Source organism: Psychroflexus salis (genome assembly GCF_014640175.1).
Taxonomy (GTDB): Bacteria; Bacteroidota; Bacteroidia; order Flavobacteriales; family Flavobacteriaceae; genus Psychroflexus; species Psychroflexus salis.
Genome location: NZ_BMGL01000004.1, coordinates 1 through 57671, shown reverse-complemented (window position 1 = coordinate 57671; position 57671 = coordinate 1). Strand labels below are relative to the sequence as shown.

Genomic DNA, 57671 nt, shown 5'->3' with positions numbered 1-57671 from the left:
TAATGTATAATCTAAATCTATGTTTTGTGGGTCTTCTAAGTAGTTAGAAAATAAGTTGAAAATATTTTCCATTGTAATATTTTTCATCAACTTAAATTTACCATAAGCATTAAAAGAAGCACCAAATTCAGTTCGTAAGCTTTCACCTTCGTCTAAACCAAAAAAATCACCATCTACATAGCCTGGAGTTGTTGTAAATCGTGAGTTTGCAAAGATTAACCTTCCCGTGGCAGGAGAGATATTTACTCTAAAATCGTCATTCTCTTTCCATAAAGCACCTAAACCTAATTGTAAAAATGCTGGAGACATAAATTCAGTTTGTAAAGTTCGAATTTCGTTGCCTTGTTCATCTTGCTCAAATTCGTATCCGTTAGCAAATTGTGTTCTAAAGTTCAACATGGTAGAATAACTCCACTTCGAGTCACCAACTTGATAACCAGCAACAGAGTTTAATTCTAAACGGTCGTTGGTTTTTCTATTAAATTCTTGATCTTTAGTTTTAGTGATTCCGTAATCTCCTAAAAATTTGGTATCCCAAGTTATCTTTTTATTCTTGTAGTTAATGTCATAACTAACTAGAATGTTTCCAGAATAATTGGAAGTACCACCGCCAAGCCATTCGTCGTTAAAACTAGCTTGATTGATTAGAAAAGAGAAGTTCCCTCCCATTTTCCATTTTTTTTCTTCTTGTTTTTCGTCACTGTTATTATCTGCAGTATTGTCTTGGGCATTAATTAACATGTAACTAAATAAAAAAACTAATAAAAAATATTTTCGCATTGGTTAATGATTTTAAGCGGCAAATATAATAGAATCTGCAACTTACAACCAATTAATTTGATTTAGCTTTATTTATTTTTTTTTTAAAAAGTGGAACTGAAGAGCAAGCTTCTCCATACATAATTAATTTAGCAATGGGTTGAAGCTTTTCGAGCAAGAGTAAATAAGCCGTTTCTGGAACGGGTTTATTAGCACAGCCTTTAATAATTACAGGTAAGTCTGCATAAGGTGTGGTATCAAATCTTTGAATTTGTTCTGCGTAAAGTGCTAAATTAAGGTCTGTTAAACTTCCTTTAACCACTTTTTTAGCGAAATTATTTAGGTGTACGCTAACTAACATGAATGCCCAGGAAGGAACAATAGCATCTGTACTGCAATACAAAGCCACTAATTGGTTATTGTATTGGCTCCAGTCATGTGCTTTTAAATGCGCTCTAAATTCTTTTTCTCTGAGAAGTAAACCTTCATAAAGCCATTGTGAAATATCTAATTGCGTACGTTTACCATCTATATACAAATCTTCTAAATCGATGGTTTCTAATTTACTTTTTGCTATACGATTTATAATTTCTGACATAACAATTACAGCATTCCTAGTTCTAACTTTGCTTCTTCGCTCATGTTATCTTTAGACCAAGCCGGTTCAAAAGTCATTTCAACTTCACAGTCGGCAACCATATCTAAAGATTTTACCTTTTCTTGCACTTCTTGTGGTAAAGATTCTGCCACTGGACAGTTAGGAGAAGTTAAGGTCATAATAATTTTAACTTCGGCATTTTCGTTTACAAAAACATCGTAAATTAAACCTAATTCGTATATATCTACTGGAATTTCTGGGTCGTATATCGTTTTTAAAACACGAACAATTTTATCTCCTAATTCTTCTGTATTAATATTTTCTTCTGACATAATTTTTAATTTAATTCAATTTAGCTTGGTATGCTAAAGCGTAATTTTTTAATTGTTTAATCATACTTACTAATCCATTTGCCCGAGTAGGAGACAAATGTTCTTTTAAACCAATTTCGTCAATAAAAGCAGTGCTCGCTTCTAAAATTGCCTTAGGTTTTTGATTGGAAAATGTACGAATTAAAATTGCAATTATTCCTTTAGTTATAATAGCATCACTATCTGCTGTAAACACAATTTTATCTTCTTTTAAATCAGCATGAACCCAAACTCTACTTTGGCAACCTTTAATTATATTATCGTCGGTTTTATGATTTTCATTCATAGGCTCTAGTGTTTTGCCTAATTCAATCATATACTCGTAGCGTTGCATCCAATCTTCAAATAGACTAAACTCGTCTACAATTTCATTTTGAATTTCTTGAATTTCTGCCATTAGTCTTGTTCTTGTTTTTCTTTTGCTTTTAGTAATACTTCTCCTGTTTCATCTAACAAATATAGTTCACCTTCAACTTGAGAAAAATGACGAACTCGGCTAGCTGCAGAAAATAATGCGTTTTCAGTTTCCATATTGTCTTCACAATACATTTTTGTAGCAACCCCATAACCTAAATCTAAAACATTTTCTTTTAAGTTATAGTTAAATTGATAATTGTTACAACCCGATTCACCAGACATTATATTTTCTTCTGCATTAACTTTTAAAACTAAATCCATTGCTTCTACATCTAGCGATTCGATACGTATTAGCTGATACGATTTAGATTCAAACTCCGTTGAATATTCCATTTTTTGATTTGTTTTTACACTTTTACAAGCTGAAAAAACAATAATAAATAAAGATAAAACAAATAAATTTCTCATAATTATTGAAGCATTTGTTGCGCTTTTTTAAGTGCGTTAATAAAACTATCTATCTCTTGTTTGGTATTGTAAAATGCAAAAGATGCACGTATTGTACCTGGAATTTTATAATATTCCATAATAGGTTGAGCACAGTGATGACCTGTTCGAACTGCAATACCTAATTTATCTAAAATAGTACCAACATCGTAGGCATGTATACCTTCAAAATTAAATGAGAGCACTGCTGTTTTTTCTGATGGTTTTGTTCCGTAAATAATAATATTATCTAATGTATTCAATTCGTTAGTAGCATAAACTAAAAGCTCATTTTCGTATTGTGCAATTTGTTCGAATCCAATGTGGTGCATATAATCTAAAGCTGCACCAAAAGCAATTCCACCTGAAATATTAGGCGTTCCCGCTTCAAATTTATGTGGTAAACCTGCATAGGTAGTTTTCTCAAAACTAACTTGGTCTATCATTTCTCCTCCGCCTTGATATGGTGGTAAAAAAGTTAACAAACTTTCCTTTCCATATAAAATTCCAACTCCGGTTGGACCACAAATTTTATGAGCAGAAACCGTGTAAAAATCTACATCTAAAGCTTGTACATCAGCTTGGATGTGGGGAGCGGCTTGTGCGCCGTCAATAAGTACTTTTGCATTTACTTCGTGCGCTTTTTCAATAATAAACTCAATTGGATTAATGGTACCTAAAGCATTAGAAACATGATTTACAAAAACTAATTTAGTATTGGTATTTAGTAAATCTTGGTATTTATCCATATTTAATTTACCATCAAACTCCATCGGAATTACCTTTAAAGTTGCACCTGTTTTTTCGCAGAGCATTTGCCATGGAACAATGTTTGAGTGATGCTCCAACGCAGACACAATTATTTCGTCGCCAGCCTTTAAAATAGACGAATAACCACTAGCTACTAAATTAATAGCATGTGTAGTTCCTGATGTAAAAATAATTTCGTGTGCTTTATCTGCATTAAAGTGCGCTCTAATTTTTTCTCTAGCTTGCTCATAAGCATCGGTAGCTTCTTGCGATAGGGAATGCACACCACGGTGAATGTTAGCATTATAATTTTGGTAATAATCTACAATACAATCAATTACCTGTTGTGGAGTTTGTGAAGTAGCCGCATTATCAAAATACACCAAGTCTTTGCCATTCACCTTACGTTGTAAAATGGGAAAATCTTTCCTAATTTGTTCAACATCGAATTGCATTTGGGTACTTGACATTTTCATAAATTATATAATTAATAATTTTTTATAAATCGAATCCTAGATGTACACCAATTTTCAGTGCAATTTGCTCTGTGATTCGTTGTTTAATTTCAGGAATTCTAACACCTGTTAATACCTTATTCGCAAAAGCAAACATAAGTAGTGCCTTCGCTTCCTTTAAAGGAATTCCTCGAGAGCGTAAATAATATAAAGCTTCGTTATCTAACTGCCCAATTGTACAACCATGGCTACATTTTACATCGTCTGCAAAAATTTCTAACTGTGGTTTAGAGTTGATACTTGCCTTGTCGTCTAGTAAAATATTGTTGTTACTTTGGAAAGCATCTGTTTTTTGAGCTATTTTATCAACTAAAACTTTTCCATTAAAAACACCCGTAGAACGATCGGAAAAAACACCTTTATAATCTTGATGACTTTCGCAATTTGGTTGGGTGTGGTGTACTAAGGTATTGTGGTCTACATGTTGTTTACCTTCTAAAATAGTAACGCCGTTTAAGGTAGAATTGATATGTTCGCCGTGTTGGTAAAAGTTTAAATTATTACGTGTTAATTTTCCACCTAAAGAAAACGTATGTACAGAACAATGTGAATTTGAAGCTTGTTTTACATGCGTGTGATCTATTAAGGACGAACTAATTTTATCGTTCTGGATTTTATAATAATCCAATATGGCATTTTTTTCAACAAAAATTTCGGTAACCGAATTGGTTAATACAGCATTTGCAGTTAAGCTTTGATGACGTTCGATAATTTGTACCTGCGCATTTTCTTCAACAACAATTAAATTTCTTGGTTGCAACATCAACGCACTTTCATTACCTGTCGAAAAATGTAGTATTTGAACTGGTTTTTCTGCAGCAACGGATTTAGGTACACGTATAAAAGCACCTTCTTTAGAAAAAGCTGTATTTAGAGCGGTTAAACTTTCTTCTGGGGCAATTTTATTGAAATACCTATCGATAATCGATTTATATTTCGGATTGTTCAATGCAGAAGACATTAAACAAGCATCAAATTTATCATGTGTTGTGTTAGATAAATGCGAAGCATAAATACCGTCTACAAAGACAATTTGATAGGTATCGATTTCATGAATGCAATATTTTTTAATATCGCGGTAATCTATTGTTTCTTCTTTTTTAGGAAAAATACTGTAATCGTCCTTTAAAATTGATTTTAAGGAAGTGTATTTCCAGGCTTCTTCCTTTTTAGTAGGAAAGCCCTTGTCTTCAAAAAACTTAATTGCGTTGTTCCGAAGTTGATGTATATCGTTTTCCAAATCAATTTGCTCTTCAAAAGCAAAAAAAGATGAAATTAATTTTTCTTTTAAGTCCATAATTTTTGTTTCAGAAAGTAATTATACTCGAGCAACTTGCTCTTCTTTAATCCAATCGTAACCGCGTTCTTCTAACTCCTTAGCAAGTTGTTTATCGCCAGTTTTTACAATTTTACCATCCATTAAAACATGTACAACATCAGGAATAATATAATCTAACAAACGCTGATAGTGTGTTATTAGCAACACTGCATTATCTTTATTTTTTAATTTATTTACGCCGTTAGCTACTACTTTTAATGCGTCGATATCTAGGCCAGAATCGGTTTCATCTAAAATAGCTAACTTGGGTTCTAACATTGCCATTTGGAAGATTTCGTTACGTTTTTTCTCGCCACCCGAAAAACCTTCATTTAAAGAACGTGATAAAAATTTTCTATCCATTTCTAGCATGGCAGCTTTTTCTCTAATTTTTTTAAGCATTTCGTTGGCTGGCATATCTTTTAAACCCCGAGCTTTTCTAATTTGATTAATAGATGTTTTAATAAAATTAGTTACCGAAACTCCAGGTATTTCAACTGGATATTGAAAAGAAAGAAAAATACCTCGATGTGCACGTTCATCTGGAGATAATTCTGATATATTTGCACGCTCAAAAATAATATCTCCTTCTGTAACTTCAAAATCTTCATTTCCAGCAATTACAGAAGACAAGGTACTTTTACCCGATCCATTTGGCCCCATGATAGCATGAACTTCGCCAGGCTTAATTTCTAAATTTATTCCTTTTAGTATAGCTTCGCCTTCAACCGAAGCATGTAAATTTTTAATTTCTAACATAACTTTTAATTAATTGGTTTTTTAATTTCGATGGTTTCTTCCATCTTAGGTTCGGCAATTCGAATAATTTTTTTTACTTCGAGCAATTCTTCCCATCCATCTTTATTTGGATTGGAAATTAATTCGCCAGAAAGCACTACCGGTACCATATCGTATTCGTCGTATTTTAGAGTTTCAGCTTGTGTTGCTAATTCCATTCCCATAGAATCTAAGACTACACCATAAATAAAATTGTTGCCTTTTAAAATAGCGGCATTGTCTACTTTAATAAATTCACCTACATAGCTTTTAAACTTAGTAGACTGCTGTATTTCAGTTTTTGGTTTTGTAGCTTCATCTTTTTTATTTTTGGTTTCGTTACAAGACCAAAAAAACAAACAAACAAGTGCAATAATTAGGTTGATTTTCATAGCTTAATTTTTTATCCAACAGAACCTTCTAAGGAAATTTCTAATAGTTTTTGTGCTTCAACTGCAAACTCCATTGGAAGCTTGTTCAACACTTCTTTACTAAAACCATTTACAATTAGAGCAATTGCTTTCTCTTCGTCAATACCACGTTGGTTGCAGTAAAAAATTTGATCTTCTCCAATTTTACTTGTCGTAGCTTCGTGTTCTATTTGTGCTGTTTTATTTTTAGCTTCAATGTAAGGAAAAGTGTGTGCTCCACATTTGTTCCCCATTAATAAAGAATCGCATTGCGAGAAATTTCGGGCATTATCGGCTCGGCTGTTAATCTGCACCAATCCACGATATGAATTTTGTGAATTTCCAGCAGATATTCCTTTCGAAATAATCGTGCTTTTCGTGTTTTTCCCTAGGTGAATCATTTTAGTTCCTGTATCGGCTTGCTGAAAATTGTTAGTTAAAGCAATAGAGTAAAACTCACCTGTTGAGTTATCGCCTTTTAAGATACAACTTGGATATTTCCAAGTTACAGCAGAACCCGTTTCTACTTGCGTCCAACTTATTTTAGCATTTTTTTCGCAAATTCCGCGTTTAGTTACAAAATTAAAAACGCCACCTTTACCTTCTTTATCACCCGGGAACCAGTTTTGAACCGTAGAATATTTTATTTCTGCTCCATCTAAAGCAATCAATTCTACCACAGCAGCGTGCAATTGGTTTTCATCGCGCATTGGAGCTGTACAACCTTCTAAATAACTAACATAGCTATCTTCGTCGGCAATAAGTAAAGTCCGTTCAAATTGACCTGTTCCTGCTTGATTTATTCTAAAATAAGTAGATAATTCCATAGGACATCTAACTCCTTTAGGAATATAACAAAATGAACCATCACTAAAAACAGCTGAGTTAAGTGCTGCAAAAAAGTTATCGGACTTCGGCACAACCGAACCGATGTATTTTTTCACTAATTCAGGATGTTTTTGAATAGCTTCAGAAATGGAACAAAAAATAATTCCTTTTTTAGCCAATGTGCTTTTAAACGAAGTAGCAACCGAAACCGAATCGACAACTACATCCATAGCAACACCAGCAAGTTTTTTTTGCTCATCTAAAGAAATTCCTAATTTCTTAAATGTATCTAACAACTCAGGGTCAACTTCGTCTAAACTTTCGTATTTCGGTTTTTTATTCGGTGCCGAGTAATACGAAATATTTTGGTAATCTGGTTTCTTATAATGTACGTTTGCCCAATTGGGTTCTTCCATTTTTAACCAATTTCTAAAGGCTTCTAACCGCCAGTCAGTCATCCACTCAGGCTCTTCCTTTTTTTTAGAAATAGCTCTTACAATATCTTCGTTTAAACCAACTGGAAATGTATCCGATTCTATATCGGTATAAAACCCATACTCATATTCCTTGGTTTGTAAATCTTTTTCTAATTCTTCTTCGGTATATGCCATAATTTACTTTTTTATTAAAGCGAAAAACTTTCGCCACATCCGCAAGTACGCTGTGCATTTGGATTATTAAAAACAAAACCCTTACCGTTTAAACCACCAGAATATTCTAGTATAGTTCCTACTAAGTATAAAAAACTACTTTTATTTACAGCTATTTTTATACCGTTATCTTCAAAGACTTTGTCGTTATCTTGTTGTGTTTGATCAAAATTCAAATCGTAAGATAACCCAGAGCAGCCTCCACTTTTAACACCAACGCGTACAAAGTGCTTGGCAGCATCAAAACCTTCTTCCTGCATTAGGTTAGAAAGTTTAAGTTTGGCTTGTTCGCTTACTTTTATCATTACTTTTTATTTAATCTAAATTATTTACAAATATACAATTAAAGCAAAGAAACAAAACTTAGCTTAACATTATTATATATCATATCCATATAAAGATTTATTATGCATTTATAACCTATACTTATTTTAAGCTGCATCTTGCTTTCCGCTACAATCAGCACCTTAAAAAAACACAAAACTAAGCTTAAAAAGAGCTTCATAAAGTCGCTTTTTTAAGCTGTGATTTGCAAGTTTTTTTTGCGTACTGGATTTCCACTACAATCAAGGCTAGTCTAAAATTCAACTTTGCATTAGTATGCAGAAACTAATCGTGCGCATCCTTATATTTTTATCTATTTGTAATTGAAACTGAAATTAATTATTTAAAGTAAAATATTAATATAATATTCTCATTTTCATAAGTTTAATTTAACTTTTATAATATAAATTTAGTTTACTTTTAGAAAAAATCTGACTTATATGAAAACTATAAATTATTCAATTTTTAAAAAGAATTTACTAGAAGAAATTATAGACGAGTTAAGTCCAGAATTTAGACCTGCGCTTAGTTTTGAAGACTTGAAACAAAAAACCGAATCGAAGTTAAATGAAACTAAGTTATTAGAGTTATTTGGCATTAGAGCTACAGTAGAAAAAAGCTCGTAAAAATAGTTTTAATCTACACTTTAATAAAGCTTTTCATTAAATGTAACTTCTATTTAAATTAAAAACAACATTAACAAAGCCATTACGATCATTATGGTGTTTTCAATAAAAGTAGCTTCTGTCATTGGTAGATTTAGAGCTGTTCCTAAACAAGCACATTTAATTTTTCGTTTAGAAAATAAAGATTGACTAACACCCACAGTAGTAATTCCTAAAATTACTAAAGTTGCAATAAGTGCTACATCTACTTGAAATCTAAATAAAAAACACAATCCTAAAGCTGTTTCTAAAAACGGATAAATCCAAGCATAGGCAGGAATAAGTTTAGCTAGTGGATCGTACATTTTAAACGAAGCTGGAAAACCTGTGTAATCTAAAAACTTAAAAAAGCTAAATACAATATAAAACATTCCCATAAAATCGAACATCCAACTCCCTAACTTAAAATTAGAAAAATTTAATAAAAGCGAAGCTGTTGTTATATAGAAAAAAATTAAAAACAAGGGCTGTAACTGTTTTAGTTTAGATTGCTTTGCTTCAGATTGTATTGGGGTTGATACTGAATTATTAGTTTGTTTTTCTTCTCCTTTATCAACAGCATCTTTTGCTAAAATGTTATATTTTTCTCCAATTGCATGCTGTAAAGATGCTAAACTAATTTTTTGAGAAAAATCTATAGTTGCTTTTTCATTTTCTAAGTTTACTTCGGCTTTATTTACAGCTTCTATTTTTTGCAGAGCATCTTCAACATAAGCTCTACAGCCTTGGCAGGTCATTCCTTTTACTGTATATTCTTTTTCCATAATTTTAAAAAATTAGTCTTTATAAATTTGTCCTCGATGTGGTTTTAAAGCATCGCGAAGACTAATCATGTTCGATTTTTCAACTACCATAAAAGCAGTGTAATGAAAATCTGTTTGCTTTTCGCAGCCCGTAATTTGCAAATCTATTTTTTTCATTTGCAAGAAATCTTTTAAATGAATTTCGTGATGCTCAGCGGTTTTTTGTGCAGCTGGACCACGAAAATCCCAAATTAATTTTATTTTTTCTTCCATTGTAAATTATGTTTTGGGTTTTCCTTCAACCACCAAAACCAGTTCTCCTTTTGGCGGATTTTTTTCAAAATGCGCCATCACTTCTTTTAAACTACCACGCAGGTTTTCTTCATATAGCTTAGTCAATTCTCTAGAAACGGATATTTTCCGATTCTCTCCTAATTTTTCAGCTAGGTGCCGTAAAGTTTTCAAAAGTTTGTAGGGCGATTCGTACAACACCATAGTCCGTTCTTCTTCAACTAAAAAATCTAGTCGTTTTTGTCTTCCCTTTTTGGGTGGCAGAAAGCCTTCAAATACAAATTTATCGTTAGGTAATCCACTATTAACCAATGCTGGAACAAAAGCGGTGGCGCCTGGTAAGCAACTCACATCAACATCTTCTTCGATGCAAGCTCTAACCAACAAAAAACCAGGATCGGAAATGGCAGGTGTGCCAGCATCGGTAATTAAAGCCATGTTTTCGCCATTTTTAATTCGTTTGGCCAAAACATCAACTAATTTGTGTTCGTTGTGCATGTGGTGACTTTTTAGCGGAGTTTCTATCTGGTAATGTTTTAATAGCTTACCGCTAGTTCGGGTATCTTCAGCTAAAATTAAATCTACGCTTTTAAGTATTTCTACGGCTCTAAAGCTAATATCACCTAAGTTTCCAATAGGAGTTGGAACTACAAAAAGTTGGGCCATGTGCTTTTAATTTTATGCAAAAGTACAGAATTGATAACTTGTACTCGTGTAAAAAAGATACTTAAATCTGAAAGATGATTTTTGTTGTTTTTGCTAAAGTCTTATCGGTTTTTACAAAGCAAAATCGAATCATTTTTTTAGCATTGTTGGTCTTTATTGAATTCGGATATTTAGAAGATTTGGTAATTGTTAGAATCCCTAAAAACACTTTCTTATCGGATAGTTTTTTTATAAAACAAAACCCTTACTCAAAATGAATAAGGGTTGTAATATATGTTATTATAAATTTTTATCCTTTTAAGCTTGCAGCTAGGTATTCACGATTTAAGCGAGCTATATTTTCTAGAGAAATTCCTTTCGGGCATTCTATTTCGCAAGCTCCAGTATTGGTACAATTTCCAAAACCTTCTTTGTCCATTTGGGCTACCATGTTTAAAACGCGGTCGGTGGCTTCAACTTCTCCTTGGGGCAACAATGCGTATTGGGAAACTTTTGCTGATGTAAATAACATAGCACTTGCATTTTTACAAGCTGCTACACAAGCTCCACAACCAATACAAGTTGCAGCATTAAAAGACATGTCTGCTTTATCTTTTTCAATTGGAATGCTATTGGCATCTTGGGTATTTCCAGATGTATTTACCGAGATGTAACCGCCAGCCTGTTGGATACGATCAAATGCAGAACGATCTACCGCTAAATCTTTTACAATAGGAAATGCATTGGCTCTAAAAGGTTCGATTACAATAGTATCGCCATCTTTAAATTTTCGCATGTGCAACTGGCAGGTTGTTATGCCACGGTCGGGACCGTGTGGTTCGCCATTGATTTGTAGTGAACACATTCCACAAATTCCTTCGCGACAATCGTGGTCAAATTCTACAGGCTCAATGCCTTTTTCTACCAATTCGTTATTCAATACGTCTAGCATTTCTAAAAAAGACATATCGCCGTGAACTTCGTTTAATTGGTAATTTTTAAATTCTCCTTTGGCTTTGGCATCTTCTTGACGCCATATTTTTAAATTAAGTTTCATAGATCAACTTATTTGTAACTTCTAGTTTTCAATTCAATATTTTCGAAAATCAATTCTTCTTTATGTAAGACTGCATCTTTGGGTTTTCCTTTATATTCCCAAGCAGCCACATATTTATAGTTTTCATCATCACGCAAGGCTTCACCCTCTGGAGTTTGATATTCTTCTCTAAAGTGACCTCCACAAGATTCGTTTCTATCTAAAGCATCTTTGGCAAATAATTCGCCTAACTCTAAGAAATCAGCAACTCTTCCTGCTTTTTCTAGTTCAGAATTTCTACCTTCAGCTTTACCAGGAATACGTACATTATTATAAAATTCTTCACGTAACTGCGCAATTTCTTCAATCGCTTCTTTTAATTCTTTTTCATTACGAGACATCCCACATTTGTTCCACATGATTAATCCCAATTTTCTATGGAAATAATCTACAGGTTTTTCACCTTGAACTTTCAACAAGCTTTCAATTTGATTACGGACTTCATTTTCAGCTTCTTCAAATTCTTTAGTATCTGTAGGAATTGGACCAGTTCTAATATCGTTGGACAAATAATCTCCAATAGTGTAAGGCAGTACAAAATAACCATCGGCCAAACCTTGCATTAGAGCAGAAGCACCTAGTCGGTTAGCACCGTGATCAGAGAAATTAGCTTCGCCGGTTGCGTAACAGCCCGGAATGGTAGTCATTAAGTTGTAGTCTACCCAAAGACCGCCCATAGTGTAATGCACCGCTGGGAAAATCATCATTGGAGTTTCGTATGGATTTTGGTCGGTGATTTTTTCGTACATATCGAATAAATTACCGTATTTCGATTCCACTACTTCTTTACCAAGTTTAATAATTTCTTCTTTGGAAGCATCTTTTTTACCTGAACTAAAAGCTTTTTCCTTTCCATAACGTTCAATAGCGCTAGAAAAGTCCAAATATACTGCTTGTCCAGTTTTATTAACTCCGTAACCAGCATCGCAACGTTCTTTGGCAGCTCTAGAAGCTACATCTCGCGGCACTAAGTTTCCAAAAGCAGGATATCTTCTTTCTAAGTAGTAATCTCTATCTTCTTCTTTAATTTCAGTTGGCTTCAACTTACCAGCTTGTATTGCCTGTGCATCTTCTTTCTTAGCTGGTACCCAAATACGACCGTCGTTTCTTAGCGATTCTGACATTAACGTCAATTTTGCTTGTAAATCGCCAGACACTGGAATACAAGTTGGGTGAATTTGCGTGTAGCAAGGATTAGCAAAATATGCTCCTTTTTTGTGCGCCTTCCAAGCAGCAGTTACGTTACTTCCCATGGCATTAGTCGATAAGAAAAAGACATTTCCATAACCACCAGAAGCTAAAACTACAGCATGAGCAGAATGGCGTTCAATTTCTCCAGTTACTAGGTTTCTTGCAATAATGCCCCGTGCTTTACCATCTACTTTTACAACATCCATCATTTCATGACGAGTAAAAGACTGGATTTTTCCACGATTAATTTGGCGATTCATTGCAGAATATGCACCCAATAAAAGTTGCTGTCCTGTTTGTCCTTTAGCATAAAATGTTCTGGAAACCAATACGCCACCAAATGAACGGTTATCTAACAAACCACCATATTCTCTCGCAAAGGGAACACCTTGTGCAACACATTGGTCGATAATATTACCCGAAACTTCGGCAAGTCGATATACATTTGCTTCGCGAGAACGGTAATCGCCACCTTTTACCGTATCGTAAAATAAACGGTAATCTGAGTCGCCATCACCTTGATAATTTTTCGAAGCATTTATTCCACCTTGAGCAGCAATGGAGTGTGCTCGACGTGGAGAATCTTGAAAACAAAATGTTTTTACATTATAACCTAATTCAGCTAGAGTTGCTGAAGCAGATGCACCCGCTAAACCAGTACCGACAACAATAATATCAATATTTCGTTTATTAGCTGGATTTACTAAGTTTATTTCATTTTTATGTTTAGTCCACTTATCTGCAATTGGACCACTTGGTATTTTAGAATCTAATGTAGACATAATTATAAATTATTTAGATAGTGAAAGATAGCAATAAACACAAAGCCCATTGGTATCACAATTGCAAAAGCTTTGGTAAAAACTTTAATGCCTTTAGAGTATTTGTTGTTTACACCCATGGTTTGAAACGAAGAAGCAAAACCATGCAATAAATGTAACATTAACAAAACAAAAGAGAAAACATAAATGGCTACACGAACTGGTTGACCAGCAAATTTAGCAACGGTTTCTTCGTAATAACGAAATTCTCCAGCTTCATTTAGTCCACTCATATCACCTTGTATGTACTTTACTTGCATTTCGTGCACCCAAAAATCATAGAAATGTAATCCTAAAAAAGCTAACACTACAATTCCTGTAAGTAACATGTTCCTAGAAACCCAAGGCGAATTGGCCCCACCATTATATTTGGCGTAACTAACACTTCGAGCACTGTTGTTTTTAATTTCTAGAACAAATCCCATTACAAAGTGAAAGATCACTCCGAAGATTAAAATAGGCTGCAGTACAGCTTGCACTAAAAAATTAGTTCCCATAAATTGGGAAATTTCATTGAATGTATCGGGGCTAACCACCGAAGTAAAATTAATAGTAAAGTGTTGTGCTAAAAACAAAACTAAGAATAAACCAGATAGTGCCATGGCAACTTTTCTAGCAATAGAAGTCTTTATCCCTCCCATGAATATTTTTTTTAAATTTTTATCAAAAATACAGCGGATGAAAGTTACATACAAGCACAAAGCATCATTTTACACTTATTTAGAATTGATTTAAGTGATGACAGAAATTTTATTGTTGTTAAGCGCTCGAAAGCGGAAATAATTAAAGCCAATTAATTAGTCGATTTATAGATGATTTTGCAGAAAATGGGATGATAAATATTTTTACACTGTAAAAAATTGGTGTTATAACGGAGACTATTTTACTGTGTTCTTCTAATTCTCACTAAAAGAACAAAGTAAATATCTACATACAAATCTTATCAAGAATCTGAATGAAAAATAAGAAAGTATGTTAAAGACAAATTATTATACCTAACAAAAAATACTTCAACGAAATCTGTATATTTGATTTTAAAAGAGATAACTAAAAATGAACTATGCTGATTAGGAATTGTGGTTTTATTTTAAACTAATTCCTAACTATCTTTAATAAAAGCGTTATCATATATAAGTTTAATCCCTGACATGTATACTAATTAGCTTTAAAGGACATTGTCTCTAAAGCTTTCCTTACCTTTGAAAAAATTTAAAATTTATGCGATACGAACCGATATCAAAAGACTTATTTATTCATAACCGCAAAAACTTTATGGCACAAATGAAGCCAAATTCATTGGCGGTTTTCAATTCCAACGATATTTATCCCATTGGTGCCGATAGCACCATTCCTTTTCAGCAAGACCGAAACATTTACTATTTAAGTGGTGTAGACCAAGAAGAAAGCATTTTGGTTCTATTTCCAGATGCACCCAAACCCGAACACCGCGAAATTTTATTTTTAAAAGAAACAAATGACCATATTGCTGTTTGGGAAGGCAAAAAAATCGACGAAGAAAAAGCCCTAGAAATCGCAGGAATCAATACCGTATATTGGTTAAAAGATTTTCAAAAGATTTTTCACGAACTCATGTCGCAAAGCGAAGTGGTTTATGTAAACACCAACGAACATTACCGTGCAGCACATACAACCGAAACCCGCGAAGAACGCTTTAACAAATGGCTAAAAGAAAATTATCCAGCTCACCAAGTTGCTAAAAGCAATCCTATTTTACAGCGTTTGCGTTCGGCAAAACATCCATTGGAGTTAGAAATCATGCAGAAGGCTTGCTATATTACCGAAAAGGCTTTCCGAAGAATTTTAAAACACATCAAACCTGATATATGGGAATTTGAGTTAGAAGCTGAAATCATGCACGAATTCTTAAGAAACCGCTCTCGTGGATTTGCCTACACGCCCATCATCGCATCGGGAAAAAACGCTACCGTTTTGCATTACATCGAAAATAAAAACCAATGTAAAGATGGCGACTTAATTTTGTTTGATGTCGGCGCAGAATATGCCAATTACGCCAGTGATATGTCCAGAACAATACCAGTAAACGGAAAATTCACCACTCGCCAAAAGCAAATTTACAATGCGGTAAATAAAGTAAAAAAAGAAGCCACCAATTTACTTGTTCCAGGAACCGATTGGGTAGCTTACCATAAAGAGGTGGGTAAAATGATGACATCAGAATTACTCGATTTAAAACTTTTAGACAAAGCTGATGTACAAAATGAAGACCCCAAATGGCCAGCTTACAAAAAATATTTTATGCATGGCACTTCGCATCATATTGGTTTAGATACGCACGATTATGGCTTATTATACGAACCTATGCAAGCCAATCAAGTATTTACCGTTGAGCCTGGAATTTACATACCAGAAGAAAATATGGGAATTCGCCTAGAAGATGATGTAGTAATTCAAGAAAATGGTGAGCCATTCAATTTAATGCGCAATATTCCAATTGAAATCGAAGAAATTGAAGAAATAATGAATAGTTAAAATTTAATTATTTATATGTTTTAATTAGCATTTACACATATTTACTAACTATTTAAAGTCTTTTTTTAATAATTAGTTTATGAAAAGTCGAATATTTAACAAATTCTAATTAAATTAGCACAAACAAAAATATAATTATGAAAAAAGTATTATTAGTATTAGCTATTGCGTTAGTAAGTGTTCAATTTAGTAACGCACAAGAAAACATGTTTTCTGCAGAAGTACAAGCAGGAGTTCCAACTGGTGATTTTAGTGACTTTTACGATTTTGGTATCGGTGTAAACGCTACCTATTATTTTGTTGAACTTGCGGAAGGATTTTATCTTGGTGGTAGAGGTGGTTATTCAACATTTACCACATCAGAAGATGCTTTAGATAGCTTCGACTTTATTACCTTGGCTGCATCAGGACGATTCAATTTTTCTGAAAACATTTTTGCAAGAGCAGATTTAGGTTACGCTGTTGGTCTTTCTGACAATGCAGACGGAGCATTATTCTACGAACCAAGAGTAGGTTATGATACTGGAGCTTTTGAAGTATCAGTTTATTACCAAAGCATTACAGAAGATGCTATTGATTTAAATTCCTTCGGAGTAGCTTTAGGATACAAATTCTAAAAAATAAAATCAGTATCAAAAATATAAGCCGATTCTATGCGAATCGGCTTTTTCTTTTTCTAAAACTATTTATTTAATATTAGTATTAAATGTGTAATTTTAAACCGACTTTAAAAATATTAATATGAATAAAAAAAGATTTACTTCATGGAAGCTGTTTTTACTACTTCCCGCTTTTTTAGCTTGTGAAGAAAACAAAAAAGAAGATACTAAAACTGCTGAAGTTACTCCAGGTATCGAAACTCAATACATGGATAAAGATGTAAAACCACAAGATGATTTTTACAATTTTGTGAATGGAAATTGGATGAAAGATACCGAAATACCAGACGATCGTACCCGGTGGGGTGGTTTTCAGGTACTTCGTAAAAAAACAGACGACAATGTATTAGCACTCCTTAAAAATGCTAAATCTTCTGGTGTATATCCCGCAGAAACCGATCAGGGTAAAGCTATTGTTCTATTCGATCAAAAATTAGACACCATAGCTCGAAATGAAGCTGGAATAACTCCGCTATTACCGATTTTAAAAATGATAGACGAAGTGGAAAGCTTAACAGATGTACAAACTCTTCTTGCCAAACATTCTAGTTTAATTAGCACGCCATTTTTTGGTTTTTCGGCCTATGCAGATCCAGACGATAGCAAAATGAATGTTGCGTATTTAGGTACTGGCAGCTTGGGCTTACCAGAAAGAGATTACTACTTAAACGATGACGAAGAGTCAAAAGAAATTAGACAAAAATATGTAGCTCATATTGTAAAAATGCTACAATTTTTAGGCGATGATGAAGCTGATGCTAAACAACAAGCCGATCTTATTTTAGCCTACGAAACTCGTTTAGCCAAACCAAGATTAACTAAAGTTGAACGCAGAGATTTTAGAAATTACAACAACCGTTACACTATAGATAAGGTTAAAGAAGTTACTCCAAGTATAAATTGGGAACAATATGCAAGCGATTTAGGAGTGAAAGAACAATTAGAAGTGGTTTTAGTAATGCAGCCTAGATATATGAAAGAGCTTGAAAATGTTTTTGCTGAAAACAAAGTGAACGACTGGAAAGTTTTGATGCGTTGGGCAACTTTTAATTCTGCAGCTTCAAGTTTAAGCACAGAAATAGAAAAAACAGACTGGGAGTTTTACAGCAAAACTTTAAGCGGTGCTAAAAAGCAATTACCAATCGAAGAGCGCGCACTTTCTGTTGTAAATTCTTCGGTTGGAGAAGCAGTAGGAAAAATTTATGTAGATAAAATGTTTCCGCCAGAAGCTAAGGCAAAAGCTGAAGAAATGATAGATGATGTGATTTTGGCATTCCAGAACCGAATTGAAAAATTAGAATGGATGTCGGAAGAAACTAAAGCTCAAGCCATCGAAAAATTAGATAAATTTACAGTAAAAATTGGCTACCCAGACGAGTTTAAAGATTACAGCGATTTAGAAGTGAGCCCAGATAAAACTTATTTCGAAAACAGAATTGCAGTTGCTCAATGGAATGAAATAGAAAACTTAAAGGAAATTGGTCAACCTGTCGATAAGAAAAAATGGGGCATGTCTCCACAAACGGTAAATGCATATTTTAATCCATTAAATAACGAAATTGTTTTTCCTGCAGCTATTTTACAACCTCCTTTTTACAATTACAAAGCTGATGCAGCTGTAAATTACGGCGGAATTGGTTCGGTTATTGGTCATGAAATTTCTCATGCTTTCGACGATTCAGGATCGCGTTTTGATGGCGATGGAAATTTAAAAAACTGGTGGACAGAAGAAGATTTAGCAAAATTTACTGAACGTGGAAAGGAACTAGCCAATTTGTACAGTTCTATTGAAGTTTTAGAAGATACCTATATTAATGGAGACTTTACTTTAGGTGAAAACATCGGCGATTTAGGTGGAGTTTTAGGAGGTTACGACGGACTTCAACTTCATTTTGAAAAACATGGTAGACCTGAAAAAATTGATGGATTTACTGCAGAACAACGCTTCTTTATATCTTGGGCAACAGTTTGGCGTACCAAAATTAGAGACGAAGCTTTAAAAACACAAGTTAAAACGGACCCACATTCGCCTGGTCAGCAACGAGCAGTTGTGCCATTACAAAATATAGATGCTTTTTATGAAGCTTTCAACATTACTGAAGCTGATGCCATGTACATAGCTCCAGAAGAGCGAGTTCGTATCTGGTAAATTCAAAAAAATTAAATAATGTAAACCCCATTCATTTTTATGTTTGGGGTTTATTTTTAAGAAGACGAAAGCATATATGAATACACCTAAATCAAAACTATTTTTTAAAAATCTATAGCCTGTGGATTTTAACAAGAGTTAGCTTAAACACTATCCTATTCAAAATTTAACAAGGAAAAATCAATTACTTTCAGAATGAATTATTAAGATTAATCTGTATAAATCAAAAAATCAAATTACTTTTGAAATCTTAAGTAAAATACATGTACATTCATTTTTTAAAACCTGCTTTAGATTTTGTATTTGCTTTATTTACTTTGATTTTGCTTTCTCCAATTTTACTTATTTTACTTGCAGTTTTAGCTTTTATTCATAAAGGTAGTCCTATTTTTACTCAAAAACGCATAGGTCAAAATGCTCAAGCATTTATTATTTATAAACTCAAAACAATCAATAAAAAAGGGATTTCTACGCCTTTTTTACAGTTACTTCGTAATTTAAAAATAGACGAGCTTCCACAATTAATTAACATTTTAAAATTTGAAATGAGTTTTGTAGGTCCACGCCCAGATATTCCTGGGTATTACGACCAGCTTCAACCAAAGTACATTTCTATTTTAGATTTAAAACCTGGCATTACAGGATATGCTTCATTAGCCTATTCAAACGAAGAGGCCATTTTAAAAAAACAAATCAATCCGTTGAAATATAATGATGAAGTAATTTTTCCAAAAAAATTACAGTTAAACTTAGCCTATAGGAAAAGCATTTCTTTTCAACAAGATATAAAAATCATCTTGAAAACTTTACTTTTACCTTTTCAATAACCACTACATCTATGCAAGAAAAATCTAAAATTTGGCTTTCTTCTCCACATATGGGCGGAACAGAGCAAGACTTTGTTAACCAAGCTTTCGAAACCAATTGGGTAGCACCACTGGGTCCTAATGTAAACGGATTTGAAGAAGATTTGCAAAAATACATAGGCGAAGAGAAAAAAGTAGCTTGCTTAGTAAGCGGAACAGCTGCATTGCATTTAGGCTTAATACAATTAGGGGTTGGATATGGCGATGAAGTTTTATGCCAAAGTTTTACCTTTTCAGCTTCAGCAAATCCTATTCTTTATCAAGGAGCAACTCCTGTTTTTATAGATAGTGAAGCTTCAACTTGGAACATTTGCCCAATTGCTTTAGAAGAAGCTATAAAAGACAGAATTCAGAAAGGAAAAAAGCCCAAAGCTATTATTGCGGTTCATTTATACGGAATGCCATATTTAGTAGATGAAGTGCATGAAATTGCCAATACTTACAAAATTCCTATTTTGGAAGATGCGGCCGAAGCACTCGGCTCGACTTACAAAGGAAGAAACTGCGGAACTTTTGGAACTTTTGCTGCACTTTCCTTCAACGGAAACAAAATCATTACCACATCGGGTGGTGGAAGCCTAGTATGCCCAGACAAAAAAACAAAAGAAAAAACTGTTTTTTTAGCCACACAAGCTCGCGATGATGCTCCACATTACCAACATAGCCACGTTGGGTACAATTACAGAATGAGTAATATTGTTGCTGGAATTGGACGCGGACAAATGCAAATACTAAATAAGCATGTTGACTTAAGAAGAAAAATGCATGCTTTTTACACAGATGCTTTTCAAAATATAACGGGTGTTGAAGTACTTTCTGCACCTACTGAAGATTTTTATGCTAACCATTGGTTATCATCAATTACCGTAGACCCTAATCAAACAAAAGGATTAACACGTGAAGATTTACGAATTGCTTTTTTAGAAGAAAATATTGAAAGTAGGCCACTTTGGAAACCTATGCATTTACAACCTATTTTTGAAAAATATCCTTATTATGGAAAGCAAGTCTGTGAACAGCTTTTTAAAAATGGACTTTGTTTGCCATCTGGAAGTAATTTAACCGACAATGACCGCAATCGGATTTTAAGTGTAATTTATCGGTTTTTTAAAAAACAATAAGGCTATTAGCATGGATATCTTCGAACTTATTAAAAAAAGACGATCAGTTTTTCCTGTTCAATATAATCGGGAAGAAATAAAAAAAGCTACCATAAAAAAGGTGCTAGAAGCAGCCAATTGGGCACCAACACATCGTAAAACAGAACCTTGGCGATTTAAAGTAATTCGCGGTGAGCATAAACAAAAATTAGCAGAATTTGTAGTTGCTGAAATGCAAAAAGCAACGCCAGAACTTTCTGCATTTAAAAAGCGAAAAACGATGCATAAATTTGAAGCTTCATCAGCAGTTATTGTCATTTGCATGCAACGTGACCCAAAAGAAAGTTTACCCGAATGGGAAGAAGTTGCCGCAACGGCCATGGCTGTTCAAAATTTATGGTTAGCATGTGCTGCCGAAAAAATTGGCGCCTATTGGAGCTCACCACAAACCATAAAGCATTTTCATAAATTTTTCGACTTTAATGAAGGTGAAAAATGCTTGGGTTTATTTTATATGGGATATTACGATGGAGATTTACCAAAAGGAGAACGAAAATTGACTATTGAAGAAAAAACTGAGTGGATAGAATAAAAATGTTTGATATTTTAGAAAAAGTAGAACGAAGTTTGATACAAGACAAATTTAATAGTAAGCAATAAGCTATTTAATTTAAGCTTTTTCTGTTAAACTTAAATCGAAAACTTTATTTAAAAGTTCTACACTTGCATCGGTAGAACCATTTGCGTTTCTTAGGTGAGCGGCAAAGCTTCTTGTAATTTTATGGATTATTCTATCGCTGATAATTTCAGCCTGAGCTTCGTTAAAATTAAGCAACTTTTTACCTTGATAGTCGAGCTCTTCAACTTTCATTAACTCCAATTTTTGCTTCAAGGCTTTTATGGTTGGGGCAAACTTTCGCGTTGATAACCATTCGTAAAATTCAGTTTTTATTTCCTCTATAATGTCTTCAGCCTGGGGGATAAATGCTTTACGTTTTTCTAAAGTTTGGTCAGTAATTTTAGATAAATGATCCATGTGCATCAAATTTACATTGGCTAATTCAGTAACATTTTCATCGACATTTTTAGGTATAGATAAATCTAGTACTAAAAGCGGCTTTTTCGTAAAGATTAGCTCTTTCGTTATGGTAGGATGCTGCGCACCAGTTGCGACTATTAAAATATCAGCTTTGCGAATTTCAGTTTGTAACTCTGAAAAATCTTTCACACTTAAATTAAATTTACCTGCAATTTCTTCAGCCTTGTCTTTGGTGCGGTTAATTAATGTAATGTGCTTATTGTGCGTATGTTTTACTAAATTTTCGCAGGTGTTTCTTCCTATTTTGCCTGTACCAAATAATAAAATATTCTTACTCGACTTAAAGTCTATTTCTTGTAAAATGTACTGTACAGATGCAAAAGACACAGAAGTAGCTCCAGACGAAAGTTGTGTTTCGTTTTTAATTCTACGGCTTGTTTGTATTACAGCATTAAACAATCGTTCTAAAAATGCATTGGAAACATCGTGTTTTTTAGATAAAGTAAAAGCTGATTTTAACTGACTTATTATTTCAAAATCTCCTAAAATTTGGCTATCTAAACCACCACCTACTCTAAAAATATGATCGATTGCTTTAGCGTCTTCATACGTATAACCTACATGCTCAAATTGCGCAAAACTACCATTGCTATGCTTACAAAGTAAATCGATCAGGCTTTTTGCTTGATCAGCAAAACCATACAATTCAGTGCGATTACAGGTAGATATAATAGAAAGTGCATCTAAACCCAATTCTTTTGCTTCTTCTAATAAAGCATTACGCTGTGCAATACTTAAACTAAATTTACCACGCACTATAGCGTCTGCTTTTTCGTAGCTTAGTCCAATAGCAAAAAAATGTTGGTGTTTAGAAACCTTGTACGCTTGCATTCAAAATAATTTGACGCAAAAATAAAAAGGAAGTCTGCTTTAAAATAACGCTAAAAGTTCTTTTTGTGTTGTTTGAAGTCTTTTCGACTATAAAATGACAAATATCATGAAAAATACCTATTTTTGCAGTTATAACGGAGCTTTTAGTTTTGTTAATTAGATTAAGTCTAAATAAAAACGATTAAAAAAATGAGTATTAGTAAAAAAAATATCGCTATAAGTTCAGACAATTTTATTGAAATTGAAGATGGTTTTTTTATTCTTCAAGCACAAAATAATACATCTGATTACCAATGCATTACTCAAAATGTCAACAAAAATATAATTCAATTTCACTTTTGCGTAAAGGGTAAAATTAAATTTAATTTCAACCAAGGAAGTTATGATTTACAAACCGAAGAAGACCAATCTCTACTCTTATACAACCCAACAAAAGCACTTCCTATTAACTTAGAAATTTATCCAAATTCTTGGTTTGTTTCAGTGTTGGTTTCTGTAAAAAAATTACACACTATGTTTTCTTCACAAGCCAATTACATCGATTTATTAATGGAAGAAAACCGAAACAAAAAATACTATAAAGATGGCAAAATAACACCAGCAACAGCAGTAGTTTTAAGCCAAATGCTCAATTTTAACTTACATAGTTCTGTAAAAAACATTTACCTAAAAGGAAAAGCCTATGAGTTAATAGGACTTTATTTTAATCAACCTGAAGAAACCAATGTAGAGCAATGCCCATTTTTAGTAGATGAAGATAATGTGCGTAAAATTAAGCTTGCCAAAGAAATTATTATACAACGAATGGTAGACCCACCCAGCTTAAATGAATTGGCCGACGAAGTTGGTTTAAGTTTAAAAAAGCTTAAAGAAGGCTTTAAAGAAATTTATGGAGATACCGTATATTCTTTCTTATTGGATTATAAAATGAACTACGCGCGAAAATTACTCGAACGCGGACAAAAAAATGTTAATGAAATTGGCTTAAGTATTGGTTACAGTACGGCCAGTCATTTTATTGCTGCTTTTAAAAAGAAATTTGGTACAACTCCCAAAAAGTACGCTCAAAACCAGTAAAAAAAAGAAGAAAAAACAGCTAAATAATTTCATATATTAGCAAACCAACCACATCAAGCATGAGTATTTTAACATCAAAAGAAATGGCTAACGCAATTGGTCTTGACAAATTTGGGCTTTTTGGTAAAGGAATTGCAAAGCTAATTATGCAAATTACCAAAATTGACCAGGTCAATAAGTTGTACATCAAGTACCAAGATTTAAAAGGAATTGAATTTATCGATGCCATTTTGCTAGACTTGGGTGTTCAATTCGAAATTCCTGAAAAAGATTTAAAACGAATTCCTACAAAAGGTGCCTTTGTAACCGTATCTAACCATCCACTTGGTGGAGTTGATGGCTTAATTTTATTAAAAATTTTACTGCTTACCCGACCAGATTTTAAAGTAATTGCCAATTTTTTATTGCATCGTATTCAACCTCTAGAGCCGTATGTATTGCCCGTAAATCCTTTTGAAAACAAAAAAGAAATAAAAAGCAGCGTTTTAGGAATAAAAAAAGCAATTACTCACGTAAAAGATGAAAACGCTTTGGGAATTTTTCCAGCTGGTGAAGTCTCGACAAACAAAGAAAATAAAATCATAGTAGATAAAGCTTGGTCTGCAGAAGCCATGAAACTTATACAGCGTTTAGATGTACCTGTTTTACCCATTTATTTTCATGCAAAAAACTCCAATGCGTTTTACCAATTAGCCAAACTTTCAGAAAGCCTAAGAACTGCTCAATTACCGAGAGAAGTCTTTACACAAAAAAACAGAGCCATAAAAGTTAGGATAGGTAATATAATCCAACCCAAAGAACTCCAAGAACATTCAGAATTAGAAGATTTTACCCATTTTTTGAGAACAAAAACTTATATGCTTGCCAATGCTTACGAGAAAAAACGTCTGTTAGATGCATTGCCCAAACAAATAAAACTTCCTAAAGCTCCCAAAGAAATTATTAGAGAAGGAATTTTAGAAAATTTTTTAGAAGAAATAGAAACCTGTAGGGAAGCTGATAATCGGTTGTTAGAAAGCAATCAATATGAAGTGTTTTTAGCTAAAAAACAGTGGATACCAAATATCTTAGTCGAAATTGGTCGCTTACGCGAAATCACCTTCCGATCGGTTGGCGAAGGCACAAACTTAGCGGTAGATTTAGACAAATACGACGAATATTACCACCACATGTTTTTATGGGACAATCAAAATAAAAAAATTGCTGGTGCTTACAGAATGGGCTTAGGCATCGAAATATTTCAAAAACACGGTATTAATGGATTTTATTTAAACGAACTGTTCCGTTTTGACACAGAATCGCATAGCGTAATGAAAAAGTCTATTGAAATGGGACGCGCATTTATTACGGCCGAATATCAACTCAAACCCATGCCCTTATTTTTACTATGGAAAGGTATTGTGCATTGCACCATTCGGTTTCCAGAACATAAATATTTAATTGGTGGAGTCAGTATTAGTAATAAATTCTCGGATTTTTCAAAATCGATTATGATTGAATTTATGAAATCGAATTATTACGATCCTTATTTGGCCCAATTTATTCGTGCACGAAAAGAATTTAAGGTAAAATTGAAAGATGAAGACAAAGATTTTGTTTTCAATAAAACTGAAGCTGACTTAAATAAATTTGACAAGATCATAGATGAGATTGAACCCGATAACCTTCGCTTACCTGTTTTAATTAAAAGATACATCAAACAAAATGCACGCGTAGTCGCTTTTAATGTTGATCCATTATTTAACAACGCTGTAGATGGTTTGATGTACATTCGCGTAAAAGATTTGCCTGAAAGCACTGTAAAACCGGTTATGGAAGACCTACAAAAAGAATTAGAACAAAAAGCTAAACAGTAATTCCAATCCAGTTAAGACAAATAAAATGGTAGAGTTGTTTTTTTTAAAAAGTGTAGGATTTTTTTTAAGTGTAGTCTTATTTATCGGATTACAAGCAAAAGGGCAGTTTTTTTTAGGTCAAGTTGTAAATCACAAAAATGAAGCTTTAAAAAACGCAAATATATATTTTGATGCTACAAATATTGGTGTAGTAACCAATGCTAAGGGCAATTTAATAGCATTCTCATACTCGAAAACTGTTACTTTTTAAAAGATAGCAAAAATAAATTAGGCGGCATGCTGCCTTCAAACTATGAAAATTAAATTATGCAAAATTATTTTATTACGGGAATCGGAACTGACGTAGGCAAAACTTTAATTTCAGCTATTGTGGTTGAAGCTTTACAAGCAGACTACTGGAAACCTGTGCAAGCAGGCGATTTACAAAATAGCGATACCCACAAAGTGAAAAATTTAGTAAGCAATACTACTTCTCATTTTTTCGAAAATGCGTATGCTTTACAAACTCCTATGAGTCCACATGCAGCTGCTGAAATTGATGATATTCAAGTCGATTTAAGTCAAATTATTCGTCCAAAAACAACAAACAATTTGGTGATTGAAGGCGCTGGTGGTATATTGGTTCCTTTAAATGAAAAGGATTGCATTATCGATTTAATTCAACAAAAAGATAAAATTATTCTCGTTTCTAGGCATTATTTAGGAAGTATTAACCATACACTACTTTCTATTGAAGCTTTGCAAAATCGTGGTTTCAAACACATAGGAATTATATTTAGTGGCGATGAGCATCCTACTACAGAAAGCATTATTTTAAGTAAAACTAAAGTAACCTATTTAGGTCGGGTTTCGGAATTAAAAAATATTAACAAAAAAACTATTTTGATTGAAGCTGAAAAGGTAAGGGGAAATTTAAACGAATTTTAGTTTTGCTAAGTTAGCTCGGATTTGAAATCCGAGCTAACAAGCTTTTGCTCATAAGTAAAGCCTAAAATAGCTAAGCAGCAACTTTTCGTTTCAACTTAATCACGGTAATTTCTGGCCAAATACCTAAGCGCCCTGGATAGGCTAAGTAGCCAAATCCGCGGTTTACATTTATAAATTTTCCAGCTTCGCGGTAAATTCCTGCCCATTGTGGATATCGAAATTGCACTGGCGACCACTTGAACCAACCTGGAATATCAATACCAAACTGCATTCCGTGTGTATGACCACTGAGCGTTAATTGTATTTTTTTAGGGTGATTTTTTGAAACTGCATCCCAATGCGATGGGTCGTGACTCATCAATATTTTAAAATCGCTTGGCGATAAACTTTGTGTTGCTTTGTCTAAATCTCCTTTTTGTTTAAAACCGCCTTTCCCCCAGTTTTCTACACCAACTATGGCTATTTTTTCATTGGCTATTTTAATTTCGTGAGCTTCATCTAAAAGCAATTTCCAACCCATTTCCTTCTGAATGCTTTTTAATTCATCCAAATTTTCAACTTTTTTTCTGTCGGTTTCCCAATTGTAATAATCGCCGTAATCATGATTCCCCAAAATAGAAAACACACCATCTTTCGCTTTTAATTTAGCAAAGTCGTTTTTCCAATCATTCATTTCTGCAGCCGTATTGTTCACCAAATCACCTGTAAATAAAATGGCATCACTTTGCTGTTGATTAATTAAATCAATGCCATAATTTACTTTTACTCTGTTATCAAAACTACCACAATGCAAATCGCTAATTTGTGTAATTTGGTATCCATCGAAGGCTGCGGGCAAATCGTCAAACTCCAATTCGTAAGTAAGGACTTTGTAGTTGTACTTTCCTTTGTACATTCCGTAGAGCAAACCCAAAAAAGGCAAACTTCCAATGCCAATAGCTAAAGTGCTAATAAACTTCCTACGACTTGGAATTTCGAATGAAGCTGGAGTAAACAATTTTCTAAAAAGCGCTTCAAAAATACGGAAAACGTCTTCACCAAATAAAATTAGTATAGTAGCGAATTTAAAAGCAGCGACACCTAAAAATAAACCAATACTGTATGCTCGCAATCCTGTGAAGCTTCCGTTAGGATTGGGCGCGTTGAAACTATACATTAAAAAACCAATTAATAAAAGCGTAATTAGGACATAAATTGCTAAACTCCACTTCAATTTAAATAAAGTTTTAAAAGCCTGAAAAGCATAAACTTCTACTAGCAGTAAAATAAATACAGTAATGATCCAACGCATTTTTTTTTGAACAAATATAGCTTTATTCGAAACAGACAATCCAGATTTAAATATTCGTTAACCTTAGCACTGAAATACATCAGAAAAACATTTAAATTTTGTTTTTTTGTTTAAAATAAATTTCTTCAGTGAAATCGATTCAACATTCTTGTTTTCATACTTTTTCAAATTCCATTTCTGAAATTGAAATTCCTAAAAAATTTACCTTCCCATTTTTTTATGAAGCGCATCCCTTAGCCAAAATAGCGGCTAAAGAAATTCAAGAATACCTTAAAAAACAGACCGATTTTGAACACAATTTTGGTTTAGATGAACATAAAAAAGGCGCCATTGGGAAAATGTTTGGAGTTTTAGTAGTAAAAGATAAAAAAAATAAGCTTGGCTTTTTAGCAGCATTTTCTGGTAAGTTAGCCAATGCTAATCATCATCCTTATTTTGTTCCGCCAGTATTTGATTTATTAGAAGACCATGGTTTTTTTAAAGCTGAAGAAGAAGTTTTAAACGAAATAAATGCTGAAATAGAAAAGTTAGAAAAACAAGAAGAATTGCTTCAACTGAAACAAAAGCGTAAAAAATTAACTTCAGAAGCCGAAAAAGATATTCAGTTACAAAAAAACAGGATTGTTGAAGAAAAGCGAAAACGCGATGAAATTCGAAAGCAAAACCTACCTAAACTCGATGTAGATGCGAAAGAAAAATTAAATGTTGAATTGAGTGAAGCCAGTAAAAAAGAAAGCATTTTGCTTAAAAAGATGAAAAAATACTGGAAATTGAATGTAGAAAAAATCGATGAAGCCATTCAGTTAAAAGAAAAGCCAATTCAATTATTAAAGCAAAAACGAAAACAAAAGTCGGCAGCGCTTCAGCAAAAAATTTTTAAACATTATGCATTTTTAAATGCCAAGCAAGAACACTTAAGTTTAGGAGATATTTTCAATAACAATCCTCCAGCTGGAGCGGGCGAGTGCGCAGCTCCCAAGTTAATGCAATATGCTTATTTAAACCATTTTAAGCCAATTTGCATGGCAGAGTTTTGGTGGGGCGATTCGCCACCTTCGCAAGTAAGAAAACACCAGCAATTTTATCCTGCATGCCGTAGTAAATGCGAGCCCATTTTAGGGCATATGTTGCAAGGTTTAAGTGTAGAAGAAAACCCGTTATTGCAAAATCCTGCAGAAGGAAAACAACTTGCTATACTTTTTGAAGATGCCTATTTAGTAGCCATACATAAACCTGCAGAATTTCTCTCGGTACCAGGTAAAAACTTAGTTGATTCTGTCCTAACCAGAGCAAAAAAACTATTTCCTAATGCCAGTGGACCTTTATTGGTACATCGATTAGACATGAGTACATCGGGAATTTTATTAATTGCTAAAAGCGAAAAAATTCATAAAAAACTTCAAGCCTTATTTATTCAACGGAAAGTACGAAAACGCTATGTGGCTTTATTAAATGGAGTTCTAAAAGAAAAATCGGGAACAATTAATTTGCCTTTGCGTGTAGATTTAGACAATAGGCCGCATCAATTGGTGTGTTACGATTATGGAAAACCTGCAATTACCCAATGGAAACGCATTGAAGTTAAAAACAAACAAACCCGAGTTCATTTTTTTCCCATTAGTGGTAGAACGCATCAATTACGTGTGCACGCCGCACATCAACTAGGACTAAACTTGCCGATTGTTGGTGATGACTTGTATGGCAACAAAGCAGAACGTTTGTATTTACATGCAGAAGAAATTCAGTTTATACATCCCATCAGCAAAAAAGAAGTCAAGATTTATTCTCCTGCAGAATTTTGATGGTTCTCTGCTTTATTTTTTCGCATTAAATACGAAAACATAATTACATCGTATATAAAATGCGCTGCCATAGCTGTGTAAATGCTAATGTATTGGTAGGCATAACCAAATGCTGCCGCAACAATAATCAAATACAAGCCATAGATAGATTTCGACTTGTCTTTTAGGCTGATATAGCCGTGTAACAGGACAAATAATACGGCAGTTACCCAAATTCCTAAAAATGGCTGAATAGCACCGCGAAATAAAATTTCTTCTCCTACTCCAGCACAAAACGAATAAAACAATATGTCTGGCCAAGATAAATGTATGTTGGTGAAGATTTGCTGATAAAATTCGCCTACTTTTTTGAGCTTTGGAATTTGTAAAATCAATAAACCCAAACCAGCTAGAACAGCTCCACCAAACAATCCATAAACGATATCAAGATAAAGATTTTGAGCTTCAAAAATTTCGATATATGCAAATGCATCGCTAAAACTGAGAATAAAATAGGCAATACCACTGAATCCAAATAAGGTAAAAATCGATAGAAAAGTAAGCTGATTTTTATTTAGCATGCATAATTTTTAGCAAAGGTAAGCAATGAAAAAGGCTTAATTATAAATAATCGGCAGTCTTCTCGATTTTCGGTTGGTTGGCAACCAACCGAAGTAATATTTAGCAAAAAAACCATGTCCAAGCTTTGAAAATGTCAGGGCTAACGCCCATTTTTCAATTTGTTGTGAACATCAATCTATGAAGATATTGGGGCGCTGCTCCTATGATTTATGTAAAAAATCATACAGGAATTATATGTCTAAAACTCTTATTTAATAAATGCTTATAAAAAAATAAACACGTTTATTTTTTTTTGAAGGGCAGTGCCCAGAAAATCTTCGTAATTTAGAGCCGTCTTCGTAAAGGGGCAGCGCCCTGACATCTCTCAATCTGGTCATTCTTTGAGACATTAGTTTATTTTTTCTTTTTAAATATGCATAGAAATCAAACGCGGGATTATAAGCTTATTTCCGATGCTATTATTATTCAATTTTTGTATTTTCGAAATAAAATCGAAAACACTTATTTGTATGGCAGGACATAGTAAATGGGCGAATATTAAACATCGAAAAGGTGCCCAAGACAAAAAACGCGCTAAACAATTTACACGAGCTATAAAAGAAATTACGGTTGCTATTAAGGAAGGGAACAGTGCGGATCCTGAAACTAATCCTACTTTACGAAATGCTATTACCAATGCTAAAGGTGTGAATATGCCAAAAGATACAATTGAGCGTGCCATAAAAAAAGCTTCGGGAGCTGATGCAGATCAATATGAAGAAGTTAGTTTTGAAGGTTATGGCCCATACGGAATTGCAATTTTTGTTGAATGCACAACAGATAATACCAACCGAACAGTTGCTGCAGTTCGTTCTATTTTTAGTAAAAATGATGGAAGTTTAGGAACCAATGGTTCACTAGAATTTTTATTCGATAGAAAAGGTGTTTTCACTATTGAAGTTGGAAATTTAAATAAATCAATTGAAAAATTAGAACTGGAACTGATAGAAGCTGGTGCTACTGACTTTGAAAAAGAAGACGAACTACTCACCATATATTGCGATTTTGAAAGCTTTGGAAATCTATCTTCTCAATTGGAAGAATTTGAAGTGGAAGTAAAAAATGCAGAAATCCAACACATTCCATTAAATACGACAAGGCTTCCCTTGGAACAAGGAATACGGCTATTACACATCATTGAAAAATTTGAAGACAATGAAGATGTTCAAAATGTATATCATACCTTAAAAATCACAGATGAACTCATGCAAGCTTATGAGAATGAATAAAAGCAAACTAGTTAACTTTACACTTTGTTTTTTGCTTTCAACATTCTTTTGTAAGGCTATTGCTCAAAATCAAGCAGCCTTAACTCCTGAAGAAATCACCAAATTAGTAAATCCAGATGAAAAAAAATGGAGAAATATATTTATTAGTTTTGGGGGAGAGTTTGTTGAAAATTTCAATATCAATAATTCACTTATAAATCAAGAAATTGCAGTTTTACCCACCAACTTATTTTATGTTGGCATCGGTTTATCGTATCGGAATCAAGATTATTTGGACACATTTGAAGCAGAATTAGGCTTCAATTTTTCTAACAATGAAGCTGATAATTTAGATTTTGGAAGTGCTTATAATGAATTTCAATTACAACTTCGTTATGAACGTAAATTTGCAGAAATTGAATCGGCTTTTTTTTCGGCTGGATTACAAGCTAAAAGCATGTTTGCTGGTTTAGATATATTTCTTAAAGATGCTTTAGTTAACATAGACAATTTAAATAATGCTAGCAATAATTCATCATTACAGCATCAGGCATTGTTTTTAGGACCTTCTGTTTCGTTTAAATGGGTAAATCCAAATACGGAACGTTTGGTTTTACAAGTAATGATGAACTACGACTTTAATCTGTACGCTAATAAATGGAAATCTAATTATGGAAAAATATTAAATTCTTTTAAAGAAGATGCAACTCGCTTTAGCATTAAAATGCTAATTCCACTATATTTTTAAATTGAAAATCAATGGAAATAAAGCTTTTAAATAATTCTTTTATTTTACATCCTTATGGTGCAATGTATTGGACTGCAAAATCCTGTTTATTCATAGCCGATATACATTTGGGTAAATCAACTCATTTTCGAAAAAACGGAAGCGCTATACCTGATTTTACAGATGTTGAAAATTATCGAAAACTAGATATATTATTACAAGAGTTTGATGTAAAGCAAATTTTATTTTTAGGAGATTTATTTCACTCGGTTTATAATTCTTCTTGGAGTGCTTTTGAAGATTGGGTAAAAAGACAAAAATGTAAGTTTGATTTAGTAATAGGGAATCACGATGTTATTTCAACTCATCATTTTAACAAAATAGGAATTAAAACCTACAAAAATTTACAAATAGATGATTTTAGTTTTACACATCATCCACAAAAAAACCTAGAAACCTTCAACTTTTGTGGACATTTACATCCTGGATTTCGCTTACGCGGAAATGGGAAACAGCTACTAAACTTAGCTTGTTTTTATCTGCAACCAAAACAAATGGTTTTACCCGCTTTTGGAGAATTTACAGGGCATTATTATGTAAATCCAAAACACAAAGAACAAATATTTATAATTGCAGAAGATGAAGTATTAAAAGTGTAAAGGAATTCTTCTTGTTGTAACCAAGACAACTTACTAATATTAATTTATCAATTTAATGAATAAAAACACGAACTAAAGTGTAGAAAATTTTTATACTTAAGCTAGCTTAAAATCAGCTGTTAACAAAGAGAGAGCTTTAATTTAATTTGCCAATTTGAATAAGTGAATTTAGGCATTAAGAATATAATGTTATGTTTAGATTTTTATGCATCTACATTCAATTCAAATAAATATTTTTATCGAAAATTAAAAAATAAATTTAAGTTTCTTAGCATGAATAGGCGCATAAGTTAAATGCAAATTAGTTAACGACTGAAAACTATAATCTTGGTCTAAATAGTATACTTTTTTTCTCGATAAAACTAAGACAAAATTAATCTTATCTAAAAGTTTTACATTTAAGTTAATCCTAAATTGCTGAAACATATCTAAAAGACAATGAAGCTCTAATTCTGGGTAATAAATTATTACGCCTACGCAATGGGTGTAGTTTTTTTTATTTAATTTACTATGTACTTCTTCAGGCGTTTTAAATATTTTGCTCTGCATACCAGTTGTCTTTGTTATTAGTGCTCTTTGAGAATTAATAAAAAAGGTATCGTTACTAAGTAGAATAATGGTGTTTTTATTCGGCAGAGGTTTGTAGTGTTTTTTTTTCTTAACTACATTGTCTTCTATAATCATATTAAACAAGTTTATTATTTAATAATTAATTTTGTAGTAAAAGTCTGTTGCTCTTCATTTTCTATACTTATTAAGTAAACCCCTGCTTCAAGCATTCCTAAATTCATTGTGTAGTTAGCTAGGCTGTTTTTATTTTCTTGGAGCAATAATTTACCATCTAAACTGTAAACACTTATTTGCTTAATATTTATTGAACTCTTAATATGTATAATACCTTCGCTAGGATTCGGATAAACTTGAACTTGATTTTTATCGAAACTTATATTGCCAAGGTTATCTAAACCAAAACTTAAACTAAAACGATTATAAGCTATACTAGCATTGATGTTTGGGTCTATAGAAAAATTAATAGTAGTTATGCCTTCGTTTAATACGTGTGTTTCATTCAAATAGTGATCGATTAAGTATGCATTTGTGTTAGCTGGTATATTTTCAAGGATAGATTTAAATACATAATTAGTATTCTTATATTGATTGATAAATAAACCTAATTTCTCTCCATTTACGGGTAAATTTCGCTCTTCAATTGATAATAAAATTCCTTCGTGTATGCGAGCGAGATTCTCGTCTAAATTATTAGGTTTTGGAACATCATTTGCATCAACTTCATTATTAGCATTTGCTCTAAAACGAATTAAAAAAGCATCCCGAGAAGTGCTGTTCTGATTAAATGAGTTTTCATCGTACAAAAGCAAATTCAAATTAAAATCTGAATTAACACTAAATACCTGATTTAGATTATCGTTTGTTGATTTATCATTTTCGCTAAAAACGATGCTTGGTGCACCATTTCCATCAGCATAAAAAAATGCTGCTTGCTTAGGTTGTAAAAACTTAGTTATAGCCGATTCTACTGTATTGGTTTCGTTATTTAGAATATCTACCAACACATATGCACCACGACCTCCCGCTTGTCCTACAACAGGTGTGCCACCTAAAGCAGGTTCCCAAATAGCTACGAAAGGTTTGATGTTGCTTGAATTGTTGAATACCGTTTCTAAATCGACTACACTATGATATGGGTTACCAATAAAAATAAAATCATCTTCTTCATCTCCAAAGTTTGGATCGTTATATGTAACTGTACCACGAGTTAAAGTACCACTTTCTCTAATATTAGTATTGCTTGGAGGGGATATATTAAATTGAATATTAACATCCCGCGAACCACGAATCATTAGGCGTAAAGGATTACCTGCTTCTAAATTTTGTAAATTGGTATTCGGTATGGCAAACCAAACGCCACTAGTATTGTTGTATTCAAATAAGGATGGATTTCCTGATGGTTGCCAATCAAACCCATTTTGTCCATCATTGGTTCCAGCCACTGGATTTTCTTCTCCTATACCAGTAATATGTGTACCAAATCCTGGGCTTGGGTTATCGTTCCAAGCGCTGGCATCTTCTTGCCAATTGGCACGAATGCTACTTGACGTAGTTGCACTTGGAGAAATTAATCTAAAAGCTCTTCGAGCAGGGATAAAACGTTCAGTTTCTAAAATAGCTGTACCTCCTGTTGATCTTGTGGCTGTAGCAACATCTGTACTATTTCTGTTAAGTAATGTAACTCTTCTACCTGCAGTTAGAGTTCCGGCAGTAGACTCAAACCAATCGTTTATACCTAGATGTCCTTCCAATACATCAGTAGTTCCTCCTAATTTATTTAACACTACAAAACGAACTTGTTCTCCAATTTGTAATAATGAGTCACGGTCTTTAAAATAAAAATCATCATTACTTGAAGAAAGGGAAGTGCCAGAACCAATATGTAAGGTAACGTCGTTGTAATTTATAACTCCATTGCGATTATCTAAACCCGAATCTACATAAAAAGATGCATTCCCATTAAAAGTTACTTCACCTTCATTTAGAAAATCTTCATTGGTGTATAAGTCAAATAAATCACCTGAATAAACCGTTGTGTTATCATTTACAAAAAACTGTGAAAAGCCTATATTTACAAAAAAAGCTGTAAATACAATACTGATTATTTTATTCATACGAGTACATTTTTTCCTAATAAGAAAACAGTGTAAAGTAATTGTGTAAAATATTAAAACTGACGACTAAAAAGATATATTTTATATCATAAAGAAATTATTTGTATTTTAAAGGTTTTTTGTGTCTTTGAAAACACAATTAGAACTAAAAAGCCTTTTATATGGTTACACCAAAAAAAACAATATTCTAAGCTACATAAAGCTGTTTGTTTCTTAAACTAAATTGTAAGCCCAACTAATCTATAAAAAACAATTTACTAGATTTAACTATCTAAGTTTATGCCTAGTTATTTTTTTACTCTTAAAAAACAAAAACCTCATAGTGATTGATTGCAAAACACCAAGAGGCTTAGTTAATTATATCATAATTAAAAATTATTTTTCTGACTTCAATGCATGAATTTCAGATTTTAAAGCTTCTATTTGGGCTTGTTGCTCTTGTATTGCTTTTACTAATATTGGAGTGATAGATCCATAATCAACTTGCCAGGGATCATTGTTGGGGTCGTCACCACCTTTGTAAACAGCTTGAGGTAAAATTTCATGTAATTCCTGAGCTAAAAAACCTGTAACAACAGTATTCGTCTTATCTGACTTGTACACATAATCATAAATATCAATTTGATTAATTGTTTCTAAACCTAGTTCAGTTTCCTTTATATTGGTTTTTAGTCTCTTGTCTGATGTAGTATTGAATGATACACCGCCTGTTGTTAATCTTACACTACCACGTTCTGATCCATTTAAAAAGTAAGCTGATAGAGCATCTCCACTGCTTCCAGTTCTTTTGGTAACATGTAAACCAGGTTCTATACCATCTCTTTGAACAGAAATATATCCACCATCGGCTTCTCCAACAAGTTCTATACCTCCAAGGTTCGAATTCCCTTCAAATAAATTACCCGAAGTTGGTGTATTTCCAATTCTTACAGAATTTCTAACAAATACACTTCTCCATCTATCGGTGGTAGAACCCAAGTCTATTAAATTAGTACCGTTAGGCACAAACCTATCTGTATTTAATCTTGTTACAGGAAAATTGTCAACAATAAAATTTATAGGATTATTAGTAAATGAACCAACAAATGAGCCAGCACCAAAAGCAGAAGTAGAAGATGATGAACCTATTTGGCTGATTACTCCTCCTTGAGATTGAAATCTACTAAACACAAAATCTTCAGAATCATTGAACATGTTTAGGCTAGTTCCACCAAAAATGCTGCTCCAACGATCAACAGAAGAACCTAAACTGACTAAATTTGAACCATTTGGAACAAAAAAATCTGAAGTTAATCTTGTAACAGGCGCATTATTTGCAATGAAGTTCAAGGGGTCATTTGATACTGTACCAATAAAAGCCCCTGCACCAAAAGCAGATGCTGAAGAAGAAGAACCTATCTGACTAGTAACTCCATCATTAGAAATATATCTTGAAAATGCAAAATCGCTTGCTGAATTATTGAATAAAGCATTACCAGAAACTTCTAATCTTTCTGCTGGATCAGTTTCACCTATACCAACCCTTCCATTATTTCTCAAAGTTAACAAGTCTGTAGTTGTACTTGTAAAAAATCGTTGAAAATAGAGCCCATCGATAGCATCTTGCGTAAATTGTTTTATTCTATATCCGATTTGAGAAAAGGGCTCTTGAAACTCTATTTTACCACCAGCAGTACCTCCATTAAGGTTGGATTGTATTAAAACTGATGGCTCGGGAACACCTAAAGTTTCGCTACCTTGGCTAATTCTTAAATTACCCCCATTTATATGTAATTTTTCAAAAGGATTATTTGTACCTATACCAACCCTATCATTCGCTGCATTTACGCTAAATGTTTGACCATCTACACTAAATGCGTCTGCTGCACTAGATGTAAAAGCAAGCGTATTACTGCCCTGTGTAACAGTTCTATTTTCTGTAAGGCTTCCATCATCTTCGTAAATATTAAATCGGTCTTGATTGGCCGCCCCAACGCGCACCCATACAGTACCGTCGTTGTAATAGAAGCCTGGGGTTACATTATTAGGAGTCGTACCAGCTGTAGCTGTGTTGTAAACAATCATACCAGCTACATTTTCTGAAAGCGGACTGGAACTTGTTAAAGATGTTAATTCAATTCTTGGAATAAGCACTCCCTTGTCTGTAGCATCAATATCTAGTAGTGCATCAGAATTTGGGGTTATAGTTCCAATACCTACTTGAGCAAAAGCTAGTGAACTAAGTAGGATTAAGCTTATGGTGTATAGTATTTTATTCATAATTTTTATTATATTTTAAAATGTAACTTTTGGTTAGCTATGGGTTCATTTATTCATTAATAATGGTTTAGACTTTTACTATATTTTAAAAAAATTAAAATTTAGTAAGTGTTTTTGTTAGCCTTGCATTTAAATTAAGTAAACATATGAAGAGTAATAATTAGTGGTGTTGTGTCAAACTTGATAAAAACAAAAAAACTAGTTTATGTAAATTTAGGAAAATGCTTAAAAGACATTAAAACCAAAAAAATGAACAAGTATATTTTAAATTCTGTGTAAAAGACTGCTTTCATCAATTAGGACAGTTGTATATTAGGTGGGGCTAATCCCGAATATCCAAATAAAAATGGAATAAGCGTATCATTTTGAAGGTTGATACGAGCTGTAGCTTTATTGAAGTTAGAAATTTCTAGTTCTTGAGCAATGGAAAGAATAAATTTTGAATAGCAAATCTTAGAAGAATTTGTTTGCTTTGGTAAATAATTCGATTTTATGAAGCTATTTGAAAGAACTGTTTTTTTTACATTTTCTAGAGGATAAGGTATTGGCAAATGCGGTAAACAAGGATATGTTTTTATTCCATTTACGAGCTTTAACGGCTGTTCTTGACTACTATGGCTCTTTTTTACTAAAATTTTCGGAAATTCTTCATGTTCAACACTTATTACCGATTTGATTTTTTCCTCTATAAAAGAAGAATTAAGAACAATTGTATTTAAATTTTTAAATCCGGAGACTGTAGTTCCTTTTGTTATAAAAATAATAGAAGCTGGACTGCCTTTTGTATTACTTATGTTGCTTAAAGCCTTAGTTAATTTGACTTCTGGCATATACAAATTATCTGTTAAAGGAAATTGTTCATGGTTTATCACAAATGTTGTTAATGTATTTTTTTGAACATGGATATTTTCAATTCCAAAAACAATAGGTTGTGATGCAAATGTTACAACTGCAAACAAACACATAGCGCTGTTTGCCAACAATTTAAAATTATTTGTACTGCCTCTTAAAACCATGTATTTCAGATTAATAAAACACAAACTTAGATGATGCAAACACTAACCACTTAACTATTGATACAAATTTTACCTTTTTATGGTGTGTTTTAGAATTAAAAGGAAAAAAATTAAAGATAAAGCTAAAAAAATTTTATTTGATTACTTTAAAACGTACTTTTGGTTTTAAAAACTAAAATTATTTATTAGATATGTTAGTAGAAAAAATACCCCGAAACATTAAAAAATTTAGAGAACTAAAAAATTATACTCGAGAAGAAATGGCTGCTTTTTTGGAGATGAGTTCTAGTGGCTATGCGAAAATTGAGCAAGGAAACGTTGATATTAGCATACGCAGACTTGAACAAATTGCAGAAATTTTACAAGTCGAAGTGAGGCAAATTTTGGAATTTGAAGTTAGCCAAATATTTAACATATCTGAGAACACAATTACCAATTCCAATGCAATTGTTGGAAAAAGTAAGACTCGTGATTTACTCAAAAAAGACTCAGAAAATACATACCTAGTAAAACTTGTAGAAACTTTAGAACGAGAAAATGCCTTATTAAGGAATCAATTAAAATCAGAAAAGTAAAGAATTTACAGGGATTTTTAATTTTAAAAGGCAATTTTATCTTTTAAAGGAAAATTACATATTTGTTTTATTAAAATCAATACAACAATTATTAAAAATATATATCCTAATTGCTTATACTTGATTATTGAGCTTATTTATGGAATAAAAAATCAGGACATAAAGAAACAAGAACAGGTCACGACTTTAAAATAAAGCAAACAACAGAACATTGAGTTTTATAGAAGGTTTTAGGAAATTATTAAAGCTTCAGTATAGTTATGAAGCTGCTTTTAATTTACTAATTCCAGATTTATCTAAACGCTGTTCTGCGTAGGTTTTAGTGACTCTAAATTCTTTTTCGCCTGTATCTGGCAAATCGAACATGGCATCAGTTAAAATTGCTTCACAAAGCGATCGTAAGCCACGAGCGCCTAATTGGTATTCCAAAGCTTGTTCTACAATATAATCTAAAGCACCATCAGTAATACTAAACTGAATATCATCCATTTCGAACAACTTTTCATATTGTTTAATAATAGCATTCTTAGGTACAGTAAGAATCATTTTCAAAGTATCCTTATCTAATGGATCCATATGTGTAAGTACAGGAAGTCTTCCAATAATTTCAGGAATTAAACCATAATCTTTTACATCTTTTGGTATAATATACTTCAACATATTTTCTTTATCTACACCTTCACCTTGTTTAGATGCGCCATAACCAACAGCCTGCATATTTAAACGTTTAGAGATATTTCGCTCAATACCATCGAAAGCCCCACCTGCTATAAAGAGAATGTTTTCGGTATTCACCTCAATAAATTTTTGATCAGGATGTTTTCTTCCTCCTTTTGGCGGAACGTTAACTGTGGTTCCTTCTAGTAATTTTAATAAAGCTTGTTGTACACCTTCTCCGCTTACATCTCGTGTAATAGACGGATTATCGCTCTTGCGTGCAATTTTATCAATCTCATCGATAAATACAATTCCTCGCTCAGCTTTTTCAACATTATAATCTGCAGCTGCTAATAATTTAGTTAAGATGGTTTCAACATCTTCACCAACATAGCCCGCTTCGGTTAAAACGGTAGCATCTACGATAGCTAAAGGAACATTCAACATTCTTGCAATGGTTTTAGCAACCAATGTTTTACCTGTTCCTGTTTGACCGACCATTAGGATATTGGATTTTTGAATTTCAATATCATGGTCACTTTTGGGTTGTAATAATCGTTTATAATGGTTATAAACTGCAACCGACATTACTTTTTTAGTTTGGTCTTGCCCAATAACATATTCGTCTAAAAATTGTTTAATGGATCGTGGTTTTCGCAAAACTAATTCTGAACTTAAATCGCTATTCGATTCTTGTTTGGCTTCTTCAAGCACAATACCATGTGCTTGCTCAATACAACGATCGCAGATGTGGGCATCTAAACCCGCAATTAACAAGTTGGTTTCCGCTTTTTTTCTTCCACAAAAGGAACATTGTAAATTATCTTTAGCCATGTTTATTCTCTTTTCAAAATTTCGTCAATCATACCGTAATTTAGCGCTTCATCAGCATTCATCCAGAAATCACGATCGCCATCTTTGTAAACATTATCGTACTCTTTTTTAGAATGCTTTGCAATAATTCGGTATAATTCTTCTTTTAACAAAACAATTTGTTTTGCTGTAATTTCAATATCGTCTGCTTGACCTTGAGCTCCACCCATAGGTTGGTGTATCATTACTCGAGAATGTGGCAGTCCGCTTCTTTTTCCATCAGCACCAGCACACAACAAAACTGCACCCATAGAAGCTGCCATACCTGTATTAATAGTAGCCACATCAGGTTTAATAAATTGCATGGTATCGTAAATACCTAATCCAGCATAAACGCTTCCACCAGGAGAGTTAATGTAAATTTGAATGTCTTTTGAAGCATCTGTACTTTCTAAAAACAATAATTGTGCTTGAATAATATTAGCAACTTGGTCGTTTATAGGTGTTCCTAGAAAAATAATTCGATCCATCATTAATCTAGAAAAAACGTCCATAGCCACCGCATTCATCTGTCGCTCTTCAATAATGTTGGGCGTCATAGCAGTTGGTGTTATGCTCGTAATTAGCTTATCGTAATAATTGCTATTGATTCCGTGGTGTTGAGTTGCGTATTTTTTGAATTCCTGATTTATTTTCATCAATCTTTTATTTAGTGAAACGAAGATAGGAAGATGCTTATTTTAAACTCAAAAACTTTTGCTAAACTTATGTATTGAAAACAAGCTTAACAAAAGTTAGTTCATTTTAATTTAATTACTTATAAACTTCGTCAGCAAACTTTTTAAAGCTCACTTCCTTTTCTTTTAAATTTAATTTTTCTTTCAGTAAAGCTAATATTTTATTACTCATTACTTGCTCAGAAACTTTTCGAGCTTCATCTTGGTTGCTAAGCATTTGGTTGGCAAATTGCTCCATCTGCTCGTCTGGAAAGTTAGCCCCACCGTATTGTGCCATTTGCATTCTAATACGGTCTTTCATCATTTCTTTAACTTCTTCGGGCTTCACCTGAATGTCGTTGTCTTTTATAATTTTAGCTTCGATGAGTTGGTAACGAATTCCTTTTTCACTTTTTTCGAATTCTTCTTTAGCTTCTTCTTCAGATAATTCTTTTTCGCCAGAAATTTGAATCCACTTTTGAAGAAATTCTACAGGTAAATCAAATTTGGTATTGGCTAATAAATGTTCTGTTACATCATTAAGTAGCTGTTGATCGCTATGTTGTACAAATTGTTCTGCTGCTTGTTCTTTAATGAAGTTTTTTAATTCTTTTTCTGAATTGATTTTCCCTTCTTTTCCTGCGTATTTATCGAATAATTCTTGGTTTAGTTCATGCGGAATTTCTTCATTAATTTCAACAACATCAACATTAAGCTGAATATCTAGATCCTTGGCTTTTTCAGCTTCAATACCTAGGTGTATAGCTAATTTATTATCTTCAGCAAATAGCTTTTTGCTAGAAACTTGTAAAGTATCACCAGTTTTTGCCCCCTTAAATAATTCTTTGTTTTTCTTTCCTTTTAAATCTTCTAATTTAAATGAAGATTCATTTTCGATACCTTCGTCTGTATTGATGAATTTTGCTAGAATGGTGTATCCTTCTTTAATTTCATTTTGTGAAACCATTTTACCATACTGACGTTGAATCAATTTTATTTGATCATCGATCATAGCATCATCTGCTGCAATTTTATAATGTGTTATAGCTTTTTTATTACTAAAATCAATATTGATTTCTGGCGCTAAACCCACTTCAAACTCAAATTCGTAATTATCGTTATCCCAGCTAAAATCGTCTTGCGCTTTTGGAATAGGATTACCTAGGATATCTAGTTTTTCTTCGGTAAGAAATTTATTGAGTGACTCTTGTATTAGCTTATTCACTTCGTCTGCTAAAACAGCTTGTCCGTATTGTCGCTTAATCATTCCCATCGGCACATGACCTTTTCTAAAACCAGGAATATTAGCGGTTTTGCGGTAGTCTTTTAAAATTTTCTCTACTTTATCGGTGTAGTCTTGCTTTTCTACGTTTACTTTAACAACTGCGTTTAAGTTATCTGTATTTTCCTTTGTAATCTGCATATGTTAGCTTCTATTTTTAAAAGTGCAAAAGTACAATAAAAATTATGGACAGCATAATTTTTCAAGAATATGCAAATCAGTCTTTTAAAATAACTTAATATGGTGGTTGCCGATCTGCTTTTTGCCCAAATTTACGTACAACAGATTGCGTAATAGAAAGCAGCAAACTAAAAAGTAGCGCAGACCAAAAGCCATTTACATCGAAACCTGAAATTAAGGAATCGCAAATAAGTATAATTATAGCGTTTACTACCAATAAAAACAAACCAAAAGTTAACAAGGTTATTGGCAATGTAAATAAGATTAGTATTGGTCGCACAAAAATATTAAGTAGTGCCAACAAAGCAGCTACAACTAAAGACGTAAGAAAACTATCTACAGCAACTCCTGGCAATATATTAGCTAACATTACTACAAAAATTGCAGTTACGGTAAGCTGTATTAAAATTTTCATAGGTATTGTTTTTCGTGTTTCAATTTGACAAAATTAAACATAAAAAAACAGCTGATGCGTTTTACCACATCAGCTGTTAATTAGTATAATTATAATTACGAGCTAAACTAGTCTACGTTATTACTCGGCATTATTGTTCTGTAGTAGCCTATATCTACTTGTGGAATATCCGCATTATAAGTTTGATTTATAGCTTGAATTGCTCGATTTGCAATTAAGGCGTAACCACGTGGAGTTAGATGTACACCATCTAAAGAAAACGCACCACCTGTTGCAAATTCTGTACTTAATACTCCACCATTATAAGAAACTCCTGAGTTAGAAGCTTCTGCTAAGATAGCATCTACATTAACAAAGGCCAAGTTGTTTTGATTTGCTAAACCTTCTATTGTAGAATTATACGCAATTTGTGCCTGTGTAATTTGCATTTGTTCTTGTGGTGTTAATACAAATTGATCTGCCAAAGGAACTGTAATTCCATTAATTAGTGGAATTTGATTTCCCATAAATTCAATTTGACCAATAGGAGAACCAATTACACTGCTAGCTGTAAGAGTAATTAAATCATTTTCAGTAGCTTGTCTAACTTGTCCAAATAAACTGGCTAACTCTGGCGGTAAATTGAAAGGAGGGTTTTGCAAGAATGGGGCAATATCTGTTAAGCTTTCGTCTCTTACCGTTACAAAATTTCCTTCACCAGCTTGAAAATTTACTTGTCTTGCAGCAACTTCATCTGCACTTAACAAGCCAAATCCCTGTAAACCAGGTAAGATTTGGTTGTTATATAAACCATAAAACTGAGCTAATCCACCAGCCGTTTGTGCATCTAAAGGAATTGGATTTACAGGAACAGTAGTAAAAAATGGAATATTAGTTACATTAGGTATATTAAATACAACACCTCCAGAAGTTGTTTCAGTGTTCATAGAATTTAAAGCTTGGCTATACACATTAGCAAACACATTAATGTCTGTTATATCGTTAGGACCATAAGTAGCTGGATTAAAATTTCCTTGTTGGTTTTCGCCAGAACCTCCTGAAGTAGCATAGCCTAAAATGTCGTTATTCCCAATCCAGAATGAAAAGAAGCTAGGTTGTTGAGCAGCAGCATCGCCAATTACAGTTGCTTCAGCAGAAGAAGCAAAACGAGCAAAATATGGATTTGCTGTACCTTGAGCAACTCCTGGTACACTTCCATAACCCGGTGCAACAAAATGAAAACTTTTAGCACCAGGAACTCCCATATTATTAAAACTTCCAGAAAGCTGATTACTTATATCAGTTTGTGGGTCTCCAGCTAAAGGTCTAGGAGATGGCATTCCGTTTTCATTGATAGCTAAAACTAAACGATTGCCTTGAATAAGGTTACCATTTAACTTTAAGCCCCCTAAATTATCTTCCATTAGTGGTTGTTTAAATTCGCCTCCACCAACTAATTCAAATTGACCTGCCATAATATTGGGAAAAGAATTTAATTGTCCTTCTACATAAAGTGCATTATCAGCATATCCCGCAGTGAGTGAATTACCAACACTTACAAAATTTGAGAAATCAGCATCGCCTGCACTATAAAAATCTCCTTCTTCAATAGAGCTATCGAATTCTGGCTCACAGCCTATTAAAGCTAAGGAAGCTAAAGCTGATAAGAATATATATTTTTTCATCGGTTTTAAATTTATAATTTATACGTAATTCCTAATCCTGGCAAAAATGCATTGGATTTGTAAGTTCCACCAAATGGTATTTCTTGTCCATCTTCTGAATAAAAATCATAAGAAGCATCTACTTCGTCGAATCGTAAATACAAGAAAGAAAAGTCTACTGCAAATTTTTCGCTTACATCAAATGAGAAACCACCTGTAAAACCCATGGCATCATTACGTGGTGTTTCGGGTGCAAAATAACCAGCTTGAACTGGAGATTCGTCTAAATAATATCCTCCTCGTAATGTAAATCGATTAGTTACTTCATATTGAGCACCAATTCTATAAATAGAAGCATCTTTATAATTTCTTGGATTAATAGATGATGGAGCACCGCTAGGGAAATTAATATCTAAAGATTCGTAAACATTCCAAAGCGTACGATTATATTCTATAGTTGCCATAAACTTATCTGAAAATTGATAAGATGCTCCTAAAGACCACTCTGCAGGCAAAGGAAGTGAAGCGTTAAAAGGAACTACTCCATTCTGAGCTGGCACAGCCGGCGAGTTTGGCACATTGGTAAAAGTAGCTTCTCCACCTTCTGCATTCATCATAATTTCTGAGCGATAATTAAAACCAATGGTTAACTTATCGGAAGGTGTAAACATAAAACTTGCACCCCAACCCCAGTTAGTAATACCAGAATCGTCTATCTCTACATTAGATCTTGCTCCTTCTTCATTGACTAAACTTCGTGTTAAATTTCTATTGAAATTAACTGAACCTGTAACAAAAATAGGTCCACCACCAACACTAAGGTAATCGTTTATTTTAATCGAAACTAAAGGCTGAACAAAAATTGCAGCTAATTCAATTTCATTTACTAAGTGAGATCCTGCCCAATCTCTGGGCCATTCTACTTGACTTCCATAAGGAGTTGAAACACTTATACCAGCCGCTAACCAATCATTAATTTTATATGATGCGTTAAGATAAAAAGGCGTGCTAATTGCAGAATCCGTTTCAGTAAACTGACCTGTATTTGAATTTTGATAACGCACATTTGAAAATACACCTGTTACTCCAGCTGAAATATTTAATCTATTTTCTAAATGAATTAATCCGGATGGGTTAAAAAAAGCAAGTTCTGCATTGCTAACCACAGCTACACCGGAGTGACCCATTGCTAAGGCTCTTTGCCCTTGAGCTCCTACACGGTATCCACCAGCATAAGCACTTGCAAAAGCTAAAAACAGCAATGAACTGAGTACTAATTTTTTCATATTGTTGTAATTTAATTAAGGTTATTTATATATTATTAATTATTTGACCAAAAATAAATTAAATCCCTAATAAAACAAGTAAAAATTTAACTTATTATGCATACATAGTAAACTAAGCTTCTAAAAAGTTAATGCTTTTTTTGTAAAAAGCTTCTCTTTGCTCAGCATGCAACCAATGTCCTGCATTTTGAATAACATCAATTTTTGCATTAGGAAAGTGTTGTTTTATTAAGCTTTTATCTTCATCTTTAATATAATCTGACTGGCTTCCTTTTAAAAACAATGTTTCTCCATTAAATTTTTTGTCTTCGGTAAGCGCCTTACCGACTTCTTCTATATTCAATTTTAACACATCTAAGTTTACACGTAATCCGTAATTATTTTTGTCTTTTCGGTATAAATTCTTCATCAAAAACAAACGTATTCCTTTTTCAGTAATAAAGGCAGATAATAATTCATCAGCCTGCTGACGAGAAGTTATTTCAGTTTCGTATAATTTTGTTAGTCCATTTAATATTTGCTGATGATGTGGCGCGTAATATTTAGGAGCTATATCTGCTATTAAAAGTTTTTCTATTAAGTCTGGATAGCTACAAGCGAGCTGCATAGCCGTTTTCCCTCCCATAGAGTGCCCAATAACCGAAAAATGATTTATGCTTGCATCTAATGCATATTCGCATATATCTTCTGCAAGTACTTCGTAATTAAACTCATTACTATGTGGGCTTCGACCGTGATTTCGCTGGTCGATTAAATGTACTTCAAAACCTTTTTCTGCATAAGCTTTTGCTAAGGTTTTCCAATTATCACCCATTCCTAAAAACCCGTGCAAAATTAACAATGGAAAACCGTTTCCTTCTATATTGACATGTAATTTCATGTACTTATTTCAAAAGATTTAAATAGTTTTTAATCACTGTTTCTAAGCCATCATAAAGTGACTCTGCTATTAAAGCATGACCAATAGAAACTTCATCTAAATAAGGCAACTGCTCTTTAAAAAATTGAATGTTTTCTAGCGATAAATCGTGGCCTGCATTTACACCTAAACCTAACTCGTGCGCTTTTTGAGCACAAACTACATAAGGTGCAATTGCTTTGTGTTTATCAATTGTATATCCCGTTGCAAAAGCTTCGGTATATAATTCAATTCGATCAGCTCCCGTTGCTTTTGCACCTTCAATCCATTTTAGTTCTGGATTTACAAAAATAGAAGTTCGAATGCCTTCAGCCTTAAACCTTGAAATTACACCTTGTAAATATTCTTTATATTTAATAGTATCCCAACCTGCATTAGAAGTTAGGGCATCTACAGCGTCGGGTACTAAGGTTACTTGCGCAGGTGTAGTTTGTAAAACCAAATCGATAAATTTAGTGTTTGGGTTACCTTCTACATTAAATTCAGTTTGCACAACTTTGGCTAAACCTCGGACATCTTGATATCGAATGTGTCGCTCGTCTGGTCTTGGATGTACTGTAATTCCTTGAGCACCAAATGCTTCTATATCTTGTGCTGCTTTAACCACGTTTGGAATGTCTCCACCCCTAGCATTTCTTAAAGTTGCAATTTTATTAATATTTACACTTAATCTTGTCATCTAACTATTTTTTAGCAAAAATACAATTGTGAATGTGGATTTAGAGATTTCTTAGAAAAATTTAGCTTTAACAAAAATGTATTAAAACAAGTTTAAATTGAAGCTAGGTAAATTAAATTAATGTAATTTGCATGATCTATGAAAGCACAAGAAATTTATCAATTCGTTGAACATGAATTTGCTAATACAACAACTAGTACTAGCATTAGGCGTTGTTTAAAACTTCTTGAGAAGGAGCAATTAAAATGTATTGCCGTACTAGATAATAATATTTATCTAGGTAGTATACATATTGAAGATTTAGAAGGCTTAGATATACAATCTAAAATTGAAAACTACCCTTACCTTCTAAGAAATTGCAGTTTACATAAGCAAACTGGTACCTTGGATTTTTTAAGAAAGTTTGCAGAACAAGAAACAGACCAAATACTTCTCGTAAATGAAAGTAATGAAGTTGAAGGAAGTTTATCTTTATTTGATTTTTTTGCATATTTAAGAGAAACTCCATTTCTAGCTTTCTCTGGAGAAGAAATTATGCTTCAAAAGAAAAGAGAAGATTTTACCTACGCTGAAATAGCTCAAATAATTGAATCTAATCAAGCAAAATTATTAGGTATTTTCACACAATTTGTAGACACCGAGTACATACAGGTATCAGTTAGAATTGACCATAATGGCATGAATGAAATTTTACAAAGCTTAAGAAGATACGGATACGACATTATTAGTTTACATAAAGAAGATAAGCTAACCGAAAAGCTAAAAGATTATTCGGATTATTTCAACAAATTTTTAAACATTTAAAAATATGAAGGTTGCTCTTTTTGGACAATTTTTCTATCCAGATTCTGGAAAATATATTAAACAGCTTGTTAGTGTTTTAAATGATCGTGGCGATGAGATTTGGTTCGAAAAGAAATATTTCTCGCTAATTGATGATGAACAGATTTTAGAAATTTCCAATCCAAATTTATTCGAAAATTTAAATAAAAGTTTCGACTTTTTTTTCTGTATTGGTGGTGATGGCACTATTTTATCCGCCATTCGGTTTGTAAAAGACTTAAACATACCTATGGTTGGTATTAATACAGGCAGATTAGGTTTTTTAGCTAGTATTCATAAAAATGAAATTAAAGAAACATTAAATTCAATATTATCAGGAAAACATGCTATTTCACAACGCAGCCTAATTCAAGTTGAAGCCATTCCAGAAAATTCTATTGAAGAAAAGTTTAGTTATGCCTTAAATGAAGTTGCAATTAGCAGGAAAGATTCTACTTCCATGATAACAATTGAAACTTGGTTAAATGAAGATTATTTAAACGCATACTGGGCAGATGGCATAATAATTTCTACACCAACAGGCTCCACAGGATACTCCTTAAGCTGTGGTGGCCCTATAGTTACCCCAGAAACTAAAGCTATGATAATTACACCAATTGCACCACATAATTTAAATGCAAGGCCTTTGGTTTTTCCAGACCACAAAAAACTTAGGTTTAAAATACATGGCAGAGAAGCTTTCTTCTTGGTCTCAATGGACTCTAGAACCTATACTTTACCAGCACAGACCGAAATTAAAATTCAAAAAGCCAACTTTAGCATACCACTTGTGCAATTACATGAATCTAGCTTTTTAATTACACTTCGAAAAAAACTACTTTGGGGTGAAGATCGTAGAAATTTAGAGCAATAAAATTCAACTTAAGTTGTTTTACTTACAAATCTTTTATAATAAGTTATTGGGTAAACATTATTATTATATTTGCAGACTTTTAAAATTTATGAGAGTTTTTCTTACAGTAAGCTTTTTAGTAGTATTCTTAAGTTCTTCTTTACATGCTCAAACTTACGAAGTTGGAGTTATGATAGGCGGAACTAATTTTACAGGAGACGTAGGTTCTACTTCATACGTTTTACCAGAAGACTATGCCAACCGATCAAATGGAAGTTTTGGTTTAATTTTTAAATGGAATAGAAGTGTAAGGCATTCTTTTCGTTTTTCAATTTTAAGGGCAAGAACTTATGGAGACGATAGAAGGTCTAGAATGAATAGAAGAATTGCTAGAAACTATCGTTTTAACCAAGACATGACTGAAATTTCAGCAGGAATAGAATATACCTTTTGGGATTGGGATCCACACGAAGCCAAAACACAAATAACACCTTATTTAGCTACAGGACCAACTTATTTTTTTGCTCATCACCATTTTGCAAGAAACAATAGGTTGGCTAAAGGAGAACAATTCGGTAGCTTTGCTATTCCAATGATTTTTGGAGTTAAAGTAAATATTGCAACACACTGGGTTTTAGCTGGCGAATTTGGTGCACGCTACACCTTTACCGATAATTTGGATGGAAGCAATCCTAGTGAAATCAATGGTGAAACAAATTTTACTAATTTTGGTAATCCAAATACAAATGATTGGTATATGTTTGCGGGATTTACACTAACCTATTCTTTTGGAAGAAAACCATGCTATTGTAATTTTTAATGGAACAAATCAAATCTAACATACTACCTAGACACATTGCCATAATTATGGATGGCAATGGTCGTTGGGCAAAGAAAAAAGGATTGATTCGTGCAGCTGGCCATGAAAGAGGAACTAAATCGGTTAGAGAAGCTGTAGAAGCATGCGCCGAAATCGGAATAAAACATTTAACTCTTTTTGCATTTTCTACTGAAAACTGGAATAGACCAAAATTGGAAGTGCAAACCCTAATGAAGCTTTTAGTTAGTTCTTTAAAAAAAGAATTAAAAACCTTAACGGAAAATAAAATTCGTTTGAATGTTGTTGGAAATGTTGACACTTTACCAAGCAAAGCTAAAAAAGAACTGCTAGAAGTAATCGACAAAACAAAAGATAACGATCGGATGACGCTATCGTTGGCTTTAAGCTATGGCTCGCGAGAAGAAATTAGAAATATGGTTAAAGTAATTAGCCAAAAAGTAGAGCAAAAAGAATTGAAGTCGGAAGAAATTACAGACGATGTAATAAATAATCATCTATATACGTTTGATTTACCTGATGTAGATTTATTAATAAGAACAAGTGGAGAACAACGCATAAGCAATTTTTTATTATGGCAAATTGCATATGCCGAATTATATTTTTGCGAAGTTTTATGGCCCGATTTTAGAAAAACCCATTTAATTGAAGCAATAACAAATTACCAAAAAAGAGAAAGAAGATTTGGAAAAACAAGTGAGCAACTTCATAAATAGATTGCAAAAAACAAAGTTTATATTAGGATGTGTGGTATTTCTACTTGGAATATTTAGCACACCAACTCTTGCACAAGATATAGGAATCGGTAATGCCAAAGAATATGTAATTGGCGAAATTAGCGTAACTGGCGTAACAACTTATAATGAAAGGACAGTAATTGCATTTACCGGCCTAAGAAAAGGAGAAAAACTTTTTTTACCTGGAGACAGATTAAGTCAGGTAATTAATAAACTATGGAATTTAGGATTGTTTAGTGACATCAATTTTTACCTAAAGGATGTTACAGAAGGAAACATAGCTCACCTAGAACTCGAAATTAATGAAGTGCCCAAGCTTAATGAAGTTAAAATTCGAGGAATAAAAAAGAAAAAACAAGAAGAATTTATAAAAGACTTAAAACTTGATAAAGGGACTAAGCTTACTGAAAACTTTATCGCTAACACAAAAAATCACATTAAAAACGAATACCGCAAAAAAGGTTATCTTAATGTAGACCCTAAAATAACTACTCAAGCCCAAAAAGATACTTTAGATGAAGTTGTAGGCGAAAACATGCTCATAAATATTGATTTAGGAGAAAAAATAAAAGTTTCAGAAATTGAAATAACAGGAAACGAAGATTTTTCAGACAAAAAAATCAGAAGGTTTATGAAAAACACAAAGCAAAAAAACTTTTTCAGAATCTTTAAACGTTCAAAGTTAATCCCAGCAGACTATGAAGAAGATAAAGAACGAATTGTAAATAAACTAAAAGAATCTGGTTACCGCGATGCAAGAATTATTTCGGATACTGTAATCAAGAACGAAGAAAGCACAGTAAAAATTGGCTTAAAAGTAAGAGAAGGTAATCAATATTATTTTGGAGATGTTTCTTTTCTAGGTAATAGTGTTTATTCCGATCGGGAACTTAAAAACTTAATGGGTATTCGAAAAGGCGATCCCTACAATGGGGTTTTATTAGAAGAGAAACTAACAGGCGGACCTAAACAAAAAGAAGGTAATTTAACGGACACTTATCAAGATAATGGGTACTTATTTTCTAGAATTACCCCTGTAGAAACCCGAGTATATCAAGACACAATAGATTTTGAAATTAGAATAACCGAAGGACCAATTGCTTATTTTAACAATGTGAATGTAAGAGGAAATGACAGAACACACGATCATGTTATTTATCGGAGTTTACGAACATTACCCGGCGAACAATACAGCAAAAAAGCTGTAATGAATACAGCACGAGAATTGAGTCAACTTGGTTTTTTTGATCCCGAATCAATTCGTCCTGATATTAAAAATCCAAATCCTGTAGATGGAACAGTAGATATGGAGTACAATGTTGCCGAACAAGGAGCCAGCCAAGTTCAGCTTCAAGGTGGTTATGGCGGTGGTGGTTTTATAGGCACCTTAGGTTTAAGTTTTAATAACTTTTCACTGCGTGGAATTGGAGACAAAGATGCTTGGAAACCATTACCAATGGGAGATGGTCAAACTTTATCGTTAAGAGCTCAAGCTAGTATTGCCTTTCAAAATTATAGCTTAACCTTTGTAGAACCTTGGCTGGGTGGTAAAAAACCAGTACAACTTTCAGTTTCACTTTCTCAAACCAAGCAGTTTTTATTCGATCCATTTACGAGAAGAGCAGATCGAGATCGTCAATTTTCAATTACAGGTTTAAACGTTGGTTTAGGAAAAAGACTTCGTGTACCAGATGAATATTTCTTTTTATCAACATCAGTCGGTTTTCAACACTTTGACCTACAAAATTATAATGTTGGGCTCTTTAGATTTCCTAACGGATATTCAAATAATTTATCTTTTACAGTAGGTTTACGAAGAGACAATACATACTCAAACCCAATTTTCCCAATGGGTGGTTCTCGATTTAACATAAACCTTAAATTCACACCACCTTACTCATTATTTAATGATATTGATTACAAACAATTAAGTTTAGAAAGAGAAGTTGCTTTAGCAGAAAACAACAATGATAGGCTTGCAGAAATTGATCAAGAGCGCTTCAATTGGTTAGAATTTTATAAAGTGAATTTTTCAGGAGAATGGTTTAATCGTTTATTCGATAAATTAGTTCTTAGAAAAAATATTGAATTTGGATTTATTGGAGCATATAACAGCGACCGAGGTATTCCGCCATTCGAACGCTTTTTTCTTGGTGGTGATGGTTTAGCTGGCTTTGCAATGGATGGAAGAGAAATAATTGCACTCCGTGGCTACCCTAACCAATCCATAATACCTCGCTCCCGTACAAATGTAACTCAAGAAAGTTTTAACGATGGTGCAACAATTTATAATAAATTTACGTTAGATCTAAGGTATCCAATTACCTTAAACCCAAGCGCATCGATCTACGGTTTAGCCTTTTTTGAAGCTGGGAGTACTTTCGATAGTTTTGAAGAATACTCTCCTTTCGATTTAAACCGTTCGGCTGGTGCTGGTATTCGTATATTCATGCCACAATTTGGACTACTTGGTATTGATTTTGGTTATGGTTTCGACCCTATTCCTGGAACAAATACTGGTGCAAATGGCTGGGAAACACACTTTATAATTGGACAACAATTTTAATTTGGCACGATTTTTAACGTATATAATATGAATTTAAAAAATTGCATTAAAATAGTTTTATTTGTACTAATTTGTACAAATCTACAAGCTCAACGTGGAATAAAAATAGGATATGTTGATATAGATTATATTTTAGAAAATGTTCCTGAATATCAGCAATCCTTAACACAGCTAGATAGTAAGGCAGAAAAATGGAGTAGAGAATTAGCCAATAAAAAAGCAGAAATAGATCAGTTAAAAAATGAATTAGAAAACGAAAGACCTTTATTAACTATCGAACTAATTGAAGAAAAAGAAGAAGAAATTGAGTATTTAACTGGAAAAATGTTCGAATTTCAAGATGAAAAATTTGGTGTTGGTGGAGAATTACTAGTGCAGAAAAGACAGCTCGTTCAACCTATTCAGGATCAAATTTTCAATGCTGTACAAGAAATTGCTGATAATCGAAATTATGATTATATCTTTGAAAGCTCGAGCGATGCTTTAATGCTTTACGCTGCGAAAAGACATGATTTAAGCGACATTATATTAAAGTTGATTAAACGTTCTGCAAAAGATGGTACATTTAACAATGACGAAGACCTATTTGGAGAAAAATACAAATCGGTTGAAGGTGCTATAGAAGATGAGAAAAAAGAAGCTGCTGAAGAGGCTAAAGCTGAAGCACGAGAAGCACAAAGAGAGGAAAGGATAGCAAATCAATTAAGTGCAAGAGATTCTATTCGTGCAGCTCGAAAAAAAGAATATGAAGACCGAAAGGCACAACTAATCAAAGATAGAGAAGAAGCTAAAAGAAAACGAGATTCAATTAGAGAAGCAAGAGAAAACAACTAAATATATTATTAACACTACTAAATTAAAAACGATGAAGAACCTAAAATTAATAAGTTTAAGCCTTTTATTATTTTTTGGATTATGCTTTAATAGCAACCTAATGGCGCAGTCTGAAATTGCACACATCAACTCTCAAGAGTTGATTGAAACCATGGACGCTTATAAAAATGCAATGTCTGAACTTGATAAAATTGACAAAACATACCGTACACAAATCGACGAGATGTTAAAAGAAGCTCAAAAAACTAATGAGCGTTACCAAGCTGAACAAAACACAAAAACAGAAGAAGAAAACCAGCGTAGAATGGCTAAGCTTGAAGAAATGCAAAACAATATAATGGCATTTAGTCAAGATGCTCAAGAGCAGCTTAAAAAGAAACAAGAGAGTATGCTTCGCCCAGTATTAGAAAAGGCAAGAGAAATCATTCAAAGAGTTGCAAGAGAAAAAGGATACAAATATGTTTTAGACTCTTCAACAGGCACTGGGGTTTTACTAGCCGACGGATACAATTTAATGGATGATGTAAAAGCTGAGCTAAATAAGTAATTAAAATTCATTTATAAATCATTTTAAAAAGCTACTTTCGAGTAGCTTTTTTTATTTAGTAATCTTTATGGAGCAACCTATTGGAATATTCGATTCAGGCATCGGCGGAATATCAATCGCTACTGAAATTAACCAAATGTTACCTAATGAAAATATCATTTACTTTGCTGATAGTAAAAACGCCCCTTATGGAAATAAAACAAAAAAACAAATTCAACAACTTGCTCATAAAAACACAGAAAAACTTATTTCGACCTACAATGCTAAATTAATTGTTGTTGCCTGTAATACAGCTACAACTAATGCCATTAAAGAATTGAGAAACAACTATAATATACCATTTATAGGAATTGAACCAGCAATTAAACCTGCTGCACTTAAAACCCGTAATAATAAAATTGGTATTTTAGCTACTAAGGGAACTTTAGCAAGCAAACTATTTGCTGAAACAACTAAAAAATTTATTAGTAAAGAAATTGAATTAGTTCAAGTAGAAGGAAAAAATATAGTTGAAGCAATTGAAGAAAATAAACATTTAGGCAAAGACTTTACAAATCATCTTTATAAACAATTAAAACCTTTTAAAGATAAAAATATTGACTCATTAGTGCTTGGTTGTACGCATTATCCTTTTATAAGAAACAATATACAAGAGCTCTTACCAAATACGCATATTATCGATTCTGGATTTGCAGTAGCTAGACAAACACGAAATGTAATTAAGAAAAATGAGCTGTTTAATTTTAATAAAACGTCATCAAAATACATTAAAATATACAGCAATAGTTGTAATCTAGAACCTATTCAAGCTTTAACTTTAAATCGGTTTTTAATTAAACCTACAATAGAATATTTAAACTTTTAATTGAAATTACCAATTAACAGCTGGACAATTACATTTGTAACGACCTCTGTTTTCTCCAAAGTTATAACCAAGTGTTATTTGGTGAAATCCTGAATTCGATATAGTAATTTCTTGTAAAGCACTGTTAGTGTAAGTATATGCAAACATAAAGTTTCCATAATTTACACCAACAAAAGGAGATAGAGTTTGGAGTTTTTGACTACGTGCTTGGCTATTACTTCCTAAAAATTCAGCACCATCTAAACTTCTTCTGTATGAAAGTCCACCCCAAAGCATGCCGTTATCAAATTCGTAATAGGCCTTACCATTAATATCGAAATTAGTCTCTTCTGTTGCTTCTCTATGATGAAACATAACCGAAGGTTCAAAGGAAAATGGAGAACCAAATGTATTGAAATTATACCCTAAAGTTGCTAAATATTGACGTTGATTAATAATTTGAAATTGATCTGTAAAAGTTTGATTTTCTTGATTAACAATGTTTTTTACAGTAACATGAGAAAACCAATCCATAAAGAAATAAGAAAAACCGAAATCTGCATTGAAAAATGCTTCGGATTGATCTACTCCAGAAATAATAGGATCAAATGCTCCAGCATCAACTAAATCGGTTTCATTTAAACCACTTTGTATAATACCAATATTTGTTCCAAATGAAAGCATATGTAAGTCTGCTGTACTTCGAGAAAACATTAAATGATAAGCAAAAGAAAGGTAACCACCTTGTTGAGAATATCTACCATTAGAGTCATTAAACAAAATAGCTCCTACCCCAACTTTATCATTTAACCTTCCGTTTACGCTCAGGGTTTGCAGACTAGGCGGATTATCAACATCAAACCATTGTTGTCTAGCGGTTAATCGGGCTTTATTTTGATTACTTGCACCAGCCATAGAAGGATGTATTAAATACAAATTATCGGTTAAATAATCTTGATAAACTGGAATTCCTCTTTCTTGTGCGAAGGATTTAGTACTACAAACAATAAATAATAGGACTAAAACAATTGTCTTTATTAACTTCATATGCGTTGAACTGGGGTAATGTATTTATTAATTTTAACTAAATAACTATCTTTTATTCGGCTATTACAATGCCTTTTATTAAAAGATTTAATTTATCCTAAACTGATTTTACTATCTTTTTAATGTAAAATTAGCCTTAAACTCTTGTCTCTTTCCGGTTGATGGTTCTTCGTATTCTACGCTAAACCAGTAATCGTTTGCTGGCATTACTTTACCGTTGTACGTGCCATCCCATCCCGGGCTACTTGGACTTAATTGCTTCAATAATTTTCCGTAGCGGTCAAATATATAAATTTTCGCGTTGTTTTGATTGGCTATACCAATAATATTCCATCTGTCGTTATAACCATCTTCGTTGGGGGTGAAGAATTGTGGATAATCGATTAAGGATACTTCTACAATAACTTCGCCACAACCCCCTACATCTCTCCCGCGTACTTGGCGAACCCCAGCTTCTAAATTACTGAAGATGATGCTTACTTCTCCTTCTGCTAAACTGCTC

58 protein-coding genes (1 of these 58 running past the window's edge) are annotated in these 57671 nt (G+C 33.0%); 24 read left to right on the top strand and 34 right to left on the bottom strand.

The window, feature by feature from the left end:
• The 11 genes in view from IEV63_RS03880 to IEV63_RS03830 are tightly spaced (at most 52 nt apart) and all read right to left on the bottom strand, a layout consistent with a single transcriptional unit that may run on beyond the window.
• On the bottom strand, positions 1–780 hold the 5' portion of the coding sequence (locus tag IEV63_RS03880; protein WP_188405453.1) for a DUF3078 domain-containing protein. The gene continues 129 nt to the left of window position 1, outside the view; only the first 780 of its 909 coding nucleotides appear in the window; it begins with the start codon at positions 778–780; its stop codon lies off the left edge, out of view.
• Positions 781–832: 52 nt separating this feature from the next.
• Positions 833–1357, bottom strand: coding sequence for a DUF2480 family protein (locus tag IEV63_RS03875; RefSeq protein ID WP_188405452.1), 525 nt, complete (start codon positions 1355–1357; stop codon positions 833–835).
• A gap of 5 nt (positions 1358–1362) precedes the next feature.
• Positions 1363–1689 carry a DUF59 domain-containing protein gene (locus IEV63_RS03870; RefSeq protein WP_188405451.1) on the bottom strand — a complete coding sequence of 109 codons (327 nt, stop codon included), beginning with the start codon at positions 1687–1689 and terminating at the stop codon, positions 1363–1365.
• Between the two features lie 10 nt (positions 1690–1699).
• Complete coding sequence (locus IEV63_RS03865) at positions 1700–2125, bottom strand: SufE family protein (protein ID WP_188405450.1); 426 nt, start codon at positions 2123–2125, stop codon at positions 1700–1702.
• Positions 2125–2553, bottom strand: a complete 429-nt coding sequence (locus IEV63_RS03860) for an META domain-containing protein (protein WP_188405449.1) — start codon at positions 2551–2553, stop codon at positions 2125–2127. Before IEV63_RS03860 ends, IEV63_RS03865 begins: the two co-directional genes overlap by 1 nt.
• A 2-nt stretch (positions 2554–2555) precedes the next feature.
• Positions 2556–3797, bottom strand: coding sequence for an aminotransferase class V-fold PLP-dependent enzyme (locus tag IEV63_RS03855; protein WP_188405448.1), 1242 nt, complete (start codon positions 3795–3797; stop codon positions 2556–2558).
• 22 nt (positions 3798–3819) lie between these two features.
• A complete protein-coding gene (gene sufD / locus IEV63_RS03850; RefSeq protein WP_188405447.1) occupies positions 3820–5133 on the bottom strand; it encodes a Fe-S cluster assembly protein SufD in 1314 nt (437 codons plus the stop codon).
• Between the two features lie 21 nt (positions 5134–5154).
• Positions 5155–5913 (bottom strand): Fe-S cluster assembly ATPase SufC, encoded by a 759-nt coding sequence (sufC, locus tag IEV63_RS03845; RefSeq protein WP_188405446.1) that lies wholly within the window; start codon positions 5911–5913, stop codon positions 5155–5157.
• A gap of 5 nt (positions 5914–5918) precedes the next feature.
• A complete protein-coding gene (locus IEV63_RS03840) occupies positions 5919–6323 on the bottom strand; it encodes a hypothetical protein (protein ID WP_188405445.1) in 405 nt (134 codons plus the stop codon).
• 11 nt (positions 6324–6334) lie between these two features.
• Positions 6335–7780 carry a Fe-S cluster assembly protein SufB gene (sufB, locus tag IEV63_RS03835; RefSeq protein ID WP_188405444.1) on the bottom strand — a complete coding sequence of 482 codons (1446 nt, stop codon included), beginning with the start codon at positions 7778–7780 and terminating at the stop codon, positions 6335–6337.
• Between the two features lie 14 nt (positions 7781–7794).
• Positions 7795–8124: a HesB/IscA family protein gene (locus IEV63_RS03830; protein WP_188405443.1), complete on the bottom strand. Its 330-nt coding sequence runs from the start codon at positions 8122–8124 to the stop codon at positions 7795–7797.
• 459 nt (positions 8125–8583) lie between these two features.
• On the opposite strand from IEV63_RS03830, the gene IEV63_RS03825 reads away from it, so the two are divergent.
• Positions 8584–8769 (top strand): hypothetical protein, encoded by a 186-nt coding sequence (locus IEV63_RS03825; protein ID WP_188405442.1) that lies wholly within the window; start codon positions 8584–8586, stop codon positions 8767–8769.
• Between the two features lie 53 nt (positions 8770–8822).
• Here IEV63_RS03825 and IEV63_RS03820 read toward each other — a convergent pair whose 3' ends face one another.
• The 6 genes from IEV63_RS03820 to IEV63_RS03795 form a co-directional block, all read right to left on the bottom strand.
• Positions 8823–9572: a heavy-metal-associated domain-containing protein gene (locus IEV63_RS03820; protein WP_188405441.1), complete on the bottom strand. Its 750-nt coding sequence runs from the start codon at positions 9570–9572 to the stop codon at positions 8823–8825.
• A 12-nt stretch (positions 9573–9584) separates the two neighbouring features.
• A complete protein-coding gene (locus IEV63_RS03815) occupies positions 9585–9824 on the bottom strand; it encodes a hypothetical protein (RefSeq protein ID WP_188405440.1) in 240 nt (79 codons plus the stop codon).
• A 6-nt stretch (positions 9825–9830) separates the two neighbouring features.
• Entirely contained in the window at positions 9831–10508 is a 678-nt protein-coding gene (rsmI, locus tag IEV63_RS03810) for a 16S rRNA (cytidine(1402)-2'-O)-methyltransferase (protein WP_188405439.1), read from the bottom strand.
• A 289-nt stretch (positions 10509–10797) separates the two neighbouring features.
• Positions 10798–11544, bottom strand: a complete 747-nt coding sequence (locus IEV63_RS03805) for a succinate dehydrogenase/fumarate reductase iron-sulfur subunit (RefSeq protein ID WP_188405438.1) — start codon at positions 11542–11544, stop codon at positions 10798–10800.
• A gap of 8 nt (positions 11545–11552) precedes the next feature.
• The gene (locus tag IEV63_RS03800) at positions 11553–13556 is read right to left on the bottom strand and encodes a fumarate reductase/succinate dehydrogenase flavoprotein subunit (protein ID WP_188405437.1); all 2004 of its coding nucleotides are present in this window, start codon (positions 13554–13556) and stop codon (positions 11553–11555) included.
• A gap of 2 nt (positions 13557–13558) precedes the next feature.
• A complete protein-coding gene (locus tag IEV63_RS03795) occupies positions 13559–14236 on the bottom strand; it encodes a succinate dehydrogenase cytochrome b subunit (protein WP_188405436.1) in 678 nt (225 codons plus the stop codon).
• Between the two features lie 577 nt (positions 14237–14813).
• On the opposite strand from IEV63_RS03795, the gene IEV63_RS03790 reads away from it, so the two are divergent.
• The 6 genes from IEV63_RS03790 (at position 14814) to IEV63_RS03765 (ending at position 21472) form a co-directional block, all read left to right on the top strand.
• The gene (locus tag IEV63_RS03790; protein WP_188405435.1) at positions 14814–16106 is read left to right on the top strand and encodes an aminopeptidase P family protein; all 1293 of its coding nucleotides are present in this window, start codon (positions 14814–14816) and stop codon (positions 16104–16106) included.
• 137 nt (positions 16107–16243) lie between these two features.
• Positions 16244–16723, top strand: a complete 480-nt coding sequence (locus tag IEV63_RS03785; protein WP_188405434.1) for a hypothetical protein — start codon at positions 16244–16246, stop codon at positions 16721–16723.
• A gap of 124 nt (positions 16724–16847) precedes the next feature.
• A complete protein-coding gene (locus IEV63_RS03780; protein WP_188405433.1) occupies positions 16848–18914 on the top strand; it encodes a M13 family metallopeptidase in 2067 nt (688 codons plus the stop codon).
• 263 nt (positions 18915–19177) lie between these two features.
• Entirely contained in the window at positions 19178–19741 is a 564-nt protein-coding gene (locus tag IEV63_RS03775) for a sugar transferase (RefSeq protein WP_188405432.1), read from the top strand.
• 11 nt (positions 19742–19752) lie between these two features.
• Positions 19753–20901, top strand: a complete 1149-nt coding sequence (locus IEV63_RS03770) for a DegT/DnrJ/EryC1/StrS family aminotransferase (RefSeq protein WP_188405431.1) — start codon at positions 19753–19755, stop codon at positions 20899–20901.
• Positions 20902–20911: 10 nt separating this feature from the next.
• Positions 20912–21472, top strand: a complete 561-nt coding sequence (locus IEV63_RS03765; protein ID WP_188405430.1) for a nitroreductase family protein — start codon at positions 20912–20914, stop codon at positions 21470–21472.
• 78 nt (positions 21473–21550) lie between these two features.
• On the opposite strand, the gene hemA is transcribed toward IEV63_RS03765, so the two are convergent.
• The gene (gene hemA / locus IEV63_RS03760) at positions 21551–22810 is read right to left on the bottom strand and encodes a glutamyl-tRNA reductase (protein WP_188405429.1); all 1260 of its coding nucleotides are present in this window, start codon (positions 22808–22810) and stop codon (positions 21551–21553) included.
• Between the two features lie 189 nt (positions 22811–22999).
• On the opposite strand from hemA, the gene IEV63_RS03755 reads away from it, so the two are divergent.
• The 4 genes from IEV63_RS03755 to bioD are packed head-to-tail and all read left to right on the top strand — an operon-like array spanning position 23000 to position 26670.
• Positions 23000–23887 carry an AraC family transcriptional regulator gene (locus IEV63_RS03755; protein ID WP_188405428.1) on the top strand — a complete coding sequence of 296 codons (888 nt, stop codon included), beginning with the start codon at positions 23000–23002 and terminating at the stop codon, positions 23885–23887.
• Positions 23888–23946: 59 nt separating this feature from the next.
• Positions 23947–25743: a GNAT family N-acyltransferase gene (locus tag IEV63_RS03750; RefSeq protein WP_188405427.1), complete on the top strand. Its 1797-nt coding sequence runs from the start codon at positions 23947–23949 to the stop codon at positions 25741–25743.
• A 25-nt stretch (positions 25744–25768) separates the two neighbouring features.
• A complete protein-coding gene (locus IEV63_RS03745; RefSeq protein WP_188405426.1) occupies positions 25769–25993 on the top strand; it encodes a hypothetical protein in 225 nt (74 codons plus the stop codon).
• Between the two features lie 56 nt (positions 25994–26049).
• Entirely contained in the window at positions 26050–26670 is a 621-nt protein-coding gene (gene bioD, locus IEV63_RS03740) for a dethiobiotin synthase (RefSeq protein WP_188405425.1), read from the top strand.
• A 70-nt stretch (positions 26671–26740) separates the two neighbouring features.
• On the opposite strand, the gene IEV63_RS03735 is transcribed toward bioD, so the two are convergent.
• Positions 26741–27961, bottom strand: a complete 1221-nt coding sequence (locus tag IEV63_RS03735; RefSeq protein ID WP_188405424.1) for a metallophosphoesterase — start codon at positions 27959–27961, stop codon at positions 26741–26743.
• Positions 27962–28089: 128 nt separating this feature from the next.
• Between IEV63_RS03735 and IEV63_RS03730 the strand changes: the two genes are divergently transcribed.
• Complete coding sequence (locus IEV63_RS03730) at positions 28090–29763, top strand: RluA family pseudouridine synthase (protein WP_229737170.1); 1674 nt, start codon at positions 28090–28092, stop codon at positions 29761–29763.
• On the opposite strand, the gene IEV63_RS03725 is transcribed toward IEV63_RS03730, so the two are convergent.
• Positions 29742–30323, bottom strand: coding sequence for a CPBP family intramembrane glutamic endopeptidase (locus IEV63_RS03725; protein WP_188405423.1), 582 nt, complete (start codon positions 30321–30323; stop codon positions 29742–29744). The genes IEV63_RS03730 and IEV63_RS03725 overlap by 22 nt on opposite strands.
• A 510-nt stretch (positions 30324–30833) precedes the next feature.
• On the opposite strand from IEV63_RS03725, the gene IEV63_RS03720 reads away from it, so the two are divergent.
• The 3 genes from IEV63_RS03720 to pdeM are packed head-to-tail and all read left to right on the top strand — an operon-like array spanning position 30834 to position 32957.
• Entirely contained in the window at positions 30834–31592 is a 759-nt protein-coding gene (locus IEV63_RS03720) for a YebC/PmpR family DNA-binding transcriptional regulator (protein WP_188405422.1), read from the top strand.
• The gene (locus IEV63_RS03715) at positions 31585–32319 is read left to right on the top strand and encodes a hypothetical protein (protein ID WP_188405421.1); all 735 of its coding nucleotides are present in this window, start codon (positions 31585–31587) and stop codon (positions 32317–32319) included. The genes IEV63_RS03720 and IEV63_RS03715 overlap by 8 nt, the downstream gene beginning before the upstream one ends.
• A gap of 11 nt (positions 32320–32330) precedes the next feature.
• On the top strand, positions 32331–32957 hold the full coding sequence (gene pdeM / locus IEV63_RS03710) for a ligase-associated DNA damage response endonuclease PdeM (protein ID WP_188405420.1): 627 nt from the start codon (positions 32331–32333) through the stop codon (positions 32955–32957).
• Between the two features lie 246 nt (positions 32958–33203).
• Here pdeM and IEV63_RS03705 read toward each other — a convergent pair whose 3' ends face one another.
• The 4 genes from IEV63_RS03705 to IEV63_RS03690 form a co-directional block, all read right to left on the bottom strand.
• Positions 33204–33641 (bottom strand): hypothetical protein, encoded by a 438-nt coding sequence (locus IEV63_RS03705; protein ID WP_188405419.1) that lies wholly within the window; start codon positions 33639–33641, stop codon positions 33204–33206.
• Positions 33642–33655: 14 nt separating this feature from the next.
• Positions 33656–35641 (bottom strand): T9SS type A sorting domain-containing protein, encoded by a 1986-nt coding sequence (locus IEV63_RS03700; RefSeq protein ID WP_188405418.1) that lies wholly within the window; start codon positions 35639–35641, stop codon positions 33656–33658.
• A 375-nt stretch (positions 35642–36016) separates the two neighbouring features.
• Complete coding sequence (locus IEV63_RS03695) at positions 36017–37900, bottom strand: tail fiber domain-containing protein (protein WP_188405417.1); 1884 nt, start codon at positions 37898–37900, stop codon at positions 36017–36019.
• Positions 37901–38196: 296 nt separating this feature from the next.
• Positions 38197–38916 carry a hypothetical protein gene (locus IEV63_RS03690; protein ID WP_188405416.1) on the bottom strand — a complete coding sequence of 240 codons (720 nt, stop codon included), beginning with the start codon at positions 38914–38916 and terminating at the stop codon, positions 38197–38199.
• 191 nt (positions 38917–39107) lie between these two features.
• On the opposite strand from IEV63_RS03690, the gene IEV63_RS03685 reads away from it, so the two are divergent.
• Positions 39108–39491, top strand: a complete 384-nt coding sequence (locus IEV63_RS03685) for a helix-turn-helix domain-containing protein (protein WP_188405415.1) — start codon at positions 39108–39110, stop codon at positions 39489–39491.
• A gap of 258 nt (positions 39492–39749) precedes the next feature.
• Here the strand turns inward: IEV63_RS03685 and clpX are convergent, their stop codons facing one another.
• From clpX to IEV63_RS03645, 8 genes are all read right to left on the bottom strand, one after another.
• Positions 39750–40982, bottom strand: coding sequence for an ATP-dependent Clp protease ATP-binding subunit ClpX (clpX, locus tag IEV63_RS03680; RefSeq protein ID WP_188405414.1), 1233 nt, complete (start codon positions 40980–40982; stop codon positions 39750–39752).
• Between the two features lie 2 nt (positions 40983–40984).
• On the bottom strand, positions 40985–41659 hold the full coding sequence (gene clpP / locus IEV63_RS03675; RefSeq protein ID WP_188405413.1) for an ATP-dependent Clp endopeptidase proteolytic subunit ClpP: 675 nt from the start codon (positions 41657–41659) through the stop codon (positions 40985–40987).
• A 115-nt stretch (positions 41660–41774) separates the two neighbouring features.
• The gene (tig, locus tag IEV63_RS03670; protein WP_188405412.1) at positions 41775–43100 is read right to left on the bottom strand and encodes a trigger factor; all 1326 of its coding nucleotides are present in this window, start codon (positions 43098–43100) and stop codon (positions 41775–41777) included.
• Between the two features lie 94 nt (positions 43101–43194).
• Positions 43195–43554 carry a phage holin family protein gene (locus IEV63_RS03665; RefSeq protein ID WP_188405411.1) on the bottom strand — a complete coding sequence of 120 codons (360 nt, stop codon included), beginning with the start codon at positions 43552–43554 and terminating at the stop codon, positions 43195–43197.
• 107 nt (positions 43555–43661) lie between these two features.
• Complete coding sequence (locus IEV63_RS03660; RefSeq protein WP_188405410.1) at positions 43662–45218, bottom strand: SGNH/GDSL hydrolase family protein; 1557 nt, start codon at positions 45216–45218, stop codon at positions 43662–43664.
• Positions 45219–45229: 11 nt separating this feature from the next.
• Positions 45230–46483, bottom strand: coding sequence for an OmpP1/FadL family transporter (locus IEV63_RS03655; protein WP_188405409.1), 1254 nt, complete (start codon positions 46481–46483; stop codon positions 45230–45232).
• A 112-nt stretch (positions 46484–46595) separates the two neighbouring features.
• Entirely contained in the window at positions 46596–47363 is a 768-nt protein-coding gene (locus IEV63_RS03650) for an alpha/beta fold hydrolase (RefSeq protein WP_188405408.1), read from the bottom strand.
• Positions 47364–47367: 4 nt separating this feature from the next.
• Positions 47368–48081: a pyridoxine 5'-phosphate synthase gene (locus IEV63_RS03645; protein ID WP_188405407.1), complete on the bottom strand. Its 714-nt coding sequence runs from the start codon at positions 48079–48081 to the stop codon at positions 47368–47370.
• A gap of 138 nt (positions 48082–48219) precedes the next feature.
• Here IEV63_RS03645 and IEV63_RS03640 point away from each other — a divergent pair, with 138 nt between their 5' ends.
• The 8 genes from IEV63_RS03640 (at position 48220) to murI (ending at position 56143) form a co-directional block, all read left to right on the top strand.
• A complete protein-coding gene (locus IEV63_RS03640; RefSeq protein WP_188405406.1) occupies positions 48220–48885 on the top strand; it encodes a CBS domain-containing protein in 666 nt (221 codons plus the stop codon).
• A gap of 4 nt (positions 48886–48889) precedes the next feature.
• Positions 48890–49777 carry an NAD kinase gene (locus IEV63_RS03635; protein WP_188405405.1) on the top strand — a complete coding sequence of 296 codons (888 nt, stop codon included), beginning with the start codon at positions 48890–48892 and terminating at the stop codon, positions 49775–49777.
• Positions 49778–49865: 88 nt separating this feature from the next.
• Positions 49866–50576, top strand: coding sequence for a type IX secretion system protein PorG (gene porG / locus IEV63_RS03630; RefSeq protein ID WP_188405404.1), 711 nt, complete (start codon positions 49866–49868; stop codon positions 50574–50576).
• Positions 50576–51310 (top strand): undecaprenyl pyrophosphate synthase, encoded by a 735-nt coding sequence (gene uppS / locus IEV63_RS03625; protein ID WP_188405403.1) that lies wholly within the window; start codon positions 50576–50578, stop codon positions 51308–51310. The genes porG and uppS overlap by 1 nt, the downstream gene beginning before the upstream one ends.
• Entirely contained in the window at positions 51279–53897 is a 2619-nt protein-coding gene (locus IEV63_RS03620) for a BamA/OMP85 family outer membrane protein (protein WP_188405402.1), read from the top strand. The genes uppS and IEV63_RS03620 overlap by 32 nt, the downstream gene beginning before the upstream one ends.
• Positions 53898–53924: 27 nt before the next feature.
• A complete protein-coding gene (locus IEV63_RS03615; RefSeq protein ID WP_188405401.1) occupies positions 53925–54731 on the top strand; it encodes an OmpH/Skp family outer membrane protein in 807 nt (268 codons plus the stop codon).
• Positions 54732–54762: 31 nt separating this feature from the next.
• The gene (locus IEV63_RS03610) at positions 54763–55278 is read left to right on the top strand and encodes an OmpH/Skp family outer membrane protein (RefSeq protein WP_188405400.1); all 516 of its coding nucleotides are present in this window, start codon (positions 54763–54765) and stop codon (positions 55276–55278) included.
• 67 nt (positions 55279–55345) lie between these two features.
• Positions 55346–56143 carry a glutamate racemase gene (murI, locus tag IEV63_RS03605; protein WP_188405399.1) on the top strand — a complete coding sequence of 266 codons (798 nt, stop codon included), beginning with the start codon at positions 55346–55348 and terminating at the stop codon, positions 56141–56143.
• Positions 56144–56149: 6 nt separating this feature from the next.
• On the opposite strand, the gene IEV63_RS03600 is transcribed toward murI, so the two are convergent.
• Entirely contained in the window at positions 56150–57169 is a 1020-nt protein-coding gene (locus tag IEV63_RS03600) for a PorP/SprF family type IX secretion system membrane protein (RefSeq protein WP_188405398.1), read from the bottom strand.
• Positions 57170–57280: 111 nt separating this feature from the next.
• The coding region (locus IEV63_RS03595) for a T9SS type B sorting domain-containing protein (protein WP_188405397.1) at positions 57281–57671 on the bottom strand (391 nt) is incomplete at its 5' end.

Coding starts and splice junctions, on each gene's coding strand:
- IEV63_RS03765 (WP_188405430.1), top strand. CDS start 20,912: ATGGATATCTTCGAACTTATTAAAAAAAGACGATCAGTTTTTCCTGTT.
- IEV63_RS03720 (WP_188405422.1), top strand. CDS start 30,834: ATGGCAGGACATAGTAAATGGGCGAATATTAAACATCGAAAAGGTGCC.
- IEV63_RS03655 (WP_188405409.1), bottom strand. CDS start 46,483: ATGAAAAAATTAGTACTCAGTTCATTGCTGTTTTTAGCTTTTGCAAGT.
- IEV63_RS03705 (WP_188405419.1), bottom strand. CDS start 33,641: ATGATTATAGAAGACAATGTAGTTAAGAAAAAAAAACACTACAAACCT.
- IEV63_RS03805 (WP_188405438.1), bottom strand. CDS start 11,544: ATGAAACTTAATTTAAAAATATGGCGTCAAGAAGATGCCAAAGCCAAA.
- IEV63_RS03750 (WP_188405427.1), top strand. CDS start 23,947: ATGAGTATTTTAACATCAAAAGAAATGGCTAACGCAATTGGTCTTGAC.
- IEV63_RS03640 (WP_188405406.1), top strand. CDS start 48,220: ATGAAAGCACAAGAAATTTATCAATTCGTTGAACATGAATTTGCTAAT.
- porG (WP_188405404.1), top strand. CDS start 49,866: ATGAGAGTTTTTCTTACAGTAAGCTTTTTAGTAGTATTCTTAAGTTCT.
- bioD (WP_188405425.1), top strand. CDS start 26,050: ATGCAAAATTATTTTATTACGGGAATCGGAACTGACGTAGGCAAAACT.
- IEV63_RS03755 (WP_188405428.1), top strand. CDS start 23,000: ATGAGTATTAGTAAAAAAAATATCGCTATAAGTTCAGACAATTTTATT.
- IEV63_RS03875 (WP_188405452.1), bottom strand. CDS start 1,357: ATGTCAGAAATTATAAATCGTATAGCAAAAAGTAAATTAGAAACCATC.
- clpX (WP_188405414.1), bottom strand. CDS start 40,982: ATGGCTAAAGATAATTTACAATGTTCCTTTTGTGGAAGAAAAAAAGCG.
- IEV63_RS03715 (WP_188405421.1), top strand. CDS start 31,585: ATGAATAAAAGCAAACTAGTTAACTTTACACTTTGTTTTTTGCTTTCA.
- IEV63_RS03665 (WP_188405411.1), bottom strand. CDS start 43,554: ATGAAAATTTTAATACAGCTTACCGTAACTGCAATTTTTGTAGTAATG.
- IEV63_RS03685 (WP_188405415.1), top strand. CDS start 39,108: ATGTTAGTAGAAAAAATACCCCGAAACATTAAAAAATTTAGAGAACTA.
- IEV63_RS03800 (WP_188405437.1), bottom strand. CDS start 13,556: ATGTCTACATTAGATTCTAAAATACCAAGTGGTCCAATTGCAGATAAG.
- IEV63_RS03775 (WP_188405432.1), top strand. CDS start 19,178: ATGTACATTCATTTTTTAAAACCTGCTTTAGATTTTGTATTTGCTTTA.
- clpP (WP_188405413.1), bottom strand. CDS start 41,659: ATGAAAATAAATCAGGAATTCAAAAAATACGCAACTCAACACCACGGA.
- IEV63_RS03840 (WP_188405445.1), bottom strand. CDS start 6,323: ATGAAAATCAACCTAATTATTGCACTTGTTTGTTTGTTTTTTTGGTCT.
- IEV63_RS03820 (WP_188405441.1), bottom strand. CDS start 9,572: ATGGAAAAAGAATATACAGTAAAAGGAATGACCTGCCAAGGCTGTAGA.
- IEV63_RS03735 (WP_188405424.1), bottom strand. CDS start 27,961: ATGCGTTGGATCATTACTGTATTTATTTTACTGCTAGTAGAAGTTTAT.
- IEV63_RS03695 (WP_188405417.1), bottom strand. CDS start 37,900: ATGAATAAAATACTATACACCATAAGCTTAATCCTACTTAGTTCACTA.
- hemA (WP_188405429.1), bottom strand. CDS start 22,810: ATGCAAGCGTACAAGGTTTCTAAACACCAACATTTTTTTGCTATTGGA.
- IEV63_RS03780 (WP_188405433.1), top strand. CDS start 16,848: ATGAATAAAAAAAGATTTACTTCATGGAAGCTGTTTTTACTACTTCCC.
- IEV63_RS03790 (WP_188405435.1), top strand. CDS start 14,814: ATGCGATACGAACCGATATCAAAAGACTTATTTATTCATAACCGCAAA.
- IEV63_RS03860 (WP_188405449.1), bottom strand. CDS start 2,553: ATGAGAAATTTATTTGTTTTATCTTTATTTATTATTGTTTTTTCAGCT.
- IEV63_RS03745 (WP_188405426.1), top strand. CDS start 25,769: ATGGTAGAGTTGTTTTTTTTAAAAAGTGTAGGATTTTTTTTAAGTGTA.
- IEV63_RS03785 (WP_188405434.1), top strand. CDS start 16,244: ATGAAAAAAGTATTATTAGTATTAGCTATTGCGTTAGTAAGTGTTCAA.
- IEV63_RS03690 (WP_188405416.1), bottom strand. CDS start 38,916: ATGGTTTTAAGAGGCAGTACAAATAATTTTAAATTGTTGGCAAACAGC.
- sufC (WP_188405446.1), bottom strand. CDS start 5,913: ATGTTAGAAATTAAAAATTTACATGCTTCGGTTGAAGGCGAAGCTATA.
- uppS (WP_188405403.1), top strand. CDS start 50,576: ATGGAACAAATCAAATCTAACATACTACCTAGACACATTGCCATAATT.
- IEV63_RS03870 (WP_188405451.1), bottom strand. CDS start 1,689: ATGTCAGAAGAAAATATTAATACAGAAGAATTAGGAGATAAAATTGTT.
- tig (WP_188405412.1), bottom strand. CDS start 43,100: ATGCAGATTACAAAGGAAAATACAGATAACTTAAACGCAGTTGTTAAA.
- IEV63_RS03725 (WP_188405423.1), bottom strand. CDS start 30,323: ATGCTAAATAAAAATCAGCTTACTTTTCTATCGATTTTTACCTTATTT.
- IEV63_RS03825 (WP_188405442.1), top strand. CDS start 8,584: ATGAAAACTATAAATTATTCAATTTTTAAAAAGAATTTACTAGAAGAA.
- IEV63_RS03645 (WP_188405407.1), bottom strand. CDS start 48,081: ATGACAAGATTAAGTGTAAATATTAATAAAATTGCAACTTTAAGAAAT.
- IEV63_RS03660 (WP_188405410.1), bottom strand. CDS start 45,218: ATGAAAAAATATATATTCTTATCAGCTTTAGCTTCCTTAGCTTTAATA.
- IEV63_RS03700 (WP_188405418.1), bottom strand. CDS start 35,641: ATGAATAAAATAATCAGTATTGTATTTACAGCTTTTTTTGTAAATATA.
- IEV63_RS03815 (WP_188405440.1), bottom strand. CDS start 9,824: ATGGAAGAAAAAATAAAATTAATTTGGGATTTTCGTGGTCCAGCTGCA.
- IEV63_RS03615 (WP_188405401.1), top strand. CDS start 53,925: ATGAATTTAAAAAATTGCATTAAAATAGTTTTATTTGTACTAATTTGT.
- IEV63_RS03855 (WP_188405448.1), bottom strand. CDS start 3,797: ATGAAAATGTCAAGTACCCAAATGCAATTCGATGTTGAACAAATTAGG.
- IEV63_RS03865 (WP_188405450.1), bottom strand. CDS start 2,125: ATGGCAGAAATTCAAGAAATTCAAAATGAAATTGTAGACGAGTTTAGT.
- sufD (WP_188405447.1), bottom strand. CDS start 5,133: ATGGACTTAAAAGAAAAATTAATTTCATCTTTTTTTGCTTTTGAAGAG.
- sufB (WP_188405444.1), bottom strand. CDS start 7,780: ATGGCATATACCGAAGAAGAATTAGAAAAAGATTTACAAACCAAGGAA.
- IEV63_RS03830 (WP_188405443.1), bottom strand. CDS start 8,124: ATGATAAAAGTAAGCGAACAAGCCAAACTTAAACTTTCTAACCTAATG.
- IEV63_RS03600 (WP_188405398.1), bottom strand. CDS start 57,169: ATGAAGTTAATAAAGACAATTGTTTTAGTCCTATTATTTATTGTTTGT.
- IEV63_RS03610 (WP_188405400.1), top strand. CDS start 54,763: ATGAAGAACCTAAAATTAATAAGTTTAAGCCTTTTATTATTTTTTGGA.
- rsmI (WP_188405439.1), bottom strand. CDS start 10,508: ATGGCCCAACTTTTTGTAGTTCCAACTCCTATTGGAAACTTAGGTGAT.
- pdeM (WP_188405420.1), top strand. CDS start 32,331: ATGGAAATAAAGCTTTTAAATAATTCTTTTATTTTACATCCTTATGGT.
- IEV63_RS03770 (WP_188405431.1), top strand. CDS start 19,753: ATGCAAGAAAAATCTAAAATTTGGCTTTCTTCTCCACATATGGGCGGA.
- IEV63_RS03650 (WP_188405408.1), bottom strand. CDS start 47,363: ATGAAATTACATGTCAATATAGAAGGAAACGGTTTTCCATTGTTAATT.
- IEV63_RS03795 (WP_188405436.1), bottom strand. CDS start 14,236: ATGGGAGGGATAAAGACTTCTATTGCTAGAAAAGTTGCCATGGCACTA.
- murI (WP_188405399.1), top strand. CDS start 55,346: ATGGAGCAACCTATTGGAATATTCGATTCAGGCATCGGCGGAATATCA.
- IEV63_RS03635 (WP_188405405.1), top strand. CDS start 48,890: ATGAAGGTTGCTCTTTTTGGACAATTTTTCTATCCAGATTCTGGAAAA.